This is a genomic window from Streptomyces sp. NPDC104581 (assembly GCF_055583685.1).
This window is the reverse complement of record NZ_JBVJNN010000024.1, coordinates 54,328-102,064: the sequence shown is the minus strand read 5'-3', so window position 1 is coordinate 102,064 and position 47,737 is coordinate 54,328. Positions and strand designations below refer to the sequence as shown.

Annotated in this window: 33 protein-coding genes; 9 read left to right on the top strand and 24 right to left on the bottom strand. The window is 71.6% G+C overall.

The genetic code is table 11. The features are described from left to right. Positions 1-184: 184 nt before the first annotated feature. Positions 185-4,471, bottom strand: a complete 4,287-nt coding sequence (locus ACZ61E_RS20860) for a galactose-binding domain-containing protein (protein WP_469701325.1) — start codon at positions 4,469-4,471, stop codon at positions 185-187. Between the two features lie 345 nt (positions 4,472-4,816). Between ACZ61E_RS20860 and ACZ61E_RS20855 the strand changes: the two genes are divergently transcribed. Together ACZ61E_RS20855 and ACZ61E_RS20850 are read left to right on the top strand one after the other, a co-directional pair. Next, positions 4,817-6,514, top strand: a complete 1,698-nt coding sequence (locus tag ACZ61E_RS20855) for a sensor histidine kinase (protein WP_469701324.1) — start codon at positions 4,817-4,819, stop codon at positions 6,512-6,514. Then, the gene (locus ACZ61E_RS20850) at positions 6,511-7,188 is read left to right on the top strand and encodes a response regulator (RefSeq protein WP_469701331.1); all 678 of its coding nucleotides are present in this window, start codon (positions 6,511-6,513) and stop codon (positions 7,186-7,188) included. Before ACZ61E_RS20855 ends, ACZ61E_RS20850 begins: the two co-directional genes overlap by 4 nt. A gap of 77 nt (positions 7,189-7,265) precedes the next feature. On the opposite strand, the gene ACZ61E_RS20845 is transcribed toward ACZ61E_RS20850, so the two are convergent. From ACZ61E_RS20845 to ACZ61E_RS20825, 5 genes are all read right to left on the bottom strand, one after another. Beyond that, positions 7,266-8,882: a solute symporter family protein gene (locus tag ACZ61E_RS20845; protein ID WP_469701323.1), complete on the bottom strand. Its 1,617-nt coding sequence runs from the start codon at positions 8,880-8,882 to the stop codon at positions 7,266-7,268. Further along, the gene (locus tag ACZ61E_RS20840; protein ID WP_469701322.1) at positions 8,879-9,472 is read right to left on the bottom strand and encodes a DUF485 domain-containing protein; all 594 of its coding nucleotides are present in this window, start codon (positions 9,470-9,472) and stop codon (positions 8,879-8,881) included. The genes ACZ61E_RS20845 and ACZ61E_RS20840 overlap by 4 nt, the downstream gene beginning before the upstream one ends. Before the next feature lie 96 nt (positions 9,473-9,568). Next, the gene (locus ACZ61E_RS20835) at positions 9,569-10,237 is read right to left on the bottom strand and encodes a response regulator transcription factor (RefSeq protein ID WP_469701321.1); all 669 of its coding nucleotides are present in this window, start codon (positions 10,235-10,237) and stop codon (positions 9,569-9,571) included. After that, the gene (locus ACZ61E_RS20830) at positions 10,234-11,448 is read right to left on the bottom strand and encodes a sensor histidine kinase (protein WP_469701320.1); all 1,215 of its coding nucleotides are present in this window, start codon (positions 11,446-11,448) and stop codon (positions 10,234-10,236) included. The genes ACZ61E_RS20835 and ACZ61E_RS20830 overlap by 4 nt, the downstream gene beginning before the upstream one ends. Positions 11,449-11,575: 127 nt before the next feature. Beyond that, a complete protein-coding gene (locus ACZ61E_RS20825) occupies positions 11,576-13,702 on the bottom strand; it encodes a DNA gyrase/topoisomerase IV subunit B (RefSeq protein ID WP_469701319.1) in 2,127 nt (708 codons plus the stop codon). 433 nt (positions 13,703-14,135) lie between these two features. Here ACZ61E_RS20825 and ACZ61E_RS20820 point away from each other — a divergent pair, with 433 nt between their 5' ends. Then, positions 14,136-14,366, top strand: a complete 231-nt coding sequence (locus ACZ61E_RS20820; protein WP_469701318.1) for a DUF7455 domain-containing protein — start codon at positions 14,136-14,138, stop codon at positions 14,364-14,366. Between the two features lie 115 nt (positions 14,367-14,481). Here the strand turns inward: ACZ61E_RS20820 and ACZ61E_RS20815 are convergent, their stop codons facing one another. The 6 genes from ACZ61E_RS20815 to ACZ61E_RS20790 form a co-directional block, all read right to left on the bottom strand. Then, on the bottom strand, positions 14,482-15,330 hold the full coding sequence (locus ACZ61E_RS20815; protein ID WP_469701317.1) for a S1 family peptidase: 849 nt from the start codon (positions 15,328-15,330) through the stop codon (positions 14,482-14,484). A 145-nt stretch (positions 15,331-15,475) separates the two neighbouring features. After that, a complete protein-coding gene (locus tag ACZ61E_RS20810) occupies positions 15,476-17,023 on the bottom strand; it encodes an RNA polymerase sigma factor (protein ID WP_469701316.1) in 1,548 nt (515 codons plus the stop codon). Between the two features lie 619 nt (positions 17,024-17,642). Continuing rightward, on the bottom strand, positions 17,643-18,530 hold the full coding sequence (locus tag ACZ61E_RS20805; RefSeq protein WP_469701315.1) for a FadR/GntR family transcriptional regulator: 888 nt from the start codon (positions 18,528-18,530) through the stop codon (positions 17,643-17,645). A gap of 158 nt (positions 18,531-18,688) precedes the next feature. Then, complete coding sequence (locus ACZ61E_RS20800; protein WP_469701314.1) at positions 18,689-20,434, bottom strand: ATP-binding cassette domain-containing protein; 1,746 nt, start codon at positions 20,432-20,434, stop codon at positions 18,689-18,691. 138 nt (positions 20,435-20,572) lie between these two features. Continuing rightward, the gene (locus ACZ61E_RS20795) at positions 20,573-21,337 is read right to left on the bottom strand and encodes an NUDIX hydrolase (RefSeq protein WP_469701313.1); all 765 of its coding nucleotides are present in this window, start codon (positions 21,335-21,337) and stop codon (positions 20,573-20,575) included. A gap of 324 nt (positions 21,338-21,661) precedes the next feature. Next, positions 21,662-23,026: a DUF4192 domain-containing protein gene (locus ACZ61E_RS20790; protein ID WP_469701312.1), complete on the bottom strand. Its 1,365-nt coding sequence runs from the start codon at positions 23,024-23,026 to the stop codon at positions 21,662-21,664. 110 nt (positions 23,027-23,136) lie between these two features. On the opposite strand from ACZ61E_RS20790, the gene ACZ61E_RS20785 reads away from it, so the two are divergent. Together ACZ61E_RS20785 and ACZ61E_RS20780 are read left to right on the top strand one after the other, a co-directional pair. Continuing rightward, positions 23,137-25,308, top strand: a complete 2,172-nt coding sequence (locus ACZ61E_RS20785) for a RecQ family ATP-dependent DNA helicase (RefSeq protein WP_469701311.1) — start codon at positions 23,137-23,139, stop codon at positions 25,306-25,308. A gap of 229 nt (positions 25,309-25,537) precedes the next feature. After that, positions 25,538-26,164, top strand: a complete 627-nt coding sequence (locus ACZ61E_RS20780; protein ID WP_469701310.1) for a hypothetical protein — start codon at positions 25,538-25,540, stop codon at positions 26,162-26,164. Between the two features lie 130 nt (positions 26,165-26,294). Here ACZ61E_RS20780 and ACZ61E_RS20775 read toward each other — a convergent pair whose 3' ends face one another. The 6 genes from ACZ61E_RS20775 to ACZ61E_RS20750 form a co-directional block, all read right to left on the bottom strand. Further along, positions 26,295-26,930, bottom strand: a complete 636-nt coding sequence (locus ACZ61E_RS20775; protein ID WP_469701309.1) for a hypothetical protein — start codon at positions 26,928-26,930, stop codon at positions 26,295-26,297. 149 nt (positions 26,931-27,079) lie between these two features. After that, positions 27,080-27,790, bottom strand: coding sequence for a ribonuclease HII (locus tag ACZ61E_RS20770; RefSeq protein WP_469701308.1), 711 nt, complete (start codon positions 27,788-27,790; stop codon positions 27,080-27,082). Positions 27,791-28,412: 622 nt separating this feature from the next. After that, positions 28,413-30,131 carry a DUF4153 domain-containing protein gene (locus ACZ61E_RS20765; protein WP_469701307.1) on the bottom strand — a complete coding sequence of 573 codons (1,719 nt, stop codon included), beginning with the start codon at positions 30,129-30,131 and terminating at the stop codon, positions 28,413-28,415. Positions 30,132-30,581: 450 nt separating this feature from the next. Then, on the bottom strand, positions 30,582-31,499 hold the full coding sequence (locus ACZ61E_RS20760) for an ADP-ribosylglycohydrolase family protein (RefSeq protein ID WP_469701306.1): 918 nt from the start codon (positions 31,497-31,499) through the stop codon (positions 30,582-30,584). A gap of 12 nt (positions 31,500-31,511) precedes the next feature. Beyond that, positions 31,512-32,171 carry a histidine phosphatase family protein gene (locus ACZ61E_RS20755; protein ID WP_469701305.1) on the bottom strand — a complete coding sequence of 220 codons (660 nt, stop codon included), beginning with the start codon at positions 32,169-32,171 and terminating at the stop codon, positions 31,512-31,514. Positions 32,172-32,409: 238 nt separating this feature from the next. Beyond that, positions 32,410-33,015 carry a YdbC family protein gene (locus ACZ61E_RS20750; RefSeq protein WP_469701304.1) on the bottom strand — a complete coding sequence of 202 codons (606 nt, stop codon included), beginning with the start codon at positions 33,013-33,015 and terminating at the stop codon, positions 32,410-32,412. A 75-nt stretch (positions 33,016-33,090) separates the two neighbouring features. On the opposite strand from ACZ61E_RS20750, the gene ACZ61E_RS20745 reads away from it, so the two are divergent. Both ACZ61E_RS20745 and ACZ61E_RS20740 read left to right on the top strand, forming a co-directional pair. Next, positions 33,091-33,222, top strand: coding sequence for a hypothetical protein (locus ACZ61E_RS20745; protein ID WP_469701303.1), 132 nt, complete (start codon positions 33,091-33,093; stop codon positions 33,220-33,222). Between the two features lie 143 nt (positions 33,223-33,365). Then, positions 33,366-33,893, top strand: a complete 528-nt coding sequence (locus tag ACZ61E_RS20740; protein WP_469701302.1) for a TerD family protein — start codon at positions 33,366-33,368, stop codon at positions 33,891-33,893. A 165-nt stretch (positions 33,894-34,058) separates the two neighbouring features. On the opposite strand, the gene ACZ61E_RS20735 is transcribed toward ACZ61E_RS20740, so the two are convergent. Beyond that, positions 34,059-36,953, bottom strand: coding sequence for a vitamin B12-dependent ribonucleotide reductase (locus tag ACZ61E_RS20735; protein WP_469701301.1), 2,895 nt, complete (start codon positions 36,951-36,953; stop codon positions 34,059-34,061). 240 nt (positions 36,954-37,193) lie between these two features. Beyond that, on the bottom strand, positions 37,194-37,703 hold the full coding sequence (gene nrdR, locus ACZ61E_RS20730; RefSeq protein WP_164253059.1) for a transcriptional regulator NrdR: 510 nt from the start codon (positions 37,701-37,703) through the stop codon (positions 37,194-37,196). 532 nt (positions 37,704-38,235) lie between these two features. On the opposite strand from nrdR, the gene lexA reads away from it, so the two are divergent. Next, positions 38,236-39,021, top strand: coding sequence for a transcriptional repressor LexA (lexA, locus tag ACZ61E_RS20725; RefSeq protein WP_469701300.1), 786 nt, complete (start codon positions 38,236-38,238; stop codon positions 39,019-39,021). A gap of 169 nt (positions 39,022-39,190) precedes the next feature. Here the strand turns inward: lexA and ACZ61E_RS20720 are convergent, their stop codons facing one another. The 4 genes from ACZ61E_RS20720 to ACZ61E_RS20705 form a co-directional block, all read right to left on the bottom strand. Beyond that, positions 39,191-41,161, bottom strand: coding sequence for an ATP-dependent DNA helicase (locus tag ACZ61E_RS20720; protein ID WP_469701299.1), 1,971 nt, complete (start codon positions 41,159-41,161; stop codon positions 39,191-39,193). A 38-nt stretch (positions 41,162-41,199) separates the two neighbouring features. Beyond that, positions 41,200-43,002 carry an IucA/IucC family protein gene (locus ACZ61E_RS20715; RefSeq protein WP_469701330.1) on the bottom strand — a complete coding sequence of 601 codons (1,803 nt, stop codon included), beginning with the start codon at positions 43,000-43,002 and terminating at the stop codon, positions 41,200-41,202. A 186-nt stretch (positions 43,003-43,188) separates the two neighbouring features. After that, positions 43,189-43,938, bottom strand: a complete 750-nt coding sequence (locus ACZ61E_RS20710) for a GNAT family N-acetyltransferase (RefSeq protein WP_469701298.1) — start codon at positions 43,936-43,938, stop codon at positions 43,189-43,191. 41 nt (positions 43,939-43,979) lie between these two features. Continuing rightward, positions 43,980-45,926: an IucA/IucC family protein gene (locus ACZ61E_RS20705; RefSeq protein ID WP_469701297.1), complete on the bottom strand. Its 1,947-nt coding sequence runs from the start codon at positions 45,924-45,926 to the stop codon at positions 43,980-43,982. 481 nt (positions 45,927-46,407) lie between these two features. Between ACZ61E_RS20705 and ACZ61E_RS20700 the strand changes: the two genes are divergently transcribed. Beyond that, positions 46,408-47,631, top strand: a complete 1,224-nt coding sequence (locus ACZ61E_RS20700) for a trypsin-like serine peptidase (protein ID WP_469701296.1) — start codon at positions 46,408-46,410, stop codon at positions 47,629-47,631. The last annotated feature ends 106 nt before the right edge of the window (positions 47,632-47,737 follow it).

Sequence of the window (47,737 nt, the reverse complement as noted above, 5' to 3'; positions counted from 1 at the left end):
ACCTTCCCCCCCCCCCCCCCTCCCCCCCCCCCCCCCCCTCCCCCCACCCCCCCCCCCCCCCCCCCCCCCCCCCCACCCACCCCCCCCCCCCCCCCCCCCCCCCCCCCCCCCCCCCCCCCCCCCCCCCCCCCCCCCCCCCCCCCCCCCCCCCCCCCCCCCCCCCCCCACGGCGGCGTGCCCGCCGCTACGGGTTGATATGGATCTTGAAGTTGGGCGTGGTGTTCTTCACGTCCAGAGCGTTGCCGCTCATCCTCAGACCGTTGAAGGTGACCTCACCGACCGCGGGACCCTGCCCCGCCTCCGGCATCTCGTTCGCCCACAGCCCGAAGCCCGACTTGGCATCGTAGGCGTCACCGCTCTTCTTCGCACCGGTGATCGAGATGTCGCTGAGGATCGTGTCCTTGATCGGGAACTGTGGTTGTCCTCCCACGTAGTTGGTCTGGAACATGACCCCGCTGTACGTCGGGTCGACGATGTCCACGTTGTTGATCCGGATGCCCTGGAACACCTTCGACGCGGAGAACAGCCAGATGCCGGGGAACGTCTGCGCGCCCCAGAAGTGGCCGCCGGCCCGCACGATCGACACGTTCTCGATCGTCGTGGGTTCGGTCCCGAAGCCGTTCATCGGGTAGCCGAAGTCCAGCGAGCTGACCGTGATGCCCGAGTACACGAGCGTGTCCGCGATATGGATGTTGCGGAAGGTGTTGTTGAAGCCGCCGTAGACGGCCACACCCGCCGCGCGCCAGGTCAGGATCGACGTCAGGTTCTCGTAGACGTTGTCCTTCATGTCCGCGCCGCCGGCGTCGATCGCCGAGAACAGCGCGAAGCTGTCGTCTCCCGTGGCCCGCGCCTCGTTGTTGGTCACGAGGTTGCCGGTGCTGCCGTTGGTCATGTTGATGCCGTCGGCGAACATGTTGCGGATACGGGAGTTCTTGATGGTCATGTCATCGGTGTTCGCGCCCCAGTAGAGGCACACCATGTGCTCGTTCCAGATGTTGTCGATCTCGATGTCGCGCACGTTCGAGAAGTCGAACACCTTGCCCGGACCGTCGATGCGCGAGGTGTAGTTGCCGAAGTACGCGAAGTTCCTGAACGACGAACCCGCCGCCGCGGCCTCGGCCCGGAAGCCGATGTCGGTGTTGTCCTGCGTCGATGGGGCGTGGAACCTGCTGTACCAGGGACCGGCGCCGACCACCTGCACGGGCTTGCCGTACACCTGGAACTTGCTGGCCGTCTGGTAGTCACCGGCGGGCAGGTAGACACCCTTCAGGGTGCCGGTGCTGTCCATCCGGACCCGGTCCAGGGCGTTCTGCACGTCCTGGTGGGTGAATCCGGCGGGGACCGTGTAGGTGGCGGGGTCCGGGTTGGCGGTCGGCGCGACCTGCTCCAGGCTGATGAAGTCGATCGCGTAGGTGGTGGTGTTGGCCGAGTCCTTCTGGAGCTTGATCTTGCTGCCGGCCGGGACGGTCTTGCCCAGCATCGTGTTCGCCTCGTCGTAGATGTGACGGGGCGCGCCCTGACCCGGGGAGTTGCCCGGTCCCGCCTCGGCGCCGTACAGCCAGGCGTACTTCGACGTGAGGTCGATCGCCTTGAGGAAGACGCCGTCCACATAGACGTTGAGCGTGGAGTTGATGCCCCCGCCGCCCGCCGAGTCGGGGATGGAGAAGCGGGTCACCAGGGTGTTGGTGCTGGCCCGGGTGGTGAACTCGACGTACTCGCCGGTGGCGTCGAGGTTGACGGCCCTGCGGCCGGACGCCTCGCCCGCGATGTCACCGACGGTCCTGTTGGGTCCGACCTTCGTGGCGCCGCCGCCGGTGGCGCCGTCCTCGGCCTCGTACATGTCGAAGGGCATGTTGGCGCCGCGGCCCACGAACAGCGACTGGGTGCTGGTGTTGTTCTCTCGCTTGACCGGCACCTCGTTGGCGTCGTCCGCGAGCACCACCTTCACCGTGTACGAGCCGTTGGCCGCGGTCCAGGTGCCGAGCGACACCGGCGCCGTGGTGGCGCCCGCGGCGATGACCCCGGTGTGCGCGCCGGTGAGGGTCCGCACCGTGGCGCCCTCGGAGTTGAGCACGGTCAGGGTGATGCCGTGGCTGCCGCCCGCGGAGGCGACCGTGCCCTGGTTCTTGACCGTGACGGAGAAGTTGACCGTGTCCCCGGCCGCCGGGGCGGACGGGGAGGTGCCGACCGTCGCCACCAGGTCGGAGCTGGCGACCGGCTTCACCACCAGCGGGGCCGGGGCGGTGTAGGTGTTGTTGGTCTCGTTCTGCTCGATCACCGCGTTCGCCACGTCGGCGACCGCGCTGAGTTCGTAGGAGCCCGCGTCGCGCGGCCCGATCGCGGCGCTGACGTTGGCCGACGCGCCGGGGGCGAGGGTGCCCACCGCCGCCGTGCCGACCTTGGAGTCCCCGAGACGGAACTCCAGCGAGCTGGCCGCGGCGGCGACCGTGCCGTTGTTGCGCACCGTCGCCGTCAGGGTGACCGGGTTGGACTCGACCGGCTCGGCGGGACTGGCGGTCAGGGCCGTGACCTGGAGGTCGGGGTTGGGTGCCGGCTCGCCGAGCACCTGGAACTCGGCCACCTGGCCCGCGCCGGCACCGGTGTTGGAGGTGAATCTGAGCTGCACGTCCGCGACGTTCGCGGAGACCGGGATGGTCACCTGGTTCCCGGAGGCCGGGCTGAACGCGTAGTCCTTCGCGGCGGCCAGGCTGGTGAACGCCGTGGCGTTCTGCTCGCGGCCCAGCACCTGGATGTTCTGGGTGCGCGGTCCCCAGCCGCTGTCCGGGTTGAGCTTGACGACGACGCTCTCGGTGGAGGCGTTGGCGCCCAGCTTCACGGTCAGTGTGTTGGGGTAACTGCCCCCGGCGCCTTCCCAGTAGGTCGACGTCGAGTTGTCGTTGGCGTTGGCCGCGACGAACGTGTGGACCACGGAGGAGGCGCTGATCGGCTTGCCGACGGCCAGGTTGGAGACCGAGCCGCTGCTGCCGGTGCGTGTCACCGTGTTGCTGTTGCCCGACCGGTTGCCCGCCGCGTCCCTGGCCCGTACGAAGTACGAGACCGTGGTACCGGCCGGCTGGGTGTCGGTGAAGGTCAGGACGTTGCCCGCGACGGTGTCGCGCAGCACGTTGTTGGCGTGGATCTCGTAGCCGGTGACCGCCGTGTTGTCGCTGGACGCCTGCCAGGTGAGCCTGACCTGGGTGGACGAGGGCGTGGTGTGGGCGAGGCCGGTGGGCGCGGTCGGCGCCTGGGTGTCGCCGCCCGCGGGCTTACGGGTGACGGTGTTGCTGTTGCCCGACACGTTGCCGGCGGCGTCCTTGGCCCGTACGAAGTACGAGACCTCCGCGTTGCCGGGCTGGGTGTCGGTGAAGGTGGTGACGTTGCCGGCGACGCTGGTGCGCAGCACGTTGTCGGCGTAGACGTCGTAGCCGGTGACCGCGGTGTTGTCGGTCGACGCCTTCCAGGTCAGCCTGATCTGACCGGAGGCGGGCTCGGTGAACGCCAGCTCGGTGGGCGCGGTCGGGGCCTGGGTGTCCCCCGTCTCGGGGCCGTAGATCTCCAGCTCGGACACCTGGGCGCCGGGCTGCGCGGAGTTGGCGGTGACCAGGACCCGTACGTGGCGTGTGGTGGTCGCGTCGAAGGGGATCGTCACGGTGTTGCCGGAGCCGGGCGCGAACTGGTAAGCCCTGGACGCCGTCAGATCGGTGAAGCCGGTGCCGTTGGTGCTGCCCTGGATCTTGAGCGTCTGGCTCCGGGCCTCCCAGCCGTCGGGGAGTTTCAGTACGACGCTGTTGACGCGCACGGACGAGCCGAGGTCGGCCTGGAGCCACTGCGGGAAGGCGCCGTTGCGGCTCTCCCAGTAGCTGGCCTTGTTGCCGTCGTTGGCGTTGGCCGCCGCGTAGACCTCGGTGTGGCTGCTCTCGGTGAGCGTGCGCCCGGCGGCGAGGTTCACCGACGCCGCGGCGGCCTTGTGGACCTGGAGCTCGGCGAGCTGGCCCGCGGAGGCGACGGAGTTCTTCGTGATGTTCACGCGCACGTACCGGGTCCGGGTGGCGGGGAACGAGACCGTGACCTCGTTGGCCTTGCCCGGGCTGAAGGTGTACGAGGCGGAGGTCTTCAGTGTCGAGAAGCTGGTGCCGTCCGCGCTGCCCTGGACGGCGAGGGTCTGCCGCCTGGTCTCCCAGTGCGCGGGGAGCTTCAGCGTCACCTGGTCGATCCGGGCGGCGGAGCCCAGATCGGTCTGGACCCATTGGGGGAGGCTCTTGCCGGAGCCCTGCCAGTACGTCGACCGGTCGCCGTCGGCGACCATCCGGGCGGAGTGGTCGGCCGACGCGCTGCTCGCCGCCGCGGTGGCGCCCGCGGCGATGTTGGGGCCGTCGGCCGCCGAAGCGGTGAGCGACGGCACGCCGACCATCAGGAGACTGGTGGTGAGCGCGGCGGAGATCGCCCGCCATCTCCATCGGTGAGATCTCATGTGTCCCCGATCTTCGGCCTCGGCGCGGGGCGCGGCGAGGCGCGGCTCTGTCTGCATGGCTGGTGCCACCTGGCTGGTGCGACTAGCGTTTCTGCACTGCGGAGCAGGATCTTTTGCGTTGTGCGGTCAGAGAGTTGCAGAGAAATGCGAGAGCGTCCACCAGTGCGACAGAACCAACTCGGCCGTTCTCTGGCTCGAAGACACTCAAGACGGACCCACCGGCCCCTATCAGTCAGCTTTGCGGTGGATGCCCAGCACTCCGCAAGCGGGCCGCAAGCCACGTAAGCCATTTGCGTAAATCTGGAAATTTCAGAAAGGCACCTGCGCCGTCTACCGTTCCTAGACATGAACGCCGGACCGACGCCCCCGCCGCGACGACGGCGATTCGGCTGGCCACGGCGCGTCTTCTCCCAGGTGCTGCTGATGCAGCTCGCCATCGCCGCGGGCACCGCCGTGCTCGCCACGGGTCTTTTCCTGCGGCCCCTGAGCGACCAGCTCGACGACCAGGCGATGCGCAGGGCACTCGCGATCGCCGAGACGACGGCGTCGGAGCCGGTGGCGGACGCACTGCTGGCGTCACGGCCCTCGGTGGGCGGCCCGGTGCAGGCGGAGGCCGAACGCATCAGACGGGCGACCGGCGCCGAGTACGTCGTGATCATGGACAGACGCGGGGTGCGCTGGTCACACACCGACACCGGCCAGATCGGCAGGGTCGTCTCCACCGATCCCAGTGAGGCGATCGCCGGCCACGACGTCATGGAGATAGACAGCGGCACCCTCGGCCGCTCGGCGCGCGGCAAGGTCCCGCTGCGCGACGAGACGGGGCGGATCGTCGGCGCCGTGTCCGTGGGGATCGCGTACGACAGCGTCCGCGAACGTCTGCTCGCGACGATCCCCGGACTGCTCGCGTACGCGGGCGGCGCCCTGGCCGTCGGCGCGCTGGCGGCCTTCCTGATCTCCAGACGCCTTCAGCGCCAGACCCATGACCTGGCCTTCTCCGACATCTCGGCGCTGCTGGCGGAGCGCGAGGCCATGCTGCACAGCCTGCGCGAGGGAGTGATCGCACTCGACGGGGCGGGACGGATCCGGCTGATGAACGACGAGGCGCAGCGGCTGCTCGGCCTCGGGCCCGAGGCCACCGGACAGCCCCTCGACGTGGTCCTCGGACCGGGCCGCACCACCGACGTACTGGCCGGCCGGGTGGCCGGCGAGGACCTGCTGACCGTGAGCGGCGCCCGGGTGCTCATCGCCAACCGGATGCCGACGGACGACGGCGGCGCCGTCGCCACCCTCCGTGACCGCACCGAGCTGGAACAGCTCGGCCGGGAACTGGACGCCACCCGCGGACTGATCGACGCGCTGCGCGCGCAGGACCACGAGCACGCCAACCGGATGCACACCCTGCTGGGCCTGCTGGAGCTGGAGATGCACGACGAGGCGGTGGAATTCGTGACCGAGGTCGTCGGTGTGCACCGGTCCACCGCCGAGCAGGTCACCGAGCGGATCCACGACCCGCTGCCGGCCGCGCTGCTGGTCGGCAAGGCCACCGTCGCCGCCGAGCGCGGCGTCTCGCTGCGCATCTCGCCGGCCACCCTGCTGCCCGACCGGCTCGTCGACCCGCAGGGGCTCGTCACGGTCCTGGGCAATCTCGTGGACAACGCGCTGGACGCTGCGGCCGGCTCCGAGGACCCGCGCATCGAGGTGGAGGTACGGGCCGAGGGCCGTACGGTCGTCCTGCGGATCTCCGACAGCGGCCCGGGTGTCCCGCCGGAACAGCGCGAACTGGTCTTCACCGAAGGCTGGACGACGAAGGAACTGCCGACCCACGGCCGGCGCGGACTCGGCCTCGCCATGGTGCGCCGGCTCGCCGAACGCCAGGGCGGCAGCGCCCGCGTCACCGAATCCGCCGACGGGGGCGCCGAGTTCACCGTCGTCCTGCCCGAGGCACTCGCCGACACCGAGCGCGTCACACGGGACGCCGCGCCGGCGGACGACGCCGTCCGCGATCCGGCCGGGACCGCCACCCCATGGGAGACACGATGATCGACGTACTGGTCGTGGACGACGACATCCGGGTCGCCGACATCAACACCGCCTATGTGGCGAAGGTGGCGGGATTCCGCGTCGTCGCCAAGGCGCACTCGGGAGCGGAGGCGCTCAGCCGGCTCACCGAGCGGCCCGTCGACCTGATCCTTCTCGACCACTATCTGCCCGACCGCGACGGGCTCTCGGTGGTGCGGGAGCTGCGCGGACTCGGCCACCGCACCGACGTGATCATGGTGACCGCCGCGCGCGACGTCGCCACCGTCCAGTCGGCGATGCGCCACGGGGCGCTCCAGTACCTGGTCAAGCCGTTCAACTTCGCCGGGCTGCGCACCAAGCTGGAGGCGTACGCGACGCTGCGCCGCACGCTGGAGAGCGGCGGTGAGGCCGAACAGGCCGATGTGGACCGGATGTTCGGCGCGCTGTCGGCGTCCGCCGCGCCCGAACTGCCCAAGGGGCACTCGCCGAGCACCGCGGAGGTGGTGCGCCAGGTGCTGCTCGGCGCCGAAGGGCCGCTGTCCGCGCACGAGATCGCCGAAAGCGCCGGGATGAGCCGGCAGACGGCGCAGCGGTATCTCAAACTGCTGGAGCGGGCGGGGCGGGTCCGGCTCAGCCTCCGGTACGGCGAGACGGGCCGCCCGGAGCACCGGTACGCGTGGGCGACGAGCGGCTGAGCCGTACGGGCGGTCCGGGACCGCCCCGCCCGGGGCAGATCCCGCACGGACCGGATCCAGCTCGGACCGGCTCCCGCTCAGACCGCTCCCGCGCCGGTGAGTGAACGCACCTCGGACTCCGCGTGCCGGGCCTCGTCCGCGCCTTCACGGAAGAGGACCGTTCCGATCCAGCCCGCCAGGAAGCCGAGCGGGATCGAGACCAGGCCCGGGTTCTGGAGCGGGAAGACCTGGAAGTCGACGCCCGGGAGGATCGCCTCCGGACTCCCCGACACGACGGGGGAGAACACCACCAGCAGCACCGCCGGGACCAGCCCGCCGTACACGGACCAGACCGCTCCGCGCGTGGTGAACTTCCGCCAGAACAGCGAGTAGAGCAGCACCGGAAGATTGGCCGAGGCGGCGACGGCGAACGCGAGCCCCACCAGGAAGGCGACGTTGAGGTCGCGGGCGAGCAGTCCGAGCGCGATGGCCACGGCGCCGATACCCGCGGCGGCGAACCGGGCGACGGCGACCTCACCGCGCGGCTCGGCGCGGGATCCGGAGCGGGAGCCGGCCTGCGGCCTCTTGAGGGAGGCGTAGAGATCGTGCGCGACCGAGGCCGACGAGGCGAGGGTGATACCGGCGACGACGGCGAGGATCGTCGCGAAGGCGACGGCGGCGACCACGGCGAACAGCACCGTCCCGCCGGTGGACCCCTCGCCGCCGCCCAGGTCCAGGGCGAGCAGCGGTACCGCCGTGTTCCCCGCCGCGCTCGACGCGCGGACCTCGGCGGTGCCGACCACGGCGGCGGCGCCGAAGCCGAGCACGATCGTCATCAGGTAGAAGCTCCCGATGAGCCCGATGGACCAGACGACGGACCGGCGGGCGGCGCGGGCGGTCGGCACGGTGTAGAAGCGGGAGAGGATGTGCGGCAGCCCGGCCGTACCGAGCACCAGGGCGAGCCCCAGGCTGATGAAGTCGAACCGCGCGGTCCAGCCACCGCCGTAGGCGAGGCCCGGTGACAGGAACTCCTCGCCGTGACCGCTGCGTTCGGCGGCGGTCGTGAGCAGCGCGTCGAGGTCGCCGTGGAAACGGATCAGGACGAGCACGGTCAGGGCGACCGTGCCGGCCATCAGCAGCACCGCCTTGACGATCTGGATCCAGGTGGTGGCCCGCATCCCGCCGAGCGTCACATAGACGACCATCAGCGCGCCCACGCCGATCACCGTCCAGGCGCGCACGGCCTCGCTCGTCCCCCCGAGCAGCAGTGCGACCAGACTGCCCGCCCCGACCATCTGCGCCACCAGATAGAACACGGAGACGGCGACGGAGGAGGTGCCCGCCGCGATCCTGACGGGGCGCTCGCGCATCCGGGTGTCGACGACGTCGGCCAGGGTGAACCGGCCGCAGTTGCGGACGAGTTCGGCCACCAGCAGCAGGACGACCAGCCAGGCGACGAGGAAGCCGACGGAGTAGAGCATGCCGTCGTAGCCGACGAGGGCGATGAGGCCGGAGATACCGAGGAAGGAGGCGGCCGACATGTAGTCGCCGGCGATGGCGAAACCGTTCTCCATGGGGGAGAGGCGGCGTCCGCCGGTGTAGAACTCCTCCGCCGAGCCCTGCCGGTCGCGGCTCACCCAGGTGGTGATACCGAGGGTGACCGCGACGAACACGCTGAACAGCAGCAGTGCCAGGGTCTGGTGGTCGCCGCTCATCGCCGCCGCTCCCCCGCCCGCGCCGTACCGGGCCCGGCCGGCGCCCCGGACTCCCGCGCCGTGGCGAGCTCCCGCGACCTCGTGAGGTCGAAGACGCTCCAGCGCAGATCGAGCGCGTCCCGATCGCGGTGCAGCCGGGCGTGGCGTGAGTACGCCCAGGTCAGCAGGAAGGTGCTGAGGAACTGTCCGAGACCGGCGGCCATCGCCACGTTCACGGCCCCCACCACCGGGCGCGCCATCAGGTCCGGCGCCGTGGTCGCGGCGACGACGTACGCCAGGTACCAGATCAGGAAGGCGGCGGTGGCCGGGAAGACGAACCGTCGGTAGCGGGCGCGCACCTCCTGGAAGGCCGCGCTGTGCTGGACCTCCAGATAGATGTCCGCGGCGCCGGGCCCCCGCTCCGCCGCCGCGCCGCCCGCACCGGCACCGCCACCGGCATGAGTCGCGGCCGTCGCCGTGGCGGGCGCGGGCACGACAGGCGTCGTCGGCGTACCCGTGCCGTCCAGTTCGCCCCAGCCGGATGCCAGGGCGTCGTACCAGGGGTCGTCGGTCCGCACTGTCGCGGCGCCGCGCCGTTCCTGCTTCTCCACCGGTCAACTCTCCTTGTCAGCGGACCGTTTCGGCCGCGCCCCAAGGATGGGCGGAATGGGAAGATCCCGGACTCTTCTCCCCCGGGCTTCACCCCATCAGGTGATGTTCGTCCCGGTTGGCCGGATGAGTCCGTGCTGATAGGCGTAGCGCACCGCCTGCGCCCGGTCGCGCACCCCGGCCTTGGCGAAGATGTTGTTGATGTGGGTCTTCACGGTGGCCGCCCCGATGTGCAGCCGCCCGGCGATCTCCTTGTTGGAGAAGCCCTCCGCGACCAGGGACAGCACCTCGGCCTCACGAGCGGTGAGCCCGTCGGGCGGCGACTCGCGCACGGGTACGGGGGTGACCTCGCTGACCCGCTCCAGCAGCCGCCGCTGCACGGTGGGGGCGAGCCCGGCGTCCCCGGCCATGATGTCCTGGACGGCCCGGACGATCTCGTCGCCGCCCGCGTCCTTGGTGAGATAGCCGCGCGCGCCCGCCCGCAGGGCGGGGAAGAGCGAGTCGTCGTCGGCGTAGGTGGTGAGCACCACGATCTGGGTCGCCGGATAGCGCTCGCGGATCCGGCGGGTCGCCTCGACGCCGTCGCAGCGCGGCATCCGGAGGTCCATCAGCACGACGTCGGGGGCGAGTTCACCAGTGAGGGCGACCGCCTCCTCGCCGTCCTTCGCGGCGCCGACGACCTCGATGCCGGGCAGCAGCCCGAGGAGCATGACGATGCCCTCGCGCACCACGGCCTGGTCGTCGGCCACGATCACCCGGGCCGTCATACGGGCACTCGCAGACGCACGGTGAAGCCCTTCCCCTCGGTCCGGTCCGGCGGTCCGGAGCCGTACGGGGCTCCGCCGGCGCCGCCTTCCAAGGAGGCCGCGGGTCCGGCCTCCAGAGTTCCGCCCAGCAGTTCGGCGCGCTCCCGCATCCCCAGGAGACCGTACCCGGAGCCGGAGGCGCCGAGTTCGGTTCCCGGCGCGTCCGTGCCCTCGTCCCGTACCTCCAGGGTCACCGCGTCACGCGCGTACTCCAGCCGCACCGTGACGCCCGCTCCGGGCGCGTGCTTGCGCGCGTTCGTCAGTGCCTCCTGCGCGACGCGCCGTACCGCCTGCGAGGCGTCCGTCGGCAGCAGCCGGGGCTCCCCGACGACCTCGGTCCGTACCCCGTCGACCGCCAGCTCCCGCAGATAGTCCTCGACGGGCACCAGCCGGCCGCGGAGGGCGGAGAGCGCCTGGCGTGTCTCCGCCAGACCCTGCCGGGCCATGCTCCGTGCCTCCACCACGCGCCGCAGCACCTGCTCGCGGTCGTACCCGCCCTCGATCTGGAGGCGCGCCGCCTCCAGGTGAACGAGCTGCGCGGAGAGGCTGTGGGCCAGCACGTCGTGGATCTCGCGGGCGATCCTGGCCCGCTCGGCCAGCGCGGCCGACTCGGCCTCGGCCGCCCGCGCGGCACGCTCCTGCGCCAGCAGCCGGAACCCGGCCCCGCGCGCCTGCGCGTCGAGCCGCAGCGTCCAGCCGCCGAGCAGCACGGCACCCATCGTGATCGCCACCTCCGTGAGCGCCTCGGTGTTCGACAGCGCGAGGATCGCGGAGAGCACGGCCCAGACGCCCAGGGCCGCCGCGGGCGGCAGTCTCTCCACCGCGATGACGGCTCCCAGGATCCAGAGCAGCGCGGCCGTGCCCTCGGCCCCCGCCGCGCTCGCGGCCGCGCCCAGCAGCGCGATCACGAGGAACAGCCCCAGCGAGGGGAACAGCCGTCTCCGGACGGTCCACCGGTACAGGAACACGACGGCCGTCCCGAAGCAGAGCATGCCCAGCACGGGCAGCACCGCCCGCCAGCCGTGGAAGACGTCGGCGGTGTACGCGGTGGCGAACAGCCAGCCGACCAGCCCGCCGGCCAGCAGGCAGTCGAGCGCCGTCCTGACGCGCGGCACCCCCACGCGGGTCAGCGCCTCCCCGCTCGGCCACCCGGTCACCGCGCCGATCTGCATGGACGAACCCTCTCTCCCGGCAGGAATGCTACGGATCCGGGCGGCCCGCCGGATCCCCTCCCGGGGGGAGACGGAAACGGCTCCGGGCTCCACCCGTGGGTGGAGCCCGGAGCCGTGCGGGAGTGGATCAGACGTCGATCCGGGCGCGGTCCAGCGTCGCGGCCGAGCTGGTGATGAACTCCTTGCGCGGCGCGACCTCGTTGCCCATGAGCAGGTCGAAGATCTGCTCGGACGATTCGAGGTCCCCGATGTTGATCCGCCGCAGCGTGCGGTGGCGCGGGTCCATCGTGGTCTCGGCCAGCTGGTCGGCGTCCATCTCGCCGAGGCCCTTGTAGCGCTGGATGGAGTCCTTGTAGCGCACGTTCTTGCGCTGGAACTCCAGGAGCGTCTGCCGCAGCTCGTTGTCCGAGTACGTGTACACGTACTTGTCCTGGCCCTTCTTGGGCTGCACCAGCTCCACCCGGTGCAGGGGCGGGACGGCGGCGAAGACCCGGCCGGCCTCCACCATCGGGCGCATGTAGCGCTGGAACAGCGTCAGCAGCAGACAGCGGATGTGGGCGCCGTCGACATCGGCGTCCACGAGCAGCACGATCTTGCCGTAGCGGGCGGCGTCGATGTCGAACGTCCGGCCCGACCCCGCTCCTATGACCTGGATGATCGCGCCGCACTCGGCGTTCTTCAGCATGTCGGAGACGGACGACTTCTGGACGTTGAGGATCTTGCCGCGGATCGGCAGCAGCGCCTGGAACTCGCTGTTCCGGGCGAGCTTGGCCGTACCGAGCGCCGAGTCGCCCTCGACGATGAACAGCTCGCTGCGCTCCACGTCGTCGCTGCGGCAGTCGGCGAGCTTGGCGGGCAGCGAGGAGGTCTCCAGCGCCGTCTTCCTGCGCTGGGCCTCCTTGTGCTGGCGGGCGGCGATACGCGTACGGGCGGCGGCGACGGCCTTCTCCAGCACGGCGCGGGCCTGCGCCTTGGCGTCACGCTTGGTCGAGGTCAGGAACTCCTTGAGCTCCTTGGAGACGACGTTGGCGACGATCCGGTTGGCCGCCGACGTCCCCAGGATCTCCTTGGTCTGCCCTTCGAACTGGGGCTCGGCGAGACGCACCGTCACCACGGCCGTGAGACCTTCCAGGGCGTCGTCCTTGACGACGTCGTCCTCGGCGACACGCAGGAGCTTCGCCGAGCGCAGCGCCTCGTTGACGGTCTTGGTCACCGCGCGCTCGAAGCCCGTCATGTGGGTGCCGCCCTTGGGGGTGGCGATGATGTTGACGTAGGAGCGCATTGTGGTGTCGTAGCCGGTGCCCCAGCGCAGGGCGATGTCGACGCCCAGCTCGCGGGTGACCTCGGTGGGCGTCATGTGCCCGCGGTCGTCCAGGACGGGCACGGTCTCCTTGAAGGCGCCCTGTCCGGTCAGCCGCAGCACGTCGCAGACGGCCTTGTCCTGCGCCAGGTACTCGCAGTACTCGCTGATCCCGCCGTCGTAGCGGAACGTCTCCTCGATCGTGCCCTCGCCCTCGCTCTCGCCGGCCGCCCGCTCGTCGCGCACGACGATGGTCAGCCCCGGGACGAGGAACGCGGTCTGGCGGGCGCGCTGGTGCAGGGTCTCCAGCGACAGCCGGGCGTCCTTGAGGAAGATCTGCCGGTCGGCCCAGTAGCGGGTCCGCGTCCCGGTGCGCGTCTTGGGCACCCGCTTGCCCTTCAGCAGCCCGTTCGCCGGGTCGAAGGGGGCGTCGGGGCCCGACTCCGTGAAGATGCCGGGGACGCCACGGCGGAAGCTGATCGCGTGCGTGGCGCTGTTGCGGTCGACCTCGATGTCCAGCCGGGAGGAGAGCGCGTTGACGACGGAGGCGCCCACGCCGTGCAGACCGCCGGAGGCCGCGTAGGAGCCGCCGCCGAACTTGCCGCCCGCGTGCAGCTTCGTCATGACGACCTCGATGCCGGACAGGCCGGTCTTCGGCTCGACGTCGACGGGGATACCGCGGCCGTTGTCCCTGACCTCGACGGAGCCGTCCTCGTGGAGCGTGACGTCGATGCGGTCGCAGTAACCGCCGAGGGCCTCGTCGACCGAGTTGTCGATGATCTCCCAGAGGCAGTGCATGAGACCGCGGCTGTCGGTCGACCCGATGTACATGCCGGGACGTTTCCGGACCGCTTCGAGCCCTTCAAGGACGAGCAGGTGCCGCGCGGTGTAGTTGGAACCGTCACGATCTGCTGTCAGCAGCGCACTGGACGGCACGGACGTCTCGGCGGTCACGCGGTTCGCTCCTCGCTGAATTTGAAATCTGGCCCGGTGGGTAAGGGCCCGGCATCGGTCGCCGCTCAGAGGGTACAGAGGCCTGGTAGAGCCGTTGTCACGCCACCCTATTGAATTCTCATGCTAACCGAGGCTCGCATGAGTGTTCGATCCCTCGATGGGGTGACGCACACATCACGTTCCCTTCCAGGCATGAACCATTTAGGCTCCGGGCACGTCCTCATGAACAACCGGCAAGCCGGCCGGGAGGATCGACCCCCTGACAAGCAACGCGAAACCGTAAAGCGAAGCAATACGGCTCATTCGCCGCCAACCGGCAGCAGACAGCCGCCCCGGAAAGAAGTTTCGAGGAAAGGCCGCGAGCGGGAACGTTTTCGGCCTGGTTGGATGTTGACCCTGGTACGACAGCTCGTCGAGCTAGAGAAGAGGCGACGTGACTACTGTTCTGACCCCCGCGAGCCCGCTGACGGCCGCTGACCGCTGCGACCGCTGCGGCGCCCAGGCATATCTGCGCGTCGTCCTGACCAGCGGTGGTGAACTGCTCTTCTGCGCCCACCACGGACGTAAGTTCGAGCCGGAACTCAAGAAGATCGCCGCGGAAATACAGGATGAGACCGACCGGCTGACGGCTGTACAGGCCGCCGCCGGTGATGAGGAACGCTGACACCTCGCATCCACGACGAGCCAGGGCCGATCCAGGACCGGCCGACGGGCCGCCACCCCAGCTGAACCGGGATGGCGGCCCGTTCTCGTACGCCCACGGCCCGGGCCCGGGCGCCTCAGCCGGTACGGCGCCCCCCGGTCGCCCCGGCGACCTCGTCGACCGCCGACGTGATCCGCGTGTACACCCCCGGGCTCCCGGCCCGCCCGCATCCGCTGCCCCACGAGACCAGCCCGATGAGCCGCCCGCGGGCCACGAGCGGCCCGCCGCTGTCACCCTGACAGGCGTCGTGGCCGCCCTTGGGATCGCCGGCGCAGAGCATCGTGGCGGCGTCGTAGCGGCCCCCTGAGCCCCCGGGATAGGCCCGCACGCACTCCGAGTCCGCCAGCACCGTCACAGGGGCGGAGCGGAGCGCGGAGGCGTATTTGCCCTCGCCGGTGGTGTCGCCCCAGCCGTAGACCTTCGCCGCCGCCCCCGGGGCCGACGCCTCCCCGCCCGGATCGGCGGGCCGGACGGCGTACCTCGCGGGCAGCGCCCGCGCCAGGGTCAGCACCGCGAGGTCCGAGGCGTGGGACGCGGGGTCGTACGCGGGATCGATCCGTACGGAGTCCACCCGGACCTCGCTGCCGCCCTTCCCGGTCAGCCGCTCCCGGCCCGCGATGACCCGCAGATCCGTCACGTCCCCGGGTTTCACGCCGAGCACGTCCCTGCCCATGCAGTGCGCGGCCGTGAGCACCTTCGTCGGCGCCACGACCACGCCGCCGCAGAACTGACCCGCGCGGGTGTCCCCGAAACGTTCCCGGCTGGAGAGAGCCACGACCCAGGGAGTCTCGGCGGCCGGCGCCGGCTCCCCGCCCACCACCACCCGGTCCGCGCGGGCCTGCGGCGGGGAGACCAGCGGCAGTACCGTCCCCGCGGCGATCGTGGCCAGTCCTGCTGTGAGCACTCGGGCAATGGGGCGACGCATACAGGCTCCTGACTCTCCGGTGACTCCTACTGACACAGAGTCACCCATTGAGCCGACAAACGCATCCCCGCAACGCCTGAGGGCCCGCATCCCGGTCGGGATGGCGGGCCCTCAGGAGGGGCTGTGCCGCGTAGCGGAGAGCGGCCTAGTCCAGGTAGTCGCGCAGAACCTGCGAACGCGACGGGTGGCGGAGCTTCGACATCGTCTTGGACTCGATCTGACGAATGCGCTCACGCGTCACGCCGTAGACCTTGCCGATCTCGTCCAGCGTCTTCGGCTGGCCGTCGGTCAGACCGAAACGCATGGAGACCACACCGGCCTCACGCTCGGAGAGCGTGTCCAGCACCGAGTGCAGCTGCTCCTGGAGAAGCGTGAAGCTGACCGCGTCCGCCGGGACGACGGCCTCGGAGTCCTCGATGAGGTCACCGAACTCGCTGTCCCCGTCCTCGCCCAGCGGGGTGTGCAGCGAGATGGGCTCGCGACCGTACTTCTGGACCTCGATGACCTTCTCCGGGGTCATGTCGAGCTCCTTGGCCAGCTCCTCCGGGGTGGGCTCACGGCCCAGGTCCTGGAGCATCTGGCGCTGCACGCGCGCGAGCTTGTTGATGACCTCGACCATGTGCACCGGGATACGGATGGTGCGGGCCTGGTCGGCCATGGCGCGGGTGATCGCCTGCCGGATCCACCAGGTGGCGTACGTGGAGAACTTGTAACCCTTGGTGTAGTCGAACTTCTCGACCGCGCGGATCAGGCCCAGGTTGCCCTCCTGGATCAGGTCCAGGAAGAGCATGCCGCGGCCCGTGTAGCGCTTGGCCAGCGAGACCACCAGGCGGAGGTTGGCCTCCAGCAGGTGGTTCTTGGCGCGGCGCCCGTCCTCGGCGATGATCTCCAGCTCGCGCTTGAGCTTGGGGGCGAGCTTGTCGGCGTTCGCCAGTTTGTCCTCGGCGAACAGACCCGCCTCGATGCGCTTGGCGAGCTCGACCTCCTGCTCGGCGTTGAGGAGCGGGACCTTGCCGATCTGCTTGAGGTAGTCCTTGACCGGGTCGGCGGTGGCACCCGCGACGGCGACCTGCTGGGCCGGCGCGTCGTCCTCGTCGTCGTCGGAGAGGACGAAGCCCTTGTTCTCGCCCTCGGTCTCCTCCTCCTCGCCCTTGCCCGCCTGGACCTCCTCGGGCGTCTCCTCGCCCTCGGCGGCCTCGTCGGCGTCCTTCTTGCCCGCGGTCTTCTTCGCCGCGACCTTCTTGACGGCGGTCTTCTTGGCCGCGGCCTTCTTGGCCACGGTCTTCTTCGCCGCCGCCTTCTTGGCGGGCGCGGCTGTCTCGTCGCCCGGGGCCTCGACGGTCTCGGCCGCCGGGGCGGCGGTGGCCGCGACTGTCTTCGTATGAACGGTCTTGGCGGCGACTGTCTTGGTGGCGGTGCGCTTCGCCGGGCTCTTCGCAGCGACGCTCTTGCGGGCGCGCTTCGGCGACTCCGCGGCACTGACCATCAGCGTCACACCCTCTTCCTCGAGGATCTGGTTGAGGCTGCGCAGAACATTCTTCCACTGGGTTGGCGGAATCTGGTCAGCCTCGAAGGCCCGACGCACGTCGTCGCCGGCGATCTGCCCATCAGCCTTTCCCCGCTCGATGAGCGCCATCACAGACTCGGACTCGGCGATCTCCGGCGGGAGCGTACGGGATGTGCTGGCCGACACGAACAACCTCTCGGAACGATGGAAACGGCTTCCGGCTCCCCCCAGGATCGGGGCGGAGCCGACGACCGTCGACTGGGGATGTGCCGACGGCGCGGGCTGGACCTCGGAGCTGGATCAGCGCCACCCTTCGTGGCGCCATTCCCTCCGTGGCTGTCACCTCTTAGGTCATCGCCCTGCCTCGTGGAGTGTTACGCCCAATCCACGTGGCCCGAGTCACACCCCAATAACGGCAAAACAACCAGAAGGGTCTTATCCCACGGTAGTGCCGCCGGGCCCGTGGGTCCGGCGGCACGTGACGCGTACGCCCCCGACCGTCCTGACCTCCGTCTTTCCCGCCCGGCACCGCGGGACTCGCCCTCAGTGCGCCGGCGGCGCCCTCAGGCCCTGCCCGGCGGATCCCGGGGGCCGGGAAAGCATGTCACGGCACCTCGCCGTGCCGCGCTAGGCCGTGTCTGAACAAATCCCGCCTGGCCCGCGGCGCCTGGTACGGCACCTCGCCGCGTTGCCGGACCCGGCCGAGTACGCCCGGTACGAGTCCGATCCTCCGCCTCGCGACGCACCGCACCAGCCGCCGCGAGCCCCGCCCTACGGGCGGACGGCGCCATTCGTCAGACACGGCCTAGTGCTCGCGGGGCGCGGGAACGACGCGCTCCACCTCCGGGTGGACCATCAGCAGCTGCCGCATGGCGGACTCGGCCGCCTGGCCGTCGCCTGCCGCCAGGGCCTCGACGATCCGCGCGTGGTGGGCCAGCGACGTGTCGCTGGGACGGTCACAGCCGGTGACGGGGCCGCCGGAGACCTGGAGGGCCGCGGAGACGATCCCCGAGAGGTGCTCCAGCATCCGGTTGCCCGCGAGCTGGATCAGCAGGGAGTGGAACTCCGCGTCGGCGCGCGAGAACGTGATCGAGTCTCCCTGGGCGATGGAGTGCCCCATGATCTCGACCATGTCGGCCAGCCGCTGCTGGACGTCCTCACGTCCGTGACCGGCGGCGAGCCGCGCGGCGAGGGGCTCGATGGTCCAGCGCAGCTCGCTCAGCTCGCGGCGCTGGTCGTCACGCTGGGGGCCGAACGCCCGCCATTCGATGATGTCGGCGTCCAGCAGATTCCAGTCACTGACCGGCCGGACCCGGGTACCGACATTGGGACGGGCGCTGACGAGGCCCTTCGCCTCAAGGACGCGCAGCGACTCGCGGACCACCGTGCGGGAGACCTCGAAGCGCTGTCCGATCTCCTCCGGCACGAGCGGCCGGTCGGCGCCCAGGTCGCCGGAGACGATCATCTGGCCGAGCTGCTGGACGAGTTGGCCGTGCAGTCCACGGCCCCGGCTGCCCGCCGAGCGCCTGCCGACCCGGCCCAACTCGGTCTCCCCGCCGTCCCACGAGGGGGCGGGGACACGGTCGGCGCCGGGCGCCTCCGCGTAGGGGTAGCGGTCGATTCCGCCCGGGGCCGGGAGACCTGAGTCGACGGCGCGGGCGGCGGTCATCATGGTGTGCGCAAGGGTACTCACGCATCCTTTGTCGGCTCACTCACCCGGCCCCTTGAGGTCTTTGGTGAAAAGCACACGAAAGGGTGATCGGCGCTCCGTCTTCGATTGACGACTTATCGTAAAGAAGTGGGCGCAATCCGGGAGTTATGGGCAGGACGACAGCTCCGGTCGCCCGACGATCACCAACGGGCCCTGCGGCGAAGGCCGGTGAACAGATACGCGCAGAGCAGGGCGGACAACGACAGTGCCAGCGCGGTCCCGACGGGCTGGGCGAGCATCCGGCCGGTCGCCACCAGCCAGCGGTCGACCGCTTCCGGCCAGTGCGGCCAGGCCAGTTCACGCAATCTGCCCGGGAGTCCGACGATCGAACGCGCCGACGGAACGGCAAGACCCTTCTGTACGAGGGGCACGACGACGACCGGTACGGCGAGCACGGCGGCCACACCGGCGCCGGTGACACGGAAGACGCCGGCCCCGAGCAGCCCCGCCCAGGCGCAGCCGACGGTCAGCCCGGCCCAACTGACCACGAGCGCGGGCCAGTCCGCGGGGACCACATCCGTTCCACCGCCGTACACCAGTCTGATCGCCTGCGAGTCGGCGACGACGGTGAGGGCCGCGAGCAGCAGGGCCGCCGTGGCGGTGACGGTGAGTTTGGCCAGCAGCAGCCCCACGCGGCGCGGAACCGTGCCGCGCCCGGCGGCGAGCGCGGGATAGCGGTACTCGTCCCCGAAGGCGAACGCCCCGAGCAGGCCGGCCCCCAGGGCGGCGGGCGGCAGCGGCAGGAATCCGGGCCAGGCCGCGAGGAGGCCGGGCAGCGGGGTGTTGCCGGTACGGGCGAGCGGCAGGCTCACCGCGACGGAGGCGATCAGGACGGCGGCGGCGACCAGCCAGGGGGTCCGTACGCCGAGGAAGCGGCGCAGCTCGTACCGGAACGAGCGCAGGGGGCTGCGTACGGGCCGTGCGGGCAGCGGGGGCGGCAGGAGGCCGGTGTCGGACCGCTGGGACGCCTGTCGCGCCACTGAGGGCGCCGTCGGGTCCACGGGGGGCGGCGGGCCGGTGTCCCCGGCCTCGTCGGCGAGTTGGTGGACGAGGATGCCGTGGCGGAAGGCCGTCTCGCCCAACTCGGCGCAGTCGCTGCCGAAGACGGTGAGCCGGCCGCCGCCGTCGGTGACGACCTCGACGGAGCGGCGGTCCGCGCGCGCCTCGCGGTTGACCGCGTCGGCGAGGCGGGCCGCGTGCGGGGTCCGGATGACGACGCGCGGGCGCAGCCGGGTCCGGGAGAAGTCCGCGACGTCCTGGTCGGCGACGAGGCGGCCCTGGTCGAGGGTGACGACGCGATCGGCGGTGCGGGCCGCCTCCTTGGGATCGTCGGTGGTGTAGAGGACGGTTCCGCCGTGGGCCGCGTGCGCCCGCAGCAGTCCGTGCAGCCAGTTGTTCTCGCGGGGCGGGAGGCCGGCGGCGGGCTCGTCGAGGACCAGGGTGTGGGGGTCGCCCAACAGGGCGGCGGCGAGGCCGAGTCGGCGGTCCATGCCGAGGGAGAGGGTGCCGAGCGGTTCGTCGCGCAGGGCGCCGATCCCGACCAGGTCGAGCAGGTCGTCGGCGCGCGCGGCGGGGACGCCCGCGGCGGCGCAGAGCATCCGGAGCTGCCCCTTGGTGCTGCGCGAGGGGTGTCCGGGCACGTCGCCGAGCAGGACACCGACTTCGCGGGCCGGGTGGGCGATGCGGTGGAGCGGCCGGCCGCGGAAGTAGGTGATTCCCCGGCCGGATTCGAGTTCGAGCATCAGCCGCAGGGCGGTGGTCTTGCCCGCGCCCTCGGCGCCGAGCAGCGCGGTGACGGCGCCGGCCGGGGCCTCGAAGGTCAGATCGTCCACGGCGGGGGCGAGGTCGCGGTGGGGGCTGCTGGTGAGTCCGATGGCCTGGAGCATCGCTTCTCTCGCGGGGAGGGTGAGACCGCTCGGCGGCAGTATGGGTACCGCAGCAAGATAACGCGACATGTCCGACTTGCGGCGCAGCGTCGCGGCGCCGGGTGTCCGGTGGGTCGGCCCGCCCCGCCGCCGGGTGGCTCAGACCTCGGGGCGCAGCATCGGCGGGTTGAGCACGGTGGCCCCGCCGGCCCGGAACAACTGGGCGGGCCGGCCGCCCTGCCGGGTGGTGGTGCCGCCGGACGGCACCAGGAAGCCGGGGGTGCCGGTCACCTTGCGGTGGAAGTTGCGGGGGTCGAGCGCGACGCCCCACACCGCCTCGTACACCCGGCGCAGTTCGCCGACCGTGAACTCCGCCGGACAGAAGGCGGTGGCCAGGGAGGAGTACTCGATCTTGGACCGGGCCCGCTCCACCCCGTCGCCGAGAATGCGCGCGTGGTCGAAGGCGAGTGGCGCGGGCTGTTCGGCGTCGCGGCCCGACCCGGTCTCGTGGCTGAGCAGCGTGTCCACGGGCGACCAGCGGGCGCTGTTCGCGTCACCGCCGGCGCGGGGGGCGGGAAGGTCGGGCGCGAGCGCCAGGTGGGCCACGCTGACGACCCGCATCCGGGGGTCGCGCGCCGGGTCGCCGTAGGTGGCGAGCTGTTCGAGATGGGCGCCGTTCGCGGGAGCGGGTGACGCCGGGTCGTGCGCGCACAGCCCCGTCTCCTCGGCAAGCTCGCGCGCGGCCGCCGCGCCGAGATCCTCATCGCCCTTGACGAAGCCGCCGGGCAGCGCCCAGCGCCCCTGGAACGGAGCCTCTCCTCGCCGTACGACCAGCGCGCACAGGGCGTGGCGGCGCACGGTGAGCACGACCAGGTCGACGGTGACTGCGAACGCGGGGTAAGCCGACGGGTCGTAGGGCGACATGCCCGTGATCCTAGTCGTCTTCCTGACGATAAACATCCGTTCCCGTCAGGTCCGCCGACTTCTTCCTCCTCTCCCGGCCCGGCGCCGTCCCGCTTGTGTTCGAATCCCGAAAGTGGGCACGATCGGCGTGCTCCGAGGAGCCGGTGACGGCCGGGGCGGGCTCCCATCACCGCACCCCACCGGTCCTCCCCCGGCCAGGCCCGGAGGGCGCGCCCGCCGACACCCACCGCGCCCTTCCCGGCGGCGGAGGCGAGGGCACGACTCGATGTCACCGGACGACGGCTCCACGCGCCCGGGGGCCGCCCAGCGAGAGCCTCGCCGCCCTCACCCGCCGCTCTTGCCGCCGCCGCGCCGCCCGCTGCGGTCGGCGGCCCGAGCGCGCGCCGCGGGGGCGCCGGGACGGGTCCTCGGTGACGGCACCGCCGGAGTCGTGGACTTCTTGATCGCCGCTTTCCCCGCCGCCCTCATCACCGCCTTCCTCGCCTTCGGCCTCCGTGCCGCACGGGGCCCCTGACCCCCGGGAGGCGGGTCCTGGGCGCGCATACAGCGCCGGAGCGTCTCCGGATCCAGCCCCTCGTTGAACGCCTGGTGGAGGAGTCGGGCGAAGGTGTACGCGGGGTCGAGACGCAGCGCGAGCCCCAGCGCGACCCGGGCCCCCGGCTCGTCCCCGGAGGACCAGGCGACCCAGCCCGCCAGGGTCAGCGGGGCCACCGCGTGCTCCGCGTAGGAGCCGACGCACCGGCGCGCCAGGGCACGCCAGAGCCGCAGGGCCGGTTCGGCGTCGGGACCCTCCATCCACTGCGCCGCCCGGTCGCGGACCTCCCGGTCCTGAAGGCCGATGATGACCGCCGCCGCCTCGTCGTCCGCGATGAGCCGGTCGTCCCCGGCGTCCTTGTCCTCCCCAATGCCCGCGCCGGCGCTCCCCGTCCGTTCCCGGCGCGGCGGCGAAGGCGGTGACTGCGCCAGGCGGTCCATCAGACCGCGTGCGGACCTGAGCGTGGACTCCCCCACCTGTTCGCGGCTCCCGCCGCCCAGGATCATCGGCACCAGGGCGCCCGCGGCCTCGTCCAGCGCCCGCTCCTGCCCGGCGGCCTTCTCCGCCGGTCCGCGCCAGGGTTCGAGTCGCGCCTCCATCTCCCGCAGCGATCCCCGTACTTGGATCCCCGCGTAGGCGGACGCGGCGGCCATCACGGAGGTGCCCGGCAGCGCCAGCACGGTCCCCTCGGGCGGGCAGCAGCGTGTGTCCGGGCAGCAGTAGGACCAGAAACGGCCGTCGGAGATGCAGAGGACCTCGCGCACGGGGATGTCGAGGCGGCCGAAGCTCGTGCGGATCAACTGCGCGAGCGGACGCAGGCGGTCGCGCACGCCGAGGCCCGTGTCCCCTTCCTCCGGGTCCTGGCAGAGGAAGGCGACGATCCCGTCCGGCGCGGACCCGCGCCGCCGGCTCCCCTCCACCAGGCACTCGGCCAGTTGCCCGGAGACCGGCGACCATTCACCGGGCGAGCGCGGGATTCCCAGCCGCAACCGCCCGCCGAAACGGCCCTCGTCGCCGTGGAGCGCGACGAGCACGATCGAGTCGGACGGGTGGAAGCCCATCAGGAATGGCAGGGCGTCGGCGAGTTCGGCGGGGCTGCGCAGGGTGACCTGCTGCTCGTCGGCGGGACGGGTCGGTTCGCTGTGCTTGTTCATGCCTCGACCGTCCCGCGGAAGCCCGAATCCCGCGACCCCTGTGGATAACGTTATCCACAGGCCGGCGCCCGCATTCGCGCTTTGTCCGGCCCATCGGGTTGCATGGGCACATGACCAACGCAGAACGTGCGGATCTCCGGGCCTCGGCCGACTCCGTCCTCGCCCGTCTCGTCGGTGACGCCACCGGCGCCGCCCGCCTGCGCGAGGACCAGTGGCGGGCCATCGAGGCGCTCGTCGCCGACAAACGCAGAGCACTCGTCGTGCAGCGGACGGGCTGGGGCAAGTCCGCGGTGTACTTCGTCGCGACGTCCCTGCTCCGCGCCCGGGGCAGCGGCCCGACCGTGATCGTCTCCCCGCTGCTCGCGCTCATGCGCAACCAGGTGGAGGCCGCCGCCCGCGCCGGAATCAGCGCGCGCACGATCAATTCGTCCAACTCGGAGGACTGGCAGACGATCCAGGCCGAGGTGGCGGCCGGCGAGGTCGACGTGCTGCTGGTCAGCCCGGAGCGGCTCAACAATCCCGATTTCCGCGACCAGGTCCTGCCCGCCCTCTCGGCGGCCACCGGCCTCCTGGTGGTGGACGAGGCCCACTGCATCTCCGACTGGGGCCACGACTTCCGCCCCGACTACCGCCGGCTGCGCACGATGCTCGCCGAGCTGCCGTCCGGCGTCCCGGTGCTGGCCACCACGGCCACGGCGAACGCGCGGGTGACGGCCGACGTCGCCGAGCAGCTGGGCACAGGTGCGGGGACGGACGCTCTCGTGCTGCGCGGAGCGCTGGACAGGGAGAGCCTGAGTCTCAACGTGCTCGGGCTGCCGGACGCCGCGCACCGGCTGGCCTGGCTCGCCGATCATCTGGCCGACCTTCCGGGTTCCGGGATCATCTACACCCTGACGGTCGCGGCGGCGGAGGAGGTCACCGCCTATCTGCGCCAGTGCGGCCACACGGTCACGTCGTACACGGGCCGCACGGAGAACGCGGACCGGCAGCAGGCGGAGGAGGACCTGCTCGCCAACCGCGTGAAGGCACTGGTCGCCACGTCCGCGCTGGGAATGGGGTTCGACAAGCCCGATCTCGGATTCGTCGTCCATCTCGGCTCCCCCTCCTCCCCCATCGCCTACTACCAGCAGGTGGGCCGTGCGGGGCGCGGGGTCGAGCACGCCGAGGTGCTGCTGCTCCCCGGCAAGGAGGACGAGGCCATCTGGCAGTACTTCGCCTCCGTCGCCTTCCCGCCCGAGGAGCTCGTCCGGCGCACGCTGGACGTCCTGGCGCAGGCGGACCGGCCCCTCTCGCTGCCCGCCCTCGAACCGCTGGTCGAGCTGCGGCGCACACGGCTGGAGACGATGCTCAAGGTGCTCGACGTGGACGGCGCGGTTCACCGGGTCAAGGGCGGCTGGACCAGCACCGGACAGCCGTGGGTGTACGACGCGGAGCGGTACTCCTGGGTGGCGCGCCAGCGGCGGAGCGAGCAGCAGGCCATGCGGGACTACGCGACGACGACCGCGTGCCGCATGGAGTTCCTGCGGCTGCAACTGGACGACGAGGAGGCCGCGCCGTGCGGCCGGTGCGACAACTGCGCGGGGGCACGCTTCACGGACAAGGTCTCCGGTGGCGCGCTGGACGCCGCCCGGGGCGAGTTGGGCAGGCCCGGGGTGGACGTGGAGCCGCGCAAGATGTGGCCGACCGGGCTGACCGCCGTGGGCGTCGACCTGAAGGGCCGTGTCCCCGCCGGTGAGCGGAGCTTCCCCGGCCGGGCACTCGGCAGGCTCTCCGACATCGGGTGGGGCAACAGACTGCGACCGATGCTCGCGCCCCAGTCGCCGGACGGCCCGGTCCCCGGTGACGTGGTGGACGCCGTGGTGAGCGTTCTCGCCGACTGGGCCAAGGGACCCGGCGGTTGGGCGTCCGGGCAGGACGACGCGCCGCCGCGACCGGTCGGCGTCGTGACCGTCGCCTCGCGGAGCAGGCCCCTTCTCGTGGAGTCACTGGGCGCCCGGATCTCCGAGGTGGGCCGGATGCCGCTGCTGGGCACGGTCGAGTACGCGCCGGACGCGGAGGGCGAGCGCATCTCCCGTACCAACAGCGCCCAGCGGGTCCGCGCGCTGCACGAGGCGTTCACCGTGTCACCGGAGTTGGCCGACGCCCTGACCTCGGCGGCGGGCCCGGTCCTGCTCGTCGACGACCTCTCCGACACCGGCTGGACGCTGGCCGTGGCGACCCGGCTGCTGCGCAGGGCCGGGGCGGAGGGAGTGTTCCCACTGGTGCTCGCCGTTCAGACGTGACCACGTATCAGAGGGGCCACGGATGGGCAGGCTCAGGGCAGGGATATCAGCGTCATTACCGCTCATTCCGGTCAGCGGTGGCAATTGCTCGTTGCCGCCCGCCCAAGTGCCCGCAAGAATTGGAGACGCCCCCCGCACGGTCGGATCGTCCACGGTCCGGATGGACCGTGCCGCGGCGCGCCTCACCCGACCCTGCCCGCACTGTGGGCGCGTATGCGAAGGGAGGAACGTGACCTTCGGATTCGCTCCGTCCGCAGCCTCATCGATCACGTCAGCCAGTTCCGTCACCCGCCTCGCCAGGATGCTGGAGCCCGCCGAATGGGCGGCGGCCGGGATACCCCTGCTCCGGAGCCCCCGCGAGGTCGTCAGTGGTCTGCACTCCCGGCACCGGCCGACTCCGGCGACCGCCGTCGTCGCCGTCCTCGACCATGAGGAACGACTCGCCGCCAGCGCCTCGTTCGCCCCGCGGGCCGCGCCGGTCGACGGATGGGAGTTCCGGAACGCCCTGCTGGCGCATCTGCGCCGGGTCATCCCGCACGATCTGCGCCGCCGTACGCCGGTGCGCACCGCCGTGCTCCTCTACTGCCGCGACGGCGACGAGCGTTGGACGGAGGAGGACGGGGCCTGGATGTGGGGGCTGCGGGACGCCTGCACGCTGCACGGCCTGCGCTGCGGCGCGTACATCACGCTGACGCGCGGCGGCTGGCAGGTGCTGGGCGAGGGACGGGGCGGCCGGCGGCCCAACTCCGGGTCGGCGCCCGAGGATCTCGCCGAGGCGGTGTCCGACTCCGCTGCCTCGCCGCTGCGTTCCGGTGGTGGCGCGGTCGAGGCGTTGCGGCGCGTGGCGGCCCGCTGACCCGTCGTGTCCACGGGTTCCGGCCCGGCCGCCCGGAGGGGGCAGCCGGGCGCACCGACCACCGGATCGGCCCGGATCGCGCGGCCGGACGGCCCGGAAGCCGTACCGCGCGATTCGGCGCGGTCCCTGTCTAGACGCCCGCGCCCAGCACGGAGTTGACCCGCTGCGGGTCACCGCAGACGACGAGCAGCGCGGCGGCCCGCTCCCGCGCCGTGGGCAGGACACGCGCGACGGCGCCGTCGTCACCACCGTTGAGCGCGACGACGACCACGGGCCGGGGCTTGGCGCGGTCCACGGCCGAGGCGTCCGCGAAGAACACGTCCTCGCCCGTGTCGTGCTGGTCCCAGTAGGACTTCGTACCGAAGGACAGCTCGTGCGTGGCCCACGGGTGCTGTTCGCCGGTGGTGAGGACGAGGATGTCGCCCGGCGCGCGACCGGAGTCGAGCAGCAGGTCGACGGCTTCCTCGGCCGCGTCCAGCGCGCCGTCCGCCGAGGCGGGGATCAGCTGGATCTGGGGGACGGAACGGGTCTCCTGCGGGACGGCGGCGGGCCGTCCGGCGGGGACCTGCGAGCGCTCCGGCGGTGCGGGCCTCGCGGGACCGCGGCCCGGGTGTCCGGGACGTGGTGTGGTCGCGGACCGCGGACCGGGAACGGGACGCGGGCCGGGTACGGGACGGGGGGTCGGCGCGGTGCGGCCGGTGGCCGGAGTGACGCGGGGACCCTGGGCGCTCTCGTGAATCTGAGGCTCCTCGGGAGTGAGAGGCATGGGTGGATGTCTATCAAACGCCGGCGCGCAAGTCACCGGCGGGTGGGCACATCTGTGCCCATACGTTGCGCTTGCCGAGTACGGCCGGGGCGGTGCACGGGCCGTATCCGTCAGAAACCGGGCAGGCCGGTCACGTCAGGTCGTTCGGGTCAGAAGTCGAAGCCGAGCTGGCCCTCGCTCTCCAGCAGCTCCGCCTGGGCGGGGATACGGATCTTCTTGAGGTGGCGCCACCGGGGCAGCGCGTCGAGATAGGACCACGAGAGCCGGTGGTGCGAGGTCGGGCCCCGTTCCGCCAGCGCCGCCTTGTGCACCGGCGAGGGATATCCGGCGTTGTCGTGGAAGGCGAAACCGTCGCACTCCTCGGACGTGGCGTCCAGTTCGGCCATCATGGCGTCCCTGCGCACCTTGGCCAGCACCGAGGCGGCGGCCACCGAGACGCACGAGATGTCGCCCTTGATGACCGTCCGGACCTGCCAGGGCCTGCCGAGGTAGTCGTGCTTGCCGTCGAGGATCACGGCGTCGGGCCGCACCGGGAGGGCGCCCAGGGCCCGTTCGGCCGCGAGCCGGAGCGCCGCGGTCATCCCGAGGGCGTCGATCTCCTCCGGCGAGGCGTGGCCTATCGCGTGCGAGGTGACCCACGATTCGAGTTCCAGCGCCATGTCGGCACGGCGTTTGGGGGTGATCAGCTTGGAGTCGGTGAGCCCGGCGGGGGCCCGGCGCAGACCCGTGACGGCCGCGCAGACCGTCACCGGTCCCGCCCACGCTCCACGTCCGACCTCGTCGACACCAGCGATGATCTTGGCACCGGTGGTGGCGCGGAGCGATCGCTCCACTGTGTGAGTGGGTGGTTCGTACGGCATGGCGTCGTCCAGGTTACGCCGCCGCTCCGGCGCGCGACACCCCGGGTTCCCCGGCCGTACGCCGCCTCGCGCGCCACCCGTCCGGCGCCGGGCGCCGGGCGCCCTCAACAGGCCCTCGTCGCAAGGCCGCAGGAGTCGCGGCACCGGTCGCGCGGATCGGTCGGCCTCTCCATGAGGACGGGAGCAGCGGCGGCCGGCCGCGTTCGTGCGGCACGGCGACGGAGCGCGAACCCGGGTCGGGAGTAAACGGCTTCGCGGACCGGCCGGGTCAACTCATGGAGATCGTCGCGGACTCCGCCGAGGCCGGGGCGTCCTCCAGCGTGGCCCCGCCGCCGGGGCCACGAAGTGGCGGCACGGAGCACCTCGCGTTCCGGACGGCCGTGGGCATGCTCGTCCTCGCGCTGCCCATGGCGGCTCCGGTGGTGCGCTTACGCCGGGACGAGCGGGAGGCCCCCAGCGACGAGGCGGGCGCCACGAGGCCGGTCGTGTGGAGGGCGCACGGGACCCCGGGGTCCCGTACGCCGGAGGCTGAGGCGGCAGGCCGCGCGTGGGCCCACGGGGGTCCGGTGACGCGACCGGCGGACGCGGCGCCGGAGAGGCGGCGCGGAGGGGGCGGCGCCCGTCAGAAGCCGTCGCCGGTGGCACCGCCGTCGTACGCGTCGCGCTCGCCGCCCGAGCCGCCGGGCCCGGTCATCGACGAGCACGCCTCCCACCGAGGATCGACCGGCCGCGCGTCGAGGATGCCCCTCGCCCGCGACTCACCCCAACTGGTCGCGTACCAAGGCTCGTCCGCGCCGCCCAGATCACGCTCGATGCCCGCCAGCGCGCAGGAGCGCAGCGGCTCGGGGAGCGTGTCGAGCGCCGGTACGGCGTCCGCGGAGAGTTGCTGGAAGTAGCCGATGTCGATCTTGTCGGAGGTCCGGTACCGCTCGACGTTGCGCTCGGCGACGAGTGCGTCCGGCGAGATCAGGCCGAAGACCAGGACGCCCGCCGCACCGCTGACCGCGACGGCGCGCGGCAGCCAGCGCCCGCCGACGGCCCCGGCGGCCATGATCAGGACGATGACCAGTCCGAGCCACAGCTCCATGGCCGCCACCGAGACGCGCAGCCGCGTCAGCCCGTACGCGTCGACGTACAGGTCCATGCGGCGCAGCGCCGACGCGACGACGACCAGCGTGAGGGCGCACAGGACGCCGAGCACGGCGTTCACGAGCGTGCGGTCACGCGCGCCGTCACGGGGCGCCCAGCGGCGCGCCAGGCCGATGACGAGCAGGGTGAGGAGAGTGGCGCCGAGCAGTTGCCAGAAGCCCTGTGTGGCGTACTCGGAGTAGGTGAGTCCGGTCTCGCTCAGGACCTTGTCGTAGCCGCCGAACAGCACGGTCAGCTGCACACCGATGAAGACGGCGAACAGCAGGTTGAGCACGATCAGCGGCAGCGCCCACTCGGTCCGGCCGCGCGGGGCCCCCGGTCTCACGGTGATCCGGTCCCAGCGCAGCGGCGCGGCCGCCGTGTGGGCGGCGGCGAGCGCCCCGACGACGCCGACCACGAACAGCAGCGTGCGCCAGGGTCCGTCGGCCACCGAGACGTCGGGGGTCAGACCGCCGAGCAGATCGGCGAAGGCGGCGTCGGCGCTCGCGAAGAGCGCGCCGAACACGATCAGCAGGACGACGGCGACCGCCGTGGTACGGAGGACGGGGGCCCACCGGCCGCGCGAGCCCTCGGCCCGCTCGCGTACGCCCCGCGCTCCCCAGAAGAGTCCCGTGCCGAGGGCGCCGAACAGCCCCAGCGGGCCGAGGACGACTCCGAGCCAGGTGCGGCAGCCGTGCAGGGCGAGCGAGCCGAGCCCGAGCGCCGACGCCACGGCGAGGAACGTCGGCCACCCGGCGTCGCGCAGTGCGGGAACGGAGAGCAGCGCGACGCCGCCGACGGCCCAGACCAGGGTCCACGGGCGGGGTCGCCGTCCGGCCTCGCGCGCGGCGAAGTACGCGGCGAGGGCGGCGGGCACGCTGAGGATCAGCAGGTTGAGCCCGAGCCCGTGGCCGAGCAGCAGCGCGCTGAGCAGACCGGTGACGCCGGCGCACCACAGGGTGGCGACACGGATACGGGCGGGCTCGTCGGCGCTGATCTCGCCGATCCAGGCGGGGGGTTCGTGCGGGGTCGGCTGCCACTGCTGCCAGTTGGCCGGCGGCGTCTGGTGAGCCGGACGCTGCTGGGGGCGGCGTCCGGTGTGCGTCGGCGCGGGGCCCCGGGGCGGTGCCGCCGCCCCGGCGCGCGCGGGGGCTCCCGTGTGCGCCGGTACGCGGCGCGGGTGCGGCACCGCGTCCTGTACGTCCTCCTCCACAGCGGCTTCGTGCGCCCCCGGCGTCCCCGGTGACTCCCCCGGCCGCTCCGGCCTCGGCTTCCGCTCCTCCCGCTCACCCCGCCCGCCCTGTTTCCGCGGCGGCTGACCCTCGCGCGACGGACCCGGCTCCGGCTCCCCGGCCGGTACCGGTTCCGGCGTCCCACCCGAATTGGACGGTGTGTCCGACACTGGCCCCCCTCACCGCCCGGTGCCGTGCGCACGGCGGCAGAGCGGCGCGCGGATCCCGGGCTCACATAGGCGCACGCCCGTCGATGATCAACGCGGCGGCATGGGCCGAGGCTAGCGCCGGGCGGTGGAGCCGCCACTTCCGGAGCGAGTCTGTGGCGGGACCGTGACAGTGGAGGCGCGAGCGCCTCTTCTGAGGAGGGCCGGCGTCCGGAGAGCGCTGGTCGTCCCCTTCCCGCTCCCCTTCTTCAGGAGGCGGTGCCTTCAGCGTGGTCCGGCCGGCAGCCAGTCGGGCAGCGCTTCCGTCTGCTCCAGCCACCGCGCCGACGGCGCCCCGGCGCTCGTCGCGGCCACCACTCCCCCGACGATGGCGCAGTTCGTGTCGACGTCTCCGCCCACCTGCGCCGTGGTCCAGAAGGCCCGCTCGAAGTCTCCGAGAGAACGCGCCGCCGACCAGAGGGCGAACGGGACGGTGTCGTGCGCGGTCGTCCGCCGGCCGCTGCCGAGCACCGCCGCGACCGTCGCGGCGTCGTCGTAGTCGAGCATGTCCCGTGCCCGGCGCAGCCCGGCGCCCACGGCGCTGCGGGGCACGAGCGCGATGACGCCGTCGAGCAGGTCCTGCGGCGCGGGCGGTCCGGCGGGTCCGGCGGCGATGGCCGCCGCCGCGGCCACCGCCATGGCGCCCGCCACGGCCTCCCGGTGCTGGTGCGTCGTGTACGCGGAGATCTCCGCCTGGTGCGTGGCCTGCTCGGGGTCGTCCGCGTACCAGGCGCCGAGCGGTGCTGTGCGCATGGCGGCGCCGTTGCCCCACGAGCCCTGGCCGTTGAAGAGTCCGGAGGCGAGCTCCCGCCAGTCGCCGCCCTCCCTGATCAGCCGCAGCATCCGGTTCACGGCGGGGCCGTAGCCGCGGTCGGAGTCGTGGCGCGTGGCGAAGGAGCGGGCGAGCGCGTCCTGGTCGACGCGTCCGTGCTCGGCGAGGACGGTCAGGACCGATGTGGCCATCTCGGCGTCGTCCGTCCACTGCCACGGGCCGGGCGGCAGTTCGCGCCGCTTCAGCAGGGGGACGTTCACGGGGACGAAGAACTGTGAGCCGAGGGCGTCCCCGACGGAGAGCCCGCGCAGACTGGCCAGGGCGCGCCGGAACCGCGGGTCGGGCGGAGAGGGAGTGGTGTCAGCGGTCATCGCCTCTTCACTCTAACCGGTGATTCCGTACGGCTCCGGGGTCCGCCAGCGCTCGAACGGCCGGTCCAGCGTGTATCGCCCGTCCTCGCCGAGCAGCAGCGTCCTCGACTCCCCGTTGCGGGGATTGGACAGCGACTCGAACTCGGCGACGGACCAGTGGAACCAGCGCATACAGAAGAGGCGCATGGTCAGCCCATGGGTGATCAGCAGCACGTTCGCCGGATTGTCCGGTGCCTCGAAGCTGCGGTGCAGGCTCTCCAGGAAGGCGCCGACCCTGTCGTACACGTCGGCACCCGACTCGCCCTGCGCGAAGCGGTAGAAGAAGTGCCCGTAGGCGTCGCGGTACGCCTTCTGGAGCCGTACGTCCTCGCGGTCCTGCCAGTTGCCCCAGTCCTGTTCCCGCAGCCGGGGCTCCTCGCGCACCCGTACCAGCTCGGAGTCGAGGCCGAAGGCGCGGAAGGTCTGGTGGGTGCGGCGGTACGGCGACACGTACACGCTGACCCGCTCACGGCCGAACACCTCGCGCAGCCGGGCACCGGTCTCCTCCGCCTGGCGCCATCCGCTCTCGGTGAGCCCGAGGGCATGGTCGGGCTCACGCTCGTACACGGTGTCGTCGGCGTTGCCCTCCGACTCGCCGTGCCGGACGAGGACGATGCGTCGCGGTCTCACCATGGGGTCGACCCTAAGGGCTGTCCCGTAATCCCCGGCGGGCGCGCGACGACAGCTACGGCCCCTCGCCGCGTTGTCGGATCGCCCGAATAGGCCCAGTACGAGGACGACCCTCCGCCTTGCGACGCACCGCATCCGACGCCGCGCGCTGATCCACCGGGGATGACGGGACAGCCCTTGGATCGCACGACCGCGGACGGGGCGAGGGACCCCGCCACACGTGTCACACCTGCCCCCGCCGTCACACCGTCCAGGTGGGTTCGAGCTGGACGACGTCACCCGCCAGGGCCGCCACGTCGGCGGCGGTCTGCGCCCGCAGCGTCAGCCGTTCCACCCGCTCGATCCGGTACTTGCCGTGCTCGGCCGCCGACTGCCACATCGACAGCACCAGGAACTCGTTGCCCGGCGCGTCCCCGAACACCCCCCGCACCATCCCCGGCGAGCCGGCCATCGCCGGATTCCACACCTTCTCCTGCATCAGCGCGAAGTGCTCGACCCGGTCCTCGCGCACCTTGCAGTGCGCGACCCGGACCACGTCGGCGTCCGTGAACTTCGGTTCGAAGCCCGTCTTCACATCGAAGCGGTAGTCGAACAGCTTGGCCCGGGGGTCCCGGAACGTGCCCGACTGCGCGGCGGCCAGCCGGTCGTGGGAGCGCGCCATGAAGGAGTCGTAGAAGGCCCGGCTCTCCCAGAAGGCGAAGACGTGCGCCACACCCGGACGCCCCCTGCTCCACCCCCCGCCCTGCCCCCGGAATCCCGGCTCACCGAGCAGCCCCGCCCATTTCCGCTGCCCCCGTTCGAAACCACGTCGGTCCGTCACCGTGCAGCGAATCCACTTGACCAGCACCGCGCCATCGTACGGGGCAGGACGTGGCCCAGGTCACGCTCCGGCCGACCCGGTCCGAACCGCACAATGATCCATGTGACAGCCCTGCACACCAACCCGCTCCTCACCCGTCCGGAGTCCGCCGAGAGCGTGCTCGTGGCCGGCGCGGGCGGCGGATTCGCCATCCGCACGGGGCTGCCGGTGGCCGCCGCGCGGATCCCGCACTGAGACGGGGCGCGGGGAGACCTGCTGGGCGCCCTTCGTGGCGAGTCACGGCCAAGTGGCGTCAACTCGCCGGTACAGGGGGTGTGTTGTCGGTCCCGCGGACTAGCCTTGTCCTCGGATTCGTTGGACGTACGGAGGGATGAGCGGTGAGCAGCAGTCTCAACAGAGGCGTCGAAAAAGTCGAGGTCACCCTCAAATGGGACCCGAGCCCGCTGGGCCGGCCACCGCACGACCTGGACATCGTGGCCGCGACCTACACCGCCGGCACACCGAGCGACAGGCCCGCCTATCTGGTGCACTTCGACAGCCGCTCCCCGGACGGCACGATCATCCTGGAGAGGGAGAGCCGTACGGGCCAGGGATTCGGCTCCGACGAGGTGATGACCCTGGAGCTGGACCGGCTGAGTTCGGACTATGTCCGCGTGGTCGTGGGTGTCGTCATCCAGCAGCGTGAGGGCCGCCGGACGTTCGGCGACATATCGGGCTCGTCCGTCCGCGTCCTCGAAGGGCTCGCCGAGCTGACGACGAGCGACTTCACCGAGGTCGCCGGGGCGACGGCGGCGACGATCGCGGAGTTCTCCAGGAACGAGTCGGGCACATGGGACTTCCGCCCGTCGGTCCGCGGATTCGACGCCGACCCCCAGGAGTTCACGGAGCAGATGGGCGCCGTATGACGACGGCGCCGGGGTCCGGCTGAGGATCTCCGCGGATCTCCCGCAGGGCCGCCGGCTCCCGTCCGGCGGCTCCGCAGCCGCGGCGAGAGGGGCGTCAGCACATGGCTGACGCCCCTCCGGTCAAGCGGGTCGAGCGCTACCGCTCATACGGAGCGGCGCTCGGGATCAGCTGCAGCCGCTCGTCGATCCGCAGCCCTCGCAGATGTAGCAGGACCCGGCCCGCTGCATCTTCGTCCCGCAGGAGAAGCAGAGCGGTGCGTCGGCGCTGATGCCGAGCTGCATCTCGACCAGCTCCGCCGACGTGTGCGCCTGCTTGGGCGCGGGTGCCTCCGCCACGGACGACGCCACGGTCGGGCTCACCGACTTGAGCGGCTCCGCCTGGCGCGGAGCGGACTGGGCGAGGCCCTCGACGTCCATGCCGTCCTCGTCCAGGGACGGCTCGTACGAGCCGGTCTCCAGATGACGCTGCCGCTCGTCGGCCGAGTGGATACCGAGGGCCGAGCGCGTCTCGAACGGGAGGAAGTCGAGCGCGAGGCGCCGGAAGATGTAGTCCACGATCGACTGCGCGAGGCGCACATCCGGGTCGTCCGTCATACCGGCCGGCTCGAAGCGCATGTTGGTGAACTTCGAGACGTACGTCTCCAGCGGCACGCCGTACTGGAGTCCCACCGACACCGCGATCGAGAAGGCGTCCATCATGCCCGCCAGGGTCGACCCCTGCTTGGACATCTTCAGGAAGACCTCGCCGAGCCCGTCGTCCGGGTAGGAGTTGGCCGTCATGTAGCCCTCGGCGCCGCCCACCGTGAAGGAGGTGGTGATGCCGGGGCGGCCCTTGGGCAGGCGCATCCGGACCGGGCGGTACTCGACGACCTTCTCCACCGCCTGGCGGATCGTGTCCTCGGCCTTCTCGGCGACCTGCTCCTTCTTCTTCGCGGAGAGCGGCTGGCCGACCTTGCAGTTGTCGCGGTAGATGGCCAGCGCCTTGACGCCGAGCTTCCACGCCTCGAAGTAGACCTCCTCGACGTCCTCGACGGTCGCCGTCTCCGGCAGGTTGACCGTCTTGGAGAGCGCGCCGGAGATCCACGGCTGGATCGCCGCCATCATCCGCACGTGCCCCATCGCGGAGATGGACCGCTCGCCCATCGCGCAGTCGAAGACCGGGTAGTGCTCGGGCTTCAGACCGGGCGCGTCGATCACATTGCCGTTCTCGGCGATGTGGGCGACGATCGCCTCGATCTGCTCCTCCTGGTAGCCGAGGCGGCGCAGGGCCTGCGGCACCGTGCCGTTGACGATCTGCATCGAGCCGCCGCCGACCAGCTTCTTGAACTTGACCAGCGCGAGGTCCGGTTCGAGGCCGGTGGTGTCGCAGGACATCGCCAGGCCGATGGTGCCGGTGGGCGCGATGACCGAGGCCTGCGCGTTGCGGAAGCCGTTCTTGGCGCCGAGACGCACGACGTCCTGCCAGGCCTCCGTGGCGGCGGCCCAGATCGGGCTGTCCAGGTCGTCGACGTGCACGGCCGCGCCGTTGGCGTCGGCGTGCTGCTTCATGACCCGCTGGTGCGGCACGGCGTTGCGGGCGTAGCCGTCGTACGGGCCGACGACCGCGGCCAGTTCGGCGGAGCGCTTGTACGAGGTGCTCGTCATCAGCGAGGTGATGGCGCCGGCGAGCGCGCGTCCGCCGTCACTGTCGTACGCGTGGCCGGTGGCCATCAGCAGGGCGCCAAGGTTGGCGTAGCCGATGCCCAGCTGGCGGAAGGCGCGGGTGTTCTCGCCGATCTTCGGCGTCGGGAAGTCGGCGAAGCAGATGGAGATGTCCATCGCCGTGATGACCAGTTCGACGACCTTGGAGAAACGCTCGATCTCGAAGGACTGGTTTCCCTTGCCGTCGTCCTTGAGGAACTTCATCAGGTTCAACGAGGCGAGATTGCACGACGTGTTGTCCAGGTGCATGTACTCGCTGCACGGGTTCGAGCCGTTGATCCGGCCGGATTCCGGGCAGGTGTGCCACTGGTTGATCGTGTCGTCGTACTGAATACCGGGGTCGGCACACGCCCAGGCGGCTTCCGCCATCTTCCGGAAGAGGGACTTGGCCTCGACCTCTTCGATGACGTCGCCGGTCATCCGGGCACGCAGCCCGAACTTGCCGCCGGCCTCGACGGCCTTCATGAACTCGTCGTTCACCCGGACCGAGTTGTTGGCGTTCTGGTACTGGACGGACGTGATGTCGTCGCCGCCCAGATCCATGTCGAAGCCCGCGTCACGGAGGGCGCGGATCTTCTCCTCCTCCTTCACCTTGGTCTCGATGAAGTTCTCGATGTCGGGGTGGTCGACATCGAGGATGACCATCTTGGCCGCACGGCGCGTGGCACCGCCGGACTTGATCGTCCCGGCGGAGGCGTCGGCACCGCGCATGAAGGAGACGGGACCCGAGGCGTTGCCGCCCGAGGAGAGGAGTTCCTTGGAGGAACGGATCCGCGAGAGGTTCAGGCCGGCTCCGGAGCCGCCCTTGAAGATCATGCCCTCTTCCTTGTACCAGTCGAGGATCGACTCCATGGAGTCGTCGACGGCCAGGATGAAGCAGGCCGAGACTTGCTGGGGCTGGGGGGTGCCGACGTTGAACCAGACCGGCGAGTTGAAGCTGAAGATCTGGTGCAGGAGGGCGTACGCCAGCTCGTGCTCGAAGGTCTCCGCGTCTGCGGGCGAGGCGAAGTAGCCGTTCTCCTCGCCCGACTTGCGGTAGGTCTTCACGATCCGGTCGATGAGCTGCCGGAGGCTCGTCTCACGCTGCGGCGTGCCGACGGCCCCGCGGAAGTACTTGCTGGTGACGATGTTGACCGCGTTCACCGACCAGAAGCCGGGGAACTCGACGCCACGCTGCTCGAAGTTGACCGAGCCGTCGCGCCAGTTGGTCATGACGACGTCCCGGCGCTCCCAGACCACCTCGTCGTACGGATGCACGCCGGGGTTCGTGTGGATTCGCTCGATACGCAGGCCCTTGCCGGACTTGGCTCCCTTGCCGCGGGAACCTCGTGCCGTCGGACCGCTCGCCGTCTCTGTCATGCCGCCTCCCATGTACAGGCGAAAACGCCCTGATGTGCCACGTTCTTCCCATGGCACGGTGATGTGTCCAATGCCATGGGCGCCGCTCGGGCGCTCGTGGCCGGTCTCGTCGCCGCCGGGCGCCGATCGACAGTGATCGGTCGCTGAGCTGTCGCGATAGGTCGGTGACCGATCGATGACCGATCGGCCCGCACCGACCGAGATGTCGGTGCCGGTGACCGTGCCGCTGCCGGTGTCCGGTCAGTCGGCAGCGGTGACGGGCTCGGGGACCTCTGGGGTCGCGCCCGGCCCGCCTTCCTCTGCGGGAGGCCGTGTGCGCAGCTCGGCCACGGCGGCCTCGAAGTCTTCGGGCGAGTCGAACGCCCTGTATACGGATGCGAAGCGCAGGTACGCGACGAGGTCGAGCTCCTGCAAGGGGCCGAGTATGGCCAGCCCGACGTCGTGGGTGGTCAGTTCGGCACTGCCGGTGGCGCGCAGCGCCTCCTCGACCCGCTGGCCGAGTTGGGCGAGGGCGTCCTCGGTGACCGGCCGTCCCTGGCATGCCTTGCGGACACCGGAGATGACTTTCGTACGGCTGAAGGGTTCCGTGACCCCGCTGCGCTTGATCACCATCAGCGAGGCGGTCTCCACCGTCGTGAAACGGCGCGAGCAGTCCGGGCACTGACGGCGGCGCCGGATGGACGTCCCGTCGTCGGTGGTGCGGCTGTCGACGACACGGCTGTCGGGGTGCCTGCAGAAGGGGCAGTGCATGGCTTCCGACCCTCCTTCACAGCACGACTGAGAAGCCTCGACGGGGCCCTGGTGGGGCCCTGCGAAGCGGTCTCCAGCATAGGTGATGGCCTCCGGCAGGAAAGACCCGGGACCACTACTTCTGGGCGACTGAGCCAATCCAACCACTACATGTAGGGATCGCGCACGCTTCGGAGTCGTTCAGCGTGTCGCGGCGGACGACGGATCGACCGCCGTACGGCGCCCGGCGCGAGGAGGCCCGGCACGAGAGTACGGGAGCCCGGAGGGTCCCGTGATCCGGGGCCGCCCGATGAGACACTGGGCGCCGCCGCCACGCCGGAGCGGCCGTGGGGATTTCCGTGACGAGCCGTGCGCGGTTCGCGGACGCGCCATGGACGGCCCGTGCGCAGGGGCGCCGAATACGCACTACATACACCCCTGATATTGCCCCGTCAGCACTTCCGGGGATTTTCACTCGAACGTGTGTTTGGCGCAACCTTTCGAAAGCAACTACCGTTGTCCAGCTAGGGAGAACATTTCGAGAGGGGCCGACGTGACCACCACCGCAGACAGCGCCACCATTACCGCCCAGGACCGCTCCCAGAGCCGACTCGAGCCGGTGCATGCCATGAATGACGCAGCCACGAATCCGGAGGGCGAGAAGCCCAATCGCTCGCTGCCCGGCCGGCCTCCCGGAATCAGGGCGGACAGCTCCGGTCTCACGGACCGGCAGCGGAGGGTCATCGAAGTCATCCGCGACTCCGTGCAGCGCCGCGGATATCCGCCGTCGATGCGCGAGATCGGCCAGGCCGTCGGCCTGTCCAGCACCTCCTCCGTCGCCCATCAATTGATGGCCCTGGAGCGCAAGGGATTCCTGCGCCGGGATCCGCACCGGCCGAGGGCGTACGAGGTCCGGGGCTCCGACCAGCCCAGCACGCAGCAGACGGACACGACCGGCAAGCCCGCCGCGTCGTACGTGCCGTTGATCGGCCGGATCGCGGCCGGCGGACCGATCCTCGCGGAGGAGTCCGTCGAGGACGTCTTCCCGCTGCCCCGTCAACTGGTCGGCGACGGGGAGCTGTTCGTCCTCAAGGTCGTCGGGGACTCGATGATCGAAGCGGCGATCTGCGACGGAGACTGGGTGACGGTCCGCCGTCAGCCCGTGGCCGAGAACGGCGACATCGTGGCCGCGATGCTGGACGGTGAGGCCACCGTCAAGCGCTTCCGGCGCGAGGACGGCCATGTGTGGCTGCTCCCGCACAACGCGGCGTACCAGCCGATTCCCGGCGACGACGCGACGATCCTCGGCAAGGTTGTGGCGGTCCTGCGGCGGGTGTGAGGGCTCGCCGGCTCAGGCCGGCCCCGGGACTCTCTGCGCCGGTCCCGGGGCCTCGCCGCGCCCACCGCCCGCGACGGGCCGGCCGGGAACGGCTTCAGCGGGGTCGGTCCGCGCCCGTCCCCGGAGCGGCCGGCCGGGACCGGACCGTACGGAAGCACCTCCCGCCCCGCTACCGGCCCTCCGACTTGGCCCGCGCGTCGATCGCGGCCAGTGAGCGCCGCGCCTGGTTGCGGTCCGTCGTGTACCAGAAATCGGGCATCGAGGCCCGTAGATAGCTGCCGTACCGCGCGTTCGCCAGCCTCGGGTCCAGGACCGCCACGACACCCCGGTCGCCGGAGGCACGCACCAGCCGGCCCGCGCCCTGGGCCATCAGCAGAGCGGCGTGCGTGGCCGCCACGGCCATGAACCCGTTGCCACCCGCCTCCTCGACCGCCTTCTGGCGCGCGCTCATCAGGGGATCGTCGGGACGCGGGAACGGAATCCGGTCCATCACCACCAGCTGTGAACTCGGTCCGGGGACGTCCACGCCCTGCCAGAGCGAGAGCGTGCCGAACAGGCACGTCGCGGGGTCCGCGGCGAACGCCTTGATCAACTCGCCGAGGGTTTCCTCCCCTTGGAGCAGGATCGGCGTGTCGAGCCTGCCGCGCAGTTCCTCGGCGGCGGCCTGGGCGCCGCGCATCGAGGAGAACAGTCCGAGCGTACGACCGCCCGCTGCCTCGACCAGCTCCGCCAGCTCGTCCATCATGTCGCCGCGCGAACCCTCCCGTCCGGGCGGGGAGAGATGGCGCGCGACATAGAGAATTCCCTGCTTCGGGTAGTCGAAGGGCGAACCGACGTCGATGCCCTTCCACTGCGGGACGTCCTCGCTCTCCGTCCCCTCCGGGGCCAGCCCCAGCGACGCGCCGACGCCGTTGAAGTCACCGCCGAGCTTGAGCGTGGCGGAGGTCAGCACCACCGAGCGCTCGGTGAACAGCTTCTCCCGCAGCAGCCCCGACACGGAGAGCGGAGCCACCCGCAGCGACGCGCCGAAGCGGTCGTGGCGCTCGTACCAGACCACGTCCCATTCGCTGCCGTTGGCGATCCGCTCGGCGACGCTGTGCACGGACTCGACGGCCGCGAGAGCCTGCTTGCGCACGGCGTCCTCGTCCTGGACGGATTTGTCGCGGGTGTTGCCGATCGCCGAGATCACCGTGCGCGCGGCGTCACGCAGGGCCATCAGCGCGTAGCCGAGGTCCTCGGGGATCTCTTCGAGACGGCCGGGGAGCGCCAGCTCCATCAGCCGCTCGAAGGTCTCGGAGGCCGTCTGGAGCGAGTCAGCCGCCTTCTCGTCGACCAGCCTGGCCGCCCGGCGCACCGCGCGGTTGACCTGGCCGGGGGTCAGCTCACCGGTGGCGACCCCGGTCACCCGCGACACGAGTTCATGGGCCTCGTCGACGATCAGTACCTCGTGCTGCGGGACGACGGGCGCCCCTTCGATGGCGTCGATGGCCAGCAGGGCGTGGTTGGTGATCACCACATCGGCGAGTTTGGCGCGCTCACGCGCCATCTCCGCGAAGCACTCGGCGCCATAGGCACATTTCGTCGCGCCCAGGCACTCACGGGAGGAGACGGAGACCTGCGACCAGGCGCGGTCGGAGACACCCGGTGTGAGATTGTCGCGGTCGCCGGTCTCCGTCTCGTCCGCCCAGTCCCGCATCCTCAGCAGGTCCTTGCCGAGCTTGCTGGTGGGGGTCGCCGCCTCGAACGGGTCGAAGAGGCCGTCCTCCTCTTCCTGCGGAACGCCTTCGTTGAGGCGGTGCAGACAGAGGTAGTTGGAACGGCCCTTGAGCATGGCGTACTCGGGCCGGCGCCCCAGCAGGGGGCTCAGCGCGTCGACCGTACGCGGAAGGTCACGCTCCACGAGCTGCCGTTGCAGGGCCAGGGTCGCGGTGGCCACCACGACACGCTCGCCGTGCGCCAGCGCGGGAACCAGATAGCCGAGGGACTTTCCGGTGCCGGTGCCGGCCTGCACGAGCAGATGGGAGTTGTCGTCGATGACCTCGGCGACGGCCTCGGCCATGGTGACCTGGCCTGGCCGTTCCACACCGCCGACAGCGGTGACGGCGGCATGGAGGAGCTCGGAGAGAGATGGCTTCGTCATAGCCCGACCACCCTACGGCTCACCACCGACAACGGTGGTCACGTCCCGCCGGCACCACCCGCCGGCAGGGCGAGCGGATTGGGCACCGTCCCGTGCACGGCGGCGTGCGGGCGGTCCGCGCGGTCGCGGTACCCGTCGAGATGCAGCCGGTTGCGGTTGAGACAGAGCCGCGCGATACGGGGCGTGAGCAGGTCGAACGTCTCGTATCGGGCCTTGAGTTCGGGGAAGCGGGCCTGGTGGCGCAGGATTTCGGCCCGTACGAGTGACCAGAACGTCCGCTCCGGTACGTCGAGTTGTTCCTGGCACAGCGGTGCGAGGAACCGGAAGACCCCGACGAAGAGCCCGGAGTGGATGAACTGGGTGAGGAAAGACGGCTCCTCCGTGAGGAGGGTGTCCCTGACCTCCTGGGGCATCCCTTCGTGCTCGGGCAGCGGGCCGGCGCTGATGTTCACGTCGTCCACGAAGTCCTTGATCGCGAGGCGGACGGGGACGTCCCGCTCGTCGAAGACGACGACCGCGTTCTCCCCGTGCGGCGAGAAGACGGTGCCGTAGCGGTAGAGGAAGCGCAGCAGCGGCGGCAGGAGCGCGGCGAAGAGCCTGCGGAGCCAGACTTCGGCGGGGAGCCCGGAGCGGTCGACGAGTTCGGCGGTGAAGGCCCGGCCGGCCGGGTCGGTGTGGAGGAGCGAGGCGAGGGTCCGCGCGCGTTCGCCGGGGGCGAGTCGGGCCGGGAGCGGCTCACGCCAGATCGCGCCGAGGAGTTCCCTGTACTGGTAAGGGACCTCGGGAAGGTGGTCGTAGAGCGGGTGGGTCACCGTCACGGACGCCACCTCGCCGAGCAGGATCACTCCGCACTCGTCGTGGAGGAAGGGGTCCGACTCGTACAGGCCGCGCATCCAGGCGGTGACGGCGGGAGCGGCCAGCGTGCGTTCGGTGGGCAGACCGCGCCAGACCAGGGTGTTGAGGATGGACAGCGGCAGTTTCACCGTGTGCCGGTCGGGCCGGGTGGTGTTGAGGAACGTACGGATGGACTGCTGCGGCAGTCTGCTGTCGCCGTCGGTGGGGAGCGGGACGATCGCGCCGCCGGCGATCTCGGCGGCGTAGAGCGGCAGGATCACTTCGTCCCACTGCCAGGGGTGCACGGGGAGGTAGAGATAGGCGTCCGGGTCGAGGCCGCGGGAGCGGAGCGCGGAGGCGAAGCCGTCGCGGGTCGCGGGGTCGAGTTCGCAGCCGTAGAGCCGGGCGGGCGAGGCGAGGGAGGGGACGCCCCGATAGGTGGCGAGGGTGGTGCTGACCGCTATCCAGGGGAGTGCGGACGGGGTGCGGGACTCGGGTGCCCAGCGGGTGGCGTCGGTGACGGAGAGACCTATGCGGCCCTTGTTGAATATGAGCCAGGGGTGGCCGGTCTGGTGGCCTTCGAGGGCCGCGTAGTCGAGGTCGGCGAGTTCGGCGGCGGTGCGGGCGGTGCCGTCGATCCTGGTGTCGGCGACGAGGGTGGCGTTCAACTCGTGGACGAGGTGGCCGAGCGTGGCGCCGTCGAGCGCGAGGAGGCGGCGCGCGAGGACGAGGAAGCGCAGGGGGTCGCCGAAGGGCTGTCCGGCGAGTTCGACGGTGTCCGGGTCGACGCGCCAGCCGCCGTAGGCGCCGCGGCGGGCGGTGAAGGTGAGGGGGGTGCCGTCGTCGAGCGCGAGCATCCAGCGGTCGGCGGTTTCGGCGTGGGCGGTGACCGGCTCCGCGAGTGGCTCGATGATCTCCTCGTACGCGAACTCACCCAGGAGCTTCGCGAGGAGGCGGGCGGCGGCGGACGTCCAGCGCTCCGAGGTCAGTTCGGGCGGGGTGAACAGGGGGGCGGTGGGCTCGTCGGCGCCGGTGGTGCCGGTGGCGTCGCCCGGCTCTGCGGCGGTGGGGCCACCGGTACCGGAGTCACCGGTGGTGGTGGCGGAGGCGTGTGTGTTCGGGGATATCGGCACGGGGACTCCTCGGGACGGAACCGTTGTGGATCGTGCGGTGCGGGGACAGCAGCGGGTCGTTCACGGCAGGGCTCGCAGGGTTCGCAGGGTTCGTTCGCGGATCATGAGGGCGGCTCGTTTGCCGGGGAGGTCGATCTCCGCGGAGAAGCGGAATCCGGCACTGAGGAAGGCGGAGACGGAGGGGGTGTTGCGCAGGTCCGGTTCGGCGACGATCCGTCCGCAGTGCGGCCGGTGGTCGAGGACGAGCTCGGAGACGGCTCCGAGGAGCGTGGTGCCGACACCGCGGCCACGGTCGGCCACGCCGCCGATGAGGAGGTGGACTCCGGTGTCATGCGGACGGGCGGGGTAATGGCGGGCAAGGGGATCGAGATCGGCGCGGTAGAGCTCCCAATAGCTCATGGGGACGCCGTCGAGGACACCCAGGCAGGGGACGCTGCGTCCGTCGCCGCGCAGTTGGGCGCGCAGATGGGCGGCGGTGACGGCTTCGGGCCCGGCCAGTTCCCAGAAGGCGGCGACGGCGGGATCGTTCATCCAGCGGCTGATGAGGGTGAGATCGCGCTCGGGGCGTACGGGGACGAGCCGGAAGACACCGAGGGACGTTCGGGCCGCGCCCCACCCCGCAGGGGAATCAAGCAGGGCGGAGCCGCCCGCGCCGTCCGGTGGCGATGTGCCGGCCGCCACCGGTCCGCGGTCCGCGATCAGCGCGACGACGTCGTCGCTCAGCCGCAGGTCGAGGGTGTCCTCGGCGCCCCCGGCGACGCGCGGTCCGGGACCGGCTCCGGTGTCGGTGGACGCGTCGCTGGGAGGCACGGCGGCGGGCTCCTCTCGGCTGTTCGGACGGGCGGGCGCGGTCAACGGCGAAGGGGGTTGGCGATGGTGACGTAGACGGACTGGGTGTCGACCGGGCCCACGAGTTCGTCCAGGCCGTGCAGCCGGGTGAGCAGATTGGCCTTGCAGCGCAGGGTGTTCGCCTCCAGGAGCTGGCCGGGGAGGGGTGAGCCGAGCGTCGTGGCGCGGGCGAGGAACTGGCGGAAGGCGGCGACGAGTACGCGTTCGTCGGCGAGACCCTGGGAGCCGAACGCTCCGATCAGGCCGAGGACGTTGTTGATGCCGAGGTAGTAGGCGAAGCGCTCGTCGGTGACGTCGTCGGGAACGAAGGTCTCGCTGGCCCTGCCGATGCCGGGGAGGCGGCGGTCGAGCGCCTCGCGGTGGGACTGGCGGAAGTAGTAGCCCTGGTTGTCACGGTAGCGTCCACCGACCGGCCAGCCGTCCGGGTCGAGGATCACCAGAGTGTTCTGCTGGTGGGCTTCCAGGGCGACGCCCGCCGTGGCGTCGAGCCAGAGCACGGGGCGTACGACATGGTCGAGATAGCGCAGGAACCACTCGGCGGCGACGGCTCCGGTGGGTCGGCCCGTGCGGGCGACGAGACCGGCCACGATGTCGGCGAGGCGGGACCGCGTCCGGGTACGGCCGGGCCAGGGGCGCGGGGCGACGAGGCCCGCGACGCAGACGGCGTCGTTGTCGGCGCGGAACGGGTTGTGGCGCAGCATCACGTCGAGACCGGCGACAGGTTCCCCGTCGGGTGTGTCGACGGCGAGCCAGGCGGGGTCGCGCACGATGTCGAAGCCGGGATGCGCGGCGCGCAACTGCTGGGCGAGCCCCCCGCGGAGCAGCCGATGGACCTCGACGCCGCGGTGGAGCTCCTTGCGGAGGTTCTCGCGACGGGAGTTGGTGATGCGTACCCCGAGGGACAGCTTGAGCATGGCGGGGGCGCCGGTCCGGTGCACCGTACGGACGGAGGAGGTGGGGTGCCAGTGGTCGCCGTGCGGGCCGAGGTCGTGGAGGAGTCCGGCGTCGAGCAGTGCGCGTACGGCGGGGCGCTGCGTCAACTCGCGTGCCTGCCAGGGGTGCAGAGGCAGCGGGACGGTGTGGTCGGGGAGTGACAGGTCTCCCGCGAGCCGGGTGGTGAGCTGATCGGCGTGGACGGCGCGGCCCTGTTCGGTCCAGGCCGAGTCGGTGGCGAGCACGGAACGGTCGACGGCAAGCCAGTGGAGGGGGAACGAGCCGCGCAGTTCGGGTGAGAAGCGGCGGTGTTCGGTGTCGGAGAGCCCTTCTCGGCTCTTGGGCGTGGGGTGGAGGGGGTGGCCGAGGATGAGGGACTGCTCGGCGGTGAGGAAGAGGTCGGCGCAGGCGGGAGCGGGGGCTCTCCGGCGGTCGGTGAGGAAGTCGGCGGTGCGGCGGGCGGAGTCGGCGACCCTGGCGACCAGTTCGGTGCCGTGACCGCGACCGGACTCGCGGCTGAGGAGCGCGGCGACGGTGACGGCGTCGGCCGCCGGGGCGTGCGGCCCCGCGCACTCCAGCAGGGGCGGGTCGAAGCGGTGCCAGCCGGTCGCCGACCAGTAACGCACGGGGACGAGCAGGGCGGTGCCGCTCGCGTCGAGCGGCATCCTGAGGATGTTCCCGTCCGGCCGGGGGGTGTCGCTCTCCCGGACCCAGCAGCGCAGCAGGTTCTCCACGGACGCGGCGTCGGCGGCCCGAAACGGGTCCGGGTCGTCGAGGGGGTCCGGTCGCCCGCCCACCGTCGTGTCCGCGGCCGGGGACACGGAAGGTGAGTCCGCGGTACGGGGGGCGGCGTCCGCCCCGGCGCCGGGGGGCACTTGGCGGGGCACCGTGGCCGTGTCGACGGGGACCGGTGCGGCCGTCGCGAGGTCGTGCGGGGGGACGGGGCCCGGGTTCCGGGCGGCGGGGCGGACGACGGTCCCGGGGGCGCCGGGAGTGGGGGTGGAGGCGGTGTTCACGGGAGGACTTCCTGGTGAGGGGCCGGTTCGGCGGGCCGGCCGCGGTCGGCGTCGGGTGGTCTTTCCGGCGTCCGCTCCCGCGGTCCTCGCGGCGGCTGTTCCCGGACCGGGGCGCGGGGCGCCGTCGGGTGTGAACAGCGGCACCGGTGGGGGGAGTTCGGTCAGGGCCACGGCCTTCGGTCCTCCCGTGGGAACGGATGCGTCACACGTCGGCACGGCGGGCCGAGCGCCGCGGCGCACGCGGTGAACGCCGGCGTCGTATCCCCCGTAGGTACCAACGACGGCAAGCGCCTGGGATCACGGCCGACGGGAAGATCCTTCGCCGGCGGAACCGCGGCCCTGCCGTCGGCCGTCCCCAACGGCACCGGCATAGTGGGGGCCGACTTCCGGCTCCGGTCACCACGGCCGGGCCGGCGGGTCCGGCCGGATCCGGCCGGTCCGTCAGTCCAGAACAGTTCCGAAGTCCCAGGGGGAGCCCGACATGCGAGCCATTCGCCCACCGTTCACCACTCGCCGAGGGACGGGCACACGGCGGAGTTCTCCCGCCGTCGTGGTCGCCTCGCTCGCCGCCGCGCTCGCGCTGACGGCCACCGCTTGCGGGCCGACCGAGGAGACGAACGCGGGCGACAAGCCGAGCGAGGCGTCCGGCGAGTCGTCCGGCGACAAGATCACCATTCCCGCCGACCTCCAGGACCGCCTCAAGGAGCGCGGTATCGACCTGGACGAGTGGCGGGACGGCGAGTGGAAGAACTGGGACAAGAACAAGTGGCTCCGTGAGGCACGGGACTACGTCAACCCGATCATCGAGGGACTGTGGGACCCGGACCGGATGCGGGAGGCCGAGGAGCCCGACCAGCCGGTCGAGGAGGCGGACATCTCCGGCGACGCGGGTGTCACCGACCCGACTCCGCAGCCGGTGGAGGCGACGCCGGTGAACGCGCCGTACGACGGTGCCGTGCCCGAGGCGGGCAAGCTCTTCTTCGACGGCCCCGAGGGCTCGCTGGTCTGCTCGGCGACGGTGGTGAAGGACCCCGCGAACCCCGGAAAGTCCAACATGGTCTGGACGGCGGGCCACTGCGTGCACGCGGGCAAGAGCGGCGGCTGGTACCGGAACATCGCCTTCGTCCCGTCGTACAACAACAGCGACCTGCCGGTCTCTCAGCTGGAGAGCGCCGCCAAGGAGGAGATAGCCCCGCACGGCATCTGGTGGGGCGAGTGGGCGCAGACCTCCGAGGAGTGGATCTCCGAGGGGGCGGCGACGGGTGGTCTGGGCGCCCCGTTCGACTTCGCGGTGATCCATGTGACACCCGAGAAGGGCAGTGACGGCAAGTCGCTGGAGGAGACCGTCGGCGCGGCGCTGCCGGTCGACTTCAACGCACCGGCCACGCCGGAGATCGACTCGATGAAGGCGACCGGCTACCCGGCTGCTCCGCCGTTCGACGGCCAGAAGCTCTTCCAGTGCGGCGACAAGCCGGGCCGGCTGTCGATCAACGCGCAGGACCCCACGATGCACCGCATCGGCTGCACGATGACCGGCGGTTCGTCCGGTGGCGGCTGGGTCGCCACCGGCCAGGACGGCCGGCCCGCGCTGGTGTCGAACACCTCGATCGGCCCGGTGACGGCCGGCTGGCTCGCGGGCCCGCGCCTCGGTGACGAGGCCAAGGGAATCTACGACGCCGTCAGCAAGAAGTACGCCGGCCGGTAAGGCCCAGGTCCGGGGGGGGGGGGGGGGGGGGGGGAGGGGGGGGGGGGGGGGAAGGGGGGGGGGGGGGGGGGGCACCTCTTGCGTGACGGCTCCAGACAGTACGTCC

Excerpts from the sequence above, each read along its gene's own strand:
- ACZ61E_RS20860 (WP_469701325.1), bottom strand. The coding sequence starts at position 4,471 with ATGAGATCTCACCGATGGAGATGGCGGGCGATCTCCGCCGCGCTCACC.
- ACZ61E_RS20755 (WP_469701305.1), bottom strand. The coding sequence starts at position 32,171 with ATGGTGAGACCGCGACGCATCGTCCTCGTCCGGCACGGCGAGTCGGAG.
- ACZ61E_RS20775 (WP_469701309.1), bottom strand. The coding sequence starts at position 26,930 with ATGCCTCTCACTCCCGAGGAGCCTCAGATTCACGAGAGCGCCCAGGGT.
- ACZ61E_RS20855 (WP_469701324.1), top strand. The coding sequence starts at position 4,817 with ATGAACGCCGGACCGACGCCCCCGCCGCGACGACGGCGATTCGGCTGG.
- ACZ61E_RS20850 (WP_469701331.1), top strand. The coding sequence starts at position 6,511 with ATGATCGACGTACTGGTCGTGGACGACGACATCCGGGTCGCCGACATC.
- ACZ61E_RS20770 (WP_469701308.1), bottom strand. The coding sequence starts at position 27,790 with ATGCCGTACGAACCACCCACTCACACAGTGGAGCGATCGCTCCGCGCC.
- ACZ61E_RS20785 (WP_469701311.1), top strand. The coding sequence starts at position 23,137 with ATGACCAACGCAGAACGTGCGGATCTCCGGGCCTCGGCCGACTCCGTC.
- ACZ61E_RS20790 (WP_469701312.1), bottom strand. The coding sequence starts at position 23,026 with ATGAACAAGCACAGCGAACCGACCCGTCCCGCCGACGAGCAGCAGGTC.
- ACZ61E_RS20760 (WP_469701306.1), bottom strand. The coding sequence starts at position 31,499 with ATGACCGCTGACACCACTCCCTCTCCGCCCGACCCGCGGTTCCGGCGC.
- ACZ61E_RS20835 (WP_469701321.1), bottom strand. The coding sequence starts at position 10,237 with ATGACGGCCCGGGTGATCGTGGCCGACGACCAGGCCGTGGTGCGCGAG.
- ACZ61E_RS20720 (WP_469701299.1), bottom strand. The coding sequence starts at position 41,161 with ATGACGAAGCCATCTCTCTCCGAGCTCCTCCATGCCGCCGTCACCGCT.
- ACZ61E_RS20845 (WP_469701323.1), bottom strand. The coding sequence starts at position 8,882 with ATGAGCGGCGACCACCAGACCCTGGCACTGCTGCTGTTCAGCGTGTTC.
- ACZ61E_RS20735 (WP_469701301.1), bottom strand. The coding sequence starts at position 36,953 with ATGACAGAGACGGCGAGCGGTCCGACGGCACGAGGTTCCCGCGGCAAG.
- ACZ61E_RS20700 (WP_469701296.1), top strand. The coding sequence starts at position 46,408 with ATGCGAGCCATTCGCCCACCGTTCACCACTCGCCGAGGGACGGGCACA.
- ACZ61E_RS20800 (WP_469701314.1), bottom strand. The coding sequence starts at position 20,434 with ATGCTCCAGGCCATCGGACTCACCAGCAGCCCCCACCGCGACCTCGCC.
- ACZ61E_RS20830 (WP_469701320.1), bottom strand. The coding sequence starts at position 11,448 with ATGCAGATCGGCGCGGTGACCGGGTGGCCGAGCGGGGAGGCGCTGACC.
- nrdR (WP_164253059.1), bottom strand. The coding sequence starts at position 37,703 with ATGCACTGCCCCTTCTGCAGGCACCCCGACAGCCGTGTCGTCGACAGC.
- ACZ61E_RS20815 (WP_469701317.1), bottom strand. The coding sequence starts at position 15,330 with ATGCGTCGCCCCATTGCCCGAGTGCTCACAGCAGGACTGGCCACGATC.
- ACZ61E_RS20795 (WP_469701313.1), bottom strand. The coding sequence starts at position 21,337 with ATGTCGCCCTACGACCCGTCGGCTTACCCCGCGTTCGCAGTCACCGTC.